A 57,671-nucleotide genomic window follows, 5' to 3' on the forward strand; every position below is an offset into this window, starting at 1 on the left:
GACCGGGCTGCGGCAGACCCCGAGATCGTCGCGCAGACTCGGGCGAAGCTCGGACTCGACCAACCACTCCTCGTCCAATACTTCACATACCTGGGCAATCTGCTCCAAGGAGACCTGGGCGTCTCCAACCAGACCCGCACACCCGTGCTCGCCTCGATCGGGCAGGTCTTCCCCGCCTCGATCGAACTCGGCATCGGAGCGATTCTCATCTCCGTGATCCTCGGCCTGCTGCTCGGTCTGCTCAGCGCTCTCAAACAGAACAGCCTCGTCGACCACGCGATCCGCACACTCAGCCTCATCGGCATCTCGGCACCCACGTTCTGGATCGCCACCGTCACCTATTTCGTGTTCTTCTTCAAACTGAGAGTCGTCCCCGGAGCCGGACGCCTCGATCCATGGATCACTCCTCCGCCGAAGGTGACCGGCCTCTACACCGTCGATTCCCTTCTGGCCGGTCAGCTGGCGACATTCACCAACGCGCTCGGCCACCTCGTTCTGCCCTCGTGCGTTCTCGCGCTCTTCACCATCGGGCTGCTCACGCGATTCAGTCGCTCCAGCGTCCTCGACATCATCAGACTCGACTACGTCACCGCTGCCAAGGCGAAGGGGCTGCCGGCACGAACCGTGGTCTTCAAATACATCTTCCGCGGTGCGCTGGTCCCGATCATCACCGTCGTCGGTCTGGCGTTCGGGTCCCTTCTCTCCGGTGCTGTGCTGACTGAGACCGTCTTCGCCTGGAACGGAATCGGCCAATATGCCTACCGCGGCGCGACCACACTGGACCTGCCCGTCATCATGGGCGTCGGACTCGTCATCGGCATCGTCTATATCCTCGTGAACTTCATCGTCGACCTGATCTACGGCTTCGTGGATCCGAGAGTGAGGGTGAGATGAGCATCGGCACCCCGAAGCATTCCGACAATGCCCCCACCAACACCGAGGCGGTATCGCGCGATCCTGTCGATCCGGGGCTGAAGAGGTGGCAGATCCGCTTCCCGAAGGCCCTGCGCACCCCACTGGGGTTCGTGGGCGCGGGCATCCTCGTGATCTGGCTGATCGTGGCGATCTTCGCACCGCTCCTTGCCCCGTTCGATCCTCTGGCCCAGAACTTCCCCCGGCTCTCGGCCCCAAGCAGTGAGAACCTGCTCGGCACCGACACCCTGGGCCGAGACGTGCTTTCCCGGATCCTCCTTGCCGCCCGAACCACTCTGCCCGCCGCGGTGTTCGTCGTCATCTGTTCGGCGCTGCTCGGCTCGGTCCTCGGCGCCATCGCCGGATACTTCGGTCGAGCCGTCGACGAGATCATCATGCGCATCGCCGATCTGGTGTTCGCCTTCCCCACAATCATCCTCGCCATGGTCATTGCGGCCGCACTCGGCCCGGGACTGAAGAATGCGATCATCGCGATCCTGCTCGTCTCGTGGCCGTCCTACGCTCGTGTCACCAGGTCGCTGGTGATGACCGCCCGCGGCAGCGAATACGTCATCGCCGGGCGCCTGCTCGGCTTCAGCGCGGGCAGGTCTCTGGCTCGCGAAATCGCCCCGAACGTCATCTCTCCTGTGGTCGTGCTCGCCACCCTCGATGTCGGTTCAGCGATTCTCACGATGGCGGGACTGTCATTCCTGTCTCTCGGTGCTGTTCCGCCGACGCCCGATTGGGGTGCCATGATCAGCGAAGGAGTCTCTCAGTTCGCGGCCTGGTGGATCGCGTTCTTCCCCGGGCTCTGCATCCTCACCATCGTCATGGCGTTCAATTTCATCGGCGACAGTCTGCGCGACAGTCTTGACCCGCATACCGCGCAGGAAGTTGGTGAGACGACGTCATGAGCATGATCAGCATCAGAGATCTCAATCTGTCAGTCACCACGAGCAAGCAGACTGCTCATATCCTCAAAGACGTCTCTTTCGAGCTCGAGGCAGGTCGCATCACCGGAGTCGCAGGAGCATCCGGCTCCGGCAAGACCCAGACCGGCCTGGCCATCTTGGGGCTCTCCCCCGCGGGCGCGGAGCTGAGCGGCAGCATCGGCTTCGACGGAGTCGAACTGGTGGGCATGCCCGCCAAGGAACACAACCGTCTGCGCGGAGTGCAGCTGTCCATGGTGTTTCAGGACCCGGCTTCAGCGTTCCACCCCATGCTCAGTGTCGGCGACCAGATCACTGACCACCTTCGCCACCACCAGAAGGTGTCGAAGAGAGAGGCCCTGACCAAAGCCATCAAGATCCTCGGTCGGACCAGAGTTCCCCACCCGGAGGAAGCGGTGAAGAAGTACCCGCATCAGTTCTCCGGCGGACAGCTGCAGCGCATCGCCTTCGCCTCAGCGATCATCTGCGACCCGAAGGTCCTCATCGCCGACGAACCGACCACCGCACTCGATGTCACCGTTCAGGCGGGCATCCTCCGCCTGCTGCGTGAACTCTGCGATGATCTCGACCTCGCTGTGCTGCTGGTCACCCACGACTTCGGCGTGCTCTCCTCAGTCGCGGACACCATCGTCGTCATGAAGAACGGGGTCGTCGTCGAGTCCGGGGAACGGGAAGCCGTGATCACTGCGCCGCAACACGAATACACACGGTCACTCATCGAATCGCTGCCAGGAGCGGAGGTCTGACCATGACATCGATTGACCAGGCTTCAACCGCCTCCGCCGACCAGACCCCCACCGCGGGCGCACCTCTGTTGTCGCTCGATTCCGTGGCGTGCGAATACAGACTCGACGGCGGCGGACGCTTCCGGGCGGTCGACGGCGTGTCTCTGCAATTGGGCCGGTCCGAAGTGCTCGGACTCGTCGGCGAATCCGGCTGCGGGAAGTCAACCTTGGCCAAACTCATCTGCGGTTTGGAGAGACCTGCCGGCGGCTCCATCACCTTCGATGGCAACCCGGTCAGGGCGCTGGGCTTGAAGAAACGGGCGCAGGAGCTGCTGGGAATCCAGATGGTCTTCCAGAACCCCTACGCATCGCTCAATCCGCGTCGACGCATCCGCGACCAGCTCGAAGACGCATTGGCCCTGAACCCAGACGGCTCCTGGACCGTCGACTCGCTGTTGGATGCCGTCGATCTGCCGTCGGACTCCGCGCATCGCTATTCGCATTCGTTCTCCGGCGGGCAGAGGCAGCGCATCGCGATTGCTCGCGCCCTGGCCGCGGGGCCGAAGGTGCTCGTCGGAGATGAGCCCATCGCCTCACTCGATGCGTTCCTCCAAGCACGGATCGCTCGCATGATGCGCGACCTCGCCATCGATTCCGGAGCTTCGATGATCTTCATCAGCCACGATCTCTCGGTTGTCCGCGATATCGCAGACAGGGTCGCGGTGATGGAAGCCGGTCGAATCGTCGAAGTCGCCCCGACCGACCAGATCTGGGATGACCCACAGCACCCGTATACGAAGAAGCTGCTGGCCGCGATTCCGAAGGTCGACGGCAAGGGAATCATCCCCGGCAGCAGCTGACCGGCTATACAGCGGCGCTTCGCCGCGCGGCATCGAAAGGACGCGTTGTCATGGTCACCTTGATACGTGGGGCGGAGATCTGCGCACCCGAACCGCTGGGCGTGTGCGACATCCTCGTTGAGGGTTCGCTCATCGCCCATATCGGCGAGGTGGACAGCAGCTCTGCTGCGAAGCTGCCGGATTCGGCGATCATCGATGCGACCGGGCTGACTGCTGTGCCGGGTTTCATCGATCCCCACGTCCACATCGTCGGAGGCGGAGGTGAGGGCGGGTATGCGACTCGCACACCCGAGATCGATGTCGCCGACATCATCAGCGCAGGAGTGACCACCGTCGTCGGCTGCCTCGGCACCGACTCCATCACCCGATCGCACCGGGGGCTCATCGCCAAGGCTCGGGGCCTCGCGGAAGAGGGCATCACGACGTTCGTCTATACCGGCAGCTACCAGCTGCCCGCGCGGACCGTCACCGGTTCCGTCGCCGACGACATCGTCCTCATCGACAAAGTGATCGGGGCCGGAGAGATCGCCATCTCCGAAAGACGATCGTTCCAACCGACGATCGAGGAACTCGCCGACATCGTCAGCCAGTGCCACGTCGGCGGGCTGCTCAGCGGCAAGGCCGGAGTCACTCACTTCCATGTCGGATCGCATTCGACTCGGCTGGCACCTCTTCATCGCCTCCTCGACGACTATCCGATTGCTCCGCCTGCCGTCTATGCCACCCACATCACCCGTGATGACGAGCTCATAGCCGAGGCTGTCGACCTGGCGGCCAAAGGGGCGTTCGTCGATATGACGGCAGGGCCTTCCACCGTGGATGCGGTGAGGAAGTTCGTCGATTTCGGCGGCAGTCTCGATCAGCTCACTCTGTCCTCGGACGCCAATGGAAGTCTGCCGAAGTTCGATGTGCATGGACGCCTGACGGAACTGAAGGTGGCAGACCAGTCGACGCTCTTCGATCAGGTGTGGGCGTGTGTCGACGACAGTGGCCTGTCCCTGTCTCAGGTCCTCTCATTCGTCACTGCCAACACTGCCGATGCCCTGAAGCTCACGGGCAAGGGACGCATCCGTGCCGGCTGTGATGCCGATCTTCTCTTCGTCGACGACGAGCAGAAGATCCAGTATGGATTCGCGTTAGGCCGCCCGACCATCAGCGACGGCGAACAGCTGATCAGAAGCACCTTCGATCAGACTCCGCTCTGAGCTGGTACTCCCTGCCTGCACGTGGTCGGTCTCGGCTCACCGGATTCAGTGTCGGATGATGCGTGCGGACCTCCGCTGTGCGTACTCGGCTGGGCTGAAGCCGGTGACGCGGACGAAGTCCGTGCTGAAGTGCGACTGGTCGAACCACCCGAAATGAGCGCCGAGGTCGGCCAGAGTCCCGTCCCAGCCGCGGTCGATCGCTCCGACGGCATCGATGACTCGTGCCCTGGCCAGGATCTTCTTCGCACCGACCCCGCAGAAGCCGCTGAACATCCGCTGCAGTGTGCGTTCGCTGATCTCTGCTCTCTCCGCGAGGATCTTCAGACTCACGACTTCGGGGTCGGCAAGAATGTCGAGGGCCCGCTTCAGTCGTTCGAACGCCGGGTTCATCTGCGGTCTCCAGGACAGCAGCCAGCTCTCCACCGCCGCAGCCAATTCGCTGAACTCCGGTGCTGCGTTCCTCTGCGACTGTGAGAACATGTCCGCCAGTCCGAGGTCGGCCTCCAATCTCGGAAACCACTGCTTCGCAGACACCGTCGAATCGCGGATGCTCAGCGGCCTCTGGTCGGAGAAGGCCAGTGTTGCGCCGGGCTGAAAATTCACGCCGAAGACTGCGCCACGACCGAAGATTCCCACATCGAAACGCCGTTCTGTCACTGGCCCGGTCACCCAGGCTCCGGGCCCAGCAACGTGGGCACGCCGGCTGTTGCCGAACTCGAAGGTGAGATTGATAGTCGGTTCGGAGACGGTCGCCGCCTGATAGCTCTCACCATCCGGCAGGTCCCATTCGACGGCCCAATATCGTTTGACGAAGGGACGCAGGCGCTCGGCGACGACACGCACGGACGAATACTGCGCGTGCTCGAGCATCTCCCCCGGCTTGAGCACACGTCCGAAGAAATGCTGCGGCATCTCTTCCCTCTGTGACGCATTTTTCCTAGTGGCGTCATCGTCCATGGCACAAGAATGTCAGACATGACTGACACACAGAAGACCGACATCGCCGACAGCACCAGCGCAGAGCCCGTCGCCACACTGGCGATGGTCACCCTCGACGCACTGAATGCCGCCGAGCTCGGAGAGTTCTACTCCTCCATCCTCGGCTGGCCGATCGCCTACTCGGACGAGAACTATGCAATGCTCACCGGACCGAGCCACGCTCTGGGCATCGGCACGGTCCCGGACCACCAGCGACCGAACTGGCCCGACGACGGACACAAGCAGTTCCACCTCGACCTCGCCGCCGATGACGTTCAGGCGGCGGCCGATCGCTGCGTCGAGCTCGGAGCCACCCGCGCCGATCCTCAGCCGGGCGACACCTGGGTCGTGCTCATCGACCCGGCCGGCCATCCGTTCTGCATCTCGGACGCGAAGAACTGGGGGTGAGCAGTCCTCAAGCTGTGTCCGGTCGGGCTCTCAGCTTCGGCCGCGCTTGTCCGCTCGCACGATGTAGTGAGACCCGTCCAAGCCGTCGACGAGGATCGTCGCCGAATGCTTCGCGTTCGCTCCCGTGACGATCCAGTTGGGCTTGAGCACACCGCGCAGACCGGCAACGGGAGTGATCTCGATGCCCATTCCGAGTTTGACCGTTCTCACGACCTTCGCGCGGGCCAAGGACCGTGCAGTCCGCTCGGCCTCGACACACGTCGGCATCCGTCCCGAGTGCTCGCTGAGCAGGCTCGACCACTCCTGTGGGGTCGCCGAGGCACCTCGCGGTGTGAAGCCGGCGATCACTCCCCGCCCGGACAACGCATTGACGAGCACATCCATGCGCTGCCCCGGACCGCCGGGAGCATGCCTGAAGAGTCCGCGTGTGCGCACGTCCAGGCACGCCCACCAGAACGGGTGGTGAACGTCTCTGACCTCGGCGACGGCACCTGGGAGTTTGCGCTGGAAGACGGCGAGCGCCTCGGCGGCGGTGACGTGCGGATTCATCCGCACCGGGTTGTCGACCTGCAGGTCTGAGCTGACCGGCTGCCCGGTTCCGATCTCAGCACTCATCTCATGCGTCCTTCGGGACTTGACCGGCCAGGGAATCGTTCTGACCGGTGAGCATGGAAGCGGGGATCGCGCCGATCTTGTCGGTCTCCTTCATCGCCTCGAGCACATGGGCAGGCACCGGGTGCGAGCGCTGGGTGGCCAGGGAGACGAGGATCAGGGCCACGGTCGAGAACACGATGCCCACGCCCATGGGATCGACTCCGGTGACATCGACGAGTCCGGTCAGCTCCCACACGACCGAGGACACGGTGCCGGCGATCATCGAGGCGATCGCGCCGGGCACATTCGCCTTCTTCCACCAGGCTGCGGCGATGTAGACGGGGACGAACGCGGCACCGAGCACGGTTGTGGAGAAGATGACGACCTCGGCGACGGCGGGCGGGTCGTTGACCGCGACGAAGTAGCCGATGATCGCCAGCACGAGCACCGTGAACCGAGAGACCCACACGGACTGCTTGTCGGACATGTCCCTCTTGAAGAAGCGTTGGAACAGATCCTGGCTGGCGATCGTACCGGACTGCAGCAGCAGAGCGTCGGCGGTGGACATGATCGCGGCCATGATTCCGGCCATGACGATGCCTACGGCGAAGTCCGGCAGCACCGTGTCGGCGACCTGGAAGACCGCGAGTTCGGGATTGTCCAGGGTCGGCAGCAGAATGAGCGCCATGATTCCGACGATGTACGGCGCGGGGATGAACAGCAGATTGAAGCCGGTGGCGTAGAGGCTGGCGCGCCTGGCCACCGAGGGACGCTTCATCGCCATATGGCTGACGTTGACATGCGGCCACCCCATATAGCCGATGGAGAACACGAGCACTGCGCCGACGATGACTCCCCATTGAACGGATTCGATGCCGTCCGGACCCCACATCGTCAGCAGGTTCGGATTGATCTGCCCGACCGCCTCATTGCCGGCCGTCCATCCGCCCACGGCCTGCAGACAGCCGATGAGGATCCACACCATGCCGATGAGCATGATGATCGCCTGCACGAAGTCCGTATAGGCTACGGCGAGATATCCGCCGAGGAAGGTGTAGAAGACGATGACGCCGACGGCGACGAGCAGCGCCCAGGCGTAGGGGATGCCGGTGACCATCTCGAGTCCGCGTCCGCCGGCGATGAACTGACTCATCACGTAGAAGAAGATACAGAACAGGGCGACCGGTGCGGCGATCGCGCGGATCCACTTCGACGGGTATCGGTGTTCGAGGTATTCGATCGAGGTCAGGGAGCCGAGGATCTGGGAGAGTTTGCGCATCCGCCGACCGAGGATGGACAGATTGAGCACACCGCCGCCGATGTCGCCCATCGCGTACCAGAGTGAGAAGTAGCCTTTCGTATAGGCCAGCGATCCCGCACCGAGGAACATATACCCGGACATCGACGACGACTGCAGGCGCAGGGCGGTGACCGCGGCGCCCAGGCTGCGCCCGCCCAACAGGTAGCCTTCGCTGCCCTTCGACCCGATCTTGAGCGTCCACAAGCCGATCCCGGCCATGGCGACGAAGTAGATGACGAGGAACCAGGTTTCGATGTTCATGCCGCTCCTCCGTTCCCCTTCACCGAGGCGGCCCCGCCGCCTCGTCCGTCAGCGTCGTTCGCCAGGGCTTGGTCCTCAGCCACGTCCTCGGCTTTCCATCCGCGGGAGAGGAAGACGAAGACGAGGGTGTAGATCACCCAGATCGCCGGGATGCCGAAGATGATGACGACCGTCGCCGTCGGGAGACCGAACACGTTGACCACCTCGTTGTGATGTGAGAGAAACAGCTTCTGTGAGTGAGATTACAACTTAACGCGAGAAGTCTGAGACTGCCGTGCCGGGTTCGCATGGTGGGAAGCGCTGGTCATAGTCGAGTCCGCTGCCACCTGGTGCGCGGCATCATTCGACGGTGAACTGACGTTCGTGGAGTCCCGTCGCGGCACTCGGAATAGCGGGCCTGCGCTCCGAGGTCTGCACGTTTCCGTCCAGGTCGATCGCGCGCACGCTGACGGTATGCGTGCCCGTGCTCAGTCCCGTGTGCTCGCATCGCCACTGCCGCCACGTATCGGCGGTGAGCTCCTCGCTCAGTTCAGCTTCAGCCCAGTCCCCGTTGTCGATGCGCACCTGCACTTTCTCGATGCCGGTGTGCTGCGCCCATGCCATACCTGCGGTGACGATCCGGTCGCTGCTCTTGGGCGTGACGGTGGCGCCGGGTCGGGGTACGTCGATGCGCGAGGCCGCCAGCACGGGCCCGTGCGTCGACCAGCCGCGGGTCGTCCAATACGCTTCCTTGTCCGCGAACGTCGTCACCTCGAGGTCGGTCACCCATTTCGTGGCCGAGACGTATCCGTAGAGTCCTGGGACGACCAAGCGTGCCGGGTATCCGTGGTCGCGTGGCAGAGCGTGGCCGTTCATGGCCACGGCCAGCAGGGCAGCCCGATCATCGGTGAGCACTTCCAGCGGGGTGGAAGCGGTGAATCCGTCATCCGAGCCCGACAGCACCATATCCGCACCGGCGGTCGGCTTTGCCCGCGACAGCAGTTCACGGATCGGATAGCCCAACCACTTCGCGTTGCCGACGAGGTCGCCGCCCACCTCGTTCGATACGCAGGCCAGGGTCACATAGTGCTCCTGAAGAGGGAGGTCGAGGAGTTCGGCCATGGTGATCGTGACTTCGTCCTCGACCAGACCGTGCACGCGCAGAGTCCACGTCTCCGCGTCGACCGAGGGTGGGAAGAGTGCGGTGTCGATGCGGTAGAAGTCGGAGGTCTCCGTGACCAGCGGGGTCAGCCCGGGCACGTCGAGTGCAGCGCCTGCGGGGATCTCCGGCGCCGAGGTGGCCGGCCGTGGGAGGACGAGTTTCGTCACCGTTCCTGCCGCACTGCGGGCCAGTGTCGCCGCGGACTGCCCGGCCGCGACGGCGGCGATGCCGACCGCGCTCAGTCCCGTGGCCAGTCCGAAGAAGGCCCTCCTGCCTGGCCCGGTGGGAGTGCTGCTCTGTCTGCGCGGGCCCTGGTCCGAAGAATCGTCAGCGGAGATGTCTGCAGACGGGGTGCCCGAACGAGCCGGGGCGTCGGCGAAGCGGAGGAGAACGGCGAAGACCACGGTACCTGCGGCGATACCGCCGAGACTCGGCACAGTCGCCAGGAGTTCGGCACCGGAGCTGAATCCGACGACGGCCGGCAGCAATCCGAAGCCGATGAGCAGGACGAGGGCGAGGCCGCGGCGGCGGACGCCGATCCAGCCGATGATCGCTCCGAGACCAGCGCCGCCTGCGACGATGGTGATGACGAGGGCGAGTTTGTCGTGCGTGCCGAAGACCGCGATTGCGGATTTGATGAGAACGGTGGGCAGCAGCGGGATGAGGGCTTGGCCGATGAGCAGTGCCGGAGCCGACGCCGCTGCCAGTGAGCGGGCGATGAGTTCGGCCGTGCCGAAGTAGATGAGGGTGGCGACGATCCCGGCGATCACGGAAGGCCACGTGCGTGGAGTGTTCACCATCATGCCCTCCCTGTCCCCCTCCCTGTCCTCGCCCTCACGCCAGGCTGCGACGCAGGCGCACGGCCGCCTCGGTGAGGGCGGAGATTCGGTTCTCGCGATCGGGCTCGGTCAGCGTCCGGGCCGAACGCAGGCCGTGTTCGAGGACCACGACGACCTGATCGGCGAGATTCTGGTCGCCGAGCTCCGGAACCGGTCGGGAGTCGGAGGCGATGGCGGAGAATTCGGTCAGGGCTTCGCGAATCGCTGCGCGTCTGGTCGGCGCCGGCGGTGCCGCCTCGTCGAGTTGGGCGGTGGTCAGGGAGATGATCCGGATGCGCAGACGGCGCACCTCCGTCTCGAGCTCCGCCGCTGCTGTGGTCATGGACTCATGATAGTCCTCGTCGATCGGAACAGCGGCGGAACTGAAGACGATGCTCAGGTGTCGGCCACCCAGACGGTCATGGTCTCCTGATAGGTGTCCAGGGCTTCCGGACCGTTGTCGCGGCCCCAGAATCCGGACTGTCGCAAACCGCCGAACGGGGTGGCTTCGGTGCCTTCGCTGTAGCCGTTGACGGCGAGGGTGCCCACGCGGATCCGACTCGCCCACCACCGCACTTGGGCGATGTCCTCGCACCACACGCTCGAGGCCAGCCCATAGGGTTCGCCGTTGATGAGTTCGACGGCGTCTTCGCGGCTGGTGCGTTGCAGCAGCTGGGTGACGGGGCCGAAGATCTCGCCGCGGCCGAGTTCGCTGTCGTCGGGCACGTTCTCGATGACGGTCGGCGGGTACCAGGTGCCGGTGTCGGGGACTTCTGCGCGTTGGTTGAGGATCCGTGCTCCCTGATCCACGGCTTCGTCGACCCAGGAGGTGATGCGACCGTGGGCGCGGGCGTTGATCACCGGCCCGATGTCAGTGTCGGCTTCGAACGGGTCGCCGACGGTGAGTGATTCGGTGGCGTTGATGAGGGCGGTGCGGAATTCGGCGAACCCATCGTCATCGTCTCCGACGAAGATCACGCGGGACGCGGCGGTGCAGTTCTGGCCGCTGGTGCCGAACGCGGCCCCGACGATGTCGGCGGCGATGGCGGGGAAGTCCGAAGCGTGTGCGGAGTCGACGATGTAGCCGGCGCGACCGCCGAGTTCGAGGGACACCTTCTTGAGGTTCGAACGCGCCGAGGATTCGAGGAAGGATCTGCCGACGGGTCCGGATCCTGTGAAGGTGAGCACATCGATGTCGTTGTGCAGTCCCATGGCTGCGCCGATTTCCTTGCCGGTGCCCGTGAGGACGTTGAGGATGCCGTCGGGGACTCCGGCTTCGGTGGCGAGCTTCGCGAGGTGGAGGGCGCTGAGCGTCGAGTCCTCAGAGGTCTTGACGACCATCGCATTGCCGGCGGCCAGGGCCGGGGCGATCTTCCAGCCGAGCATGGCCACGGGATAGTTCCACGGCAGGATGGCCCCGACCACTCCGCTGGGCACCTTCGTCACCCATCCCCAACCGTCCGGGTTGTGCAGATACCGCCCGTCGTCGCGGGAGATGAGGTCGGCGCTGAGTCTGAGGTTCGCAGCGACGTCGGGGACATCTTCGTCGACGCTGCCGAGGGCGACCTTTCCGGCTTCGATGCCATCGAGAAAGGCGATCTCCTCAGCGTCGCCTTCGACGAGGTCGGCGAGACGGCGCAGGACTCGGGCCCGCAGTTTCGCGTCTTCGGCCCAGTCGGCTTCGTTGAAGGCTGCGCGCGCGGTGGCCACGGTTTCGTCGAGCTGCTGCTGACTTGCCGCGGAGAGGCTGCCGATGACCGTTGCGTCGCTCGGTGAGATGAGTCCGATCTCGTCTCCGTCGCCGGTGACGGCTCGGCCGCCGATCCATTGTCCGAAGTTGCCGTCGATGATGGCTCGGAGTGCGGTTCGTCCGCGGTCGACGAGGGTGTTCTCGGCTGCTGTCGTGGTGCTCATGCTGTGTGTTTCCTCTCCAGTTCGGCGATTGCGTCGAGCAGCGTCGCCAGTGCTTCGGGGGCGGCAGTCGGCAGGGGTGGACGCACCGGTCCCTGTTCGCGGCCGGTTTGACCGAGTGCCTGTTTGATGAGTGAGATGAATGCGGAGTCGTCCTCGATGAGTCCGAGGGCTGGCCCCAGACTCCTCCACAGGTCGACGGCACCGGCCCAATCACCGCGGTCGGCCAGCTCCCACAGTCTCCGGCAGTGACCGGGCAGCAGCCACGCGGAGGCGGCGACCCATCCGCTGGCCCCCTGGACGAATCCTTCGAGAGCGATCCCGTCGGCACCGACGAAGATCTCGGTGTCTTCGCCGAGGCGGCTGCGCAGCTCCCGGACGCGGGTGGCCGCACCAGAGGTCTCTTTGACACTCCAGAGACGGCCGGTGTCCTGGAGGGAGGCGAGGTGGTCCGGGAGCAGGTCGGCGCCCGTGGAATGGGGATTGTTGTAGACCATGACCGGCAGCTCGGACGCGGTGAGGACCGGATGCAGGGCGGCGATGACAGCTTCGGGTTCGAGCCCGCCGTAGAAGGGCGGGGTGACCATGACGGCGTCGGCGCCCCAGTCGGCGGTCTTCGAGATCTGGGCCGACATCTCTGACGGTGTGTAGGCCATGCACCCGATGACCACGTGCGCGCGGCCGTCGACGGCGGAGACGATGGTCTTGATCTGCGCTTCCCGTTCTGCAGTGCGCAGCGCCAGCGCCTCTCCCGTGGCGCCGAGTCCCAGGAGACCGGTGACCCCTGAGGCGAGCACCTCGTCGATGCGACTGCTCAGGGCGTCGAGGTTCTGGTCTCCGTCCTCGGTATAGGGAGTCGTCGGAACGGCGAACACACCGCGCATCGGATTCGTCATCGAATCGTCCTCTCTGACAATGAGAATTGTGGTCCGCTCATCGACGATGAAGTCGGTCCTCCGACGCTGTTCGTCGGTATCTCAGACGATAGGCAGAAAAGTGATCACAAGCAATGGGGAGGGCGCAGTCGTCCGGATTTCCGTCGATCAAGTCGCAGCGCGGATGTCGATCTGTGCACCACGTGACATCCGCGCTTCGCCTTGATCCGCAGTCGGTGTCCCTCGCTGAGGTGGTCGGTGACCCTCGCCGAGGCGGTCGGTGACCCTCGCCGAGGCGGTCGATGACCCTCGCCGAGGCGGTCGATGTCCGGGGTACGGCCGCCTCGGCGAGGGGATTCTGCTCGTTTCGCCCCTGCGCGGACGACGAAGGCGCGGTCGGCGAAGGGCGTACACGACCGTGCGCGGATGCCGAAGACGACGAAGGGCGGATCCCCTCCGCGGGGATCCGCCCTTCGTTCAGTGCTCTGCCGCAGCGCACAGGCGTGGGGCGAGAGCAGCTCTCAGTCTCTGAAGTAGGAGATGAGGCGCAGGATCTCGATGTAGAGCCAGATGAGGGTGACCATGAGCGAGAATGCGCACATCCAGGAGTACTTCTCCGGAATCTTGTGCTTGACGCCCTCTTCGATCATCTGGAAGTCCATGATCAGAGTCATCGCGGCGAGCACGGTGGCGACGATGCCGATGATGACACCGAGCGGAATCCCCATGATGGAGAAATCGCTGCGGAGGCTGGTGCCGGTGAACATGGCGATGCCGAAGCTGAGCAGCGAGAAGATCGCGTAGCCGCCGATGGCGATCATCATGAACTTCATCATCTTCGAGCCGTAGCGCACGCCCTTGAACCTGAAGAGGGCGAGCATGACGCCGAAGACGCTGATCGTGGCGAGCACGGCCTGGAGGACGATGCCGGAGTACATGGACTCGAAGATCGCGGAGATGCCGCCGAGGAACACACCCTCGAACGCGGCATAGCTGATGATCAGGGCCTTGTTCGGTTCCTTCTTGAAGGCGTTGACCAGGCCGAGGACGAGGCCGATGAGCATCGCCGGGAGGGCGAGGATGGGCACGAGCCAACCGACGACGGCGCCGGCGAGGAGGATGGTGAAGAGCACACCGGTCTTCATCATCACATCGTCGTAGGTCATCGCACGGTCGGCGACCTGCGGTCCGGCGTTGCGGTTCTCCGCGGCCGGCTGGTTGAACAGGTTGTTGAGCTCCTGATCGGACATGACCGGCTGATTGCGTCCGGCCTGGGCGCCTTGGTTGATCGCCCGGTTCATCATGGGGTTACTCACGGTCGAGATCCTTTCGATCTGAGTAGGATGTGCACAGCCTAATCGCTGTGCAAGTGATCTTTCACGATCACAGTCTAACCGGACGGTCTGGACGGGAACTGAGGATTCCAGCCTGCGTCCCCCGACGTTGCATGATCGTGATCCTGTGGTGGACAACACGCTGCTCCGCACAAGAATTCCCGGCCGCCGAGAAGATCTCATGCCGAGTTCCGAGCACAGGTTTCTCGGCTTCCTGCACTGTCGGCTCAGCCCATGTGGTAGTCGGTGGCCGAGCCCGGTCCCCACGGGATACCCGTCGCCCACCAGATGAAGAACAGCAGACCCCAGAAGAGGAACATCGCAAATGACAGCGGGATCGTGAACGACAGGAGGGTGCCGATGCCGGCGTCCTTCCGGTACCGCTGGATGAACCCGAGCACGAGGACGAAGTACGGGCTCATCGGGGAGATGATATTCGTCGTTGAGTCGCCGATGCGGTAGAGCGCCTGTGTCGTCTCCGGTGAGATCGACAGCAGCATGAACATCGGCACGAGCACCGGTGCCATGAGCGTCCACAGGCCCGATCCCGAGGTGAGGAACATCGCGCCGAGCGCGGTGAGCAGCCAGCCTCCCAGGAGGATGACGAAGGTGCCCGTGTTGAGTGCGCCGAAGAATTCGGCTCCCTTGATCGCGAGGATCTCGCCGAGGTTGGACATCGTGAACAGCGCGAGGAACTGGCTGGCGGCGAAGAAGAGGACGATGACCGGCACGAACGGCAGAAGCCCTTTGGCCATCATCTCCGGAATGTCCGCGGTCGTCTTGATCGACCCGGTGGCGCAGCCGTAGACGATGCCGACGAGGAAGAAGCCGACGCCGATGATTCCGGCGATTCCTGCCATCAGTCCCGATTCGGGACCGAAGCCTCCCGCTTCGTCGCGAAGGAACGAATCGGCGGGCAGGGCGAGGAAGAACAGGATCGCCGCGCACCCGACGATGCCGAGCACTGCGAAGACCATTCCGCGCTTCTCTTTGGATTCGAGCTCCATCGTGACGTCGAAGTTCTCCGGATCGTTCTCGTCCTCGGGGTCGAGTTCGATCTGGTCGGCGCGCTTGGTCAGCAGCAGTTCGGTCACCAGAGTGACGGCTGCTGCGACGACGAACATGGAGACGAAGTTGAAGTAGAAGTTCGCGACCGGGCTGACGGTGTAGCTGTCATCGATGATGTGGGCGGCGGAGGTCGAGAGCCCGCCGAGGATCGTGTCGAGCGAATTGACCATGGGGGCTGCCGAGTATCCGCCCGAGGTCGCTGCGTAGGCGACGACGCAGCCGAGCATCGGGTTGCGGCCGACGGCTTTGAACGCGAGCCCACCGAGCGGGATCATGATCATGTACGAGGCGTCGGAGGCGATCGACGAGGCGGTGCCTGCCAGGGCGACGATGAAGGTGATCCACTTCGGGGAGGCTCCGGCGATGGTCCCGCGCAGCATTGCGGCGATGAGTCCGGACTGTTCGGCCACGGCGACGCCGAGGAGGACGATGATGACGAGTCCCAGCGGCGGGAAGGTGACGAAGTTGTTCGTGGCTCCCGCGACGATCTCACGCAGCGATTCGGTGGCGAAGAGGTTCGTCACCGTCACTTTCTCGTCCGTGGCCGGGTTGACGGCTTCAAGGCCGGTCGCCGAGAAGATCGCCGAGAGGATCATGACGATGACTGCCAAGGACAGGAACAGCCAGAATGGGTGCGGCAGCTTGTTGCCGACCTTTTCGATGACGACGAGGACGCGCATCAGCCAGTTCAGCTCGGGCCCGTCGCTTCTCTTCTCTGCAGCCGCGGGTGTGGTGCTCGACATCAGGTCTCCTCGGTCGGGGGTGGCGCTGGCCCGGGTGACGCCCATGTGAGTGCGATCACCTTAAGGAGCAAGTGTCATGGACAATCAGCGTTGTGTCACGGCAATCTCATATACCGGAAGCACCGAGGCGGCTCGCCGCATCCCAACCTCGCCGCGGCGGCGAACCGCTCCCTGCCGAGGCGGCGCATCCCTCCCCCGCCGAGGCGGCCGTGCACTTGCGCGGTCCGCTGAGGCCGTGAATGCGAAAGGGCGCCGATCGCAGTCTCCTGCGATCGGCGCCCTCGGCGACTGTCAGATCAGCGTTCGATGTCTCCGCGGATGAACGCTTCGACCGCCTCGTGGGCGGCGTCGTCGTCCTTCTGTTCCGGAGGTGACTTCATGAAGTACGAGGAGGCGGAGATCAGGGCTCCGCCGACTCCGCGGTCGAGGCCGATCTTCGCCGCACGCACGGCATCGATGATGACGCCGGCGGAGTTCGGCGAGTCCCACACCTCGAGTTTGTACTCCAGGGATACGGGGGCATCGCCGAAGTTGCGGCCCTCGAGGCGAACGAAGGCCCACTTGCGGTCGTCGAGCCATTCGACGTAGTCGCTGGGACCGATGTGGACGTCACGGTCGGACAGCTGGGCGGAGGTGTTCGAGGTCACGGCCTGAGTCTTCGAGATCTTCTTCGACTCGAGACGCTGACGCTCGAGCATGTTCTTGAAGTCCATGTTGCCGCCGACGTTGAGTTGGTAGGTCCTGTCGAGGACGACGCCGCGGTCTTCGAACAGCTTCGCCATCACACGGTGGGTGATGGTCGCTCCGATCTGGGACTTGATGTCGTCGCCGACGATCGGGACGCCGGCGGCACGGAACTTCTCGTCCCATTCCTTGGTGCCGGCGATGAACACGGGCAGGGCGTTGACGAAGGCGACCTTCGCATCGATGGCGGCCTGAGCATAGAACTCGACGGCCTGCTGCGAACCGACGGGCAGGTAGCACACGAGCACATCCGCCTCGGCGTCTTTGAGGGCCTTGACCACATCGACCGCGTCGCGATCGGATTCGACGATCGTGTCGCGGTAGTACTCGCCGAGTCCGTCGAGGGTGGGCCCGCGCAGGACCTCGATGCCGGTCGGCTCCACATCGGCGAGTTTGATTGTGTTGTTCTCGCTGGCGGTGATCGCCTCTGCGATGTCGACGCCGACCTTCTTGCCGTCGACGTCGAAGGCGGCAACGAAATCGATGTCACCGACGTGATAATCCCCGAACTCCACGTGCATGAGACCGGGCACCTTCGTCCCTGGGGACGCGTTCCGGTAGTACTCCACGCCTTGGATCAGGGACGAGGCGCAGTTGCCCAGTCCGGCAATCGCGACTCGAATCGATTTCGTTCCCACAATTCTCCTTTGTCTGTACGGGTTTCACCGAGCGGCGGGAGAAGTCCCACGCGGGCGGTTCGCCCTGTGGGGCTTCGCTTCGGCCCCAACTATCCATAATAATGTCCGCGTCAAAATGCCGGACACCGGCATCCGAACGTCGCTGCTGTCGTCTCAGCTGACGACCAGGGGTTCGAGGACCAGGTCGGGGTGATTCTTCTGCACACCCTGCAGCCGCCACCGGTCGGAGAACAGAGCCAGCAGCTCCCCGTCGGACCGGTGGAGCACCTCGACCGACCGTTCGCGGGCCAGGGTCGGCACGCATTCGGGGGTGGTGCGTCGGGCAAGGGAGAAGTTGAGTCGCTCGAGGGTGCAGGGGGCGTTGAATTCGTGGGTCATCCGGTCTTCGGCCACTTCGAACTGCATGGGTCCGACAGCGCCGAGCACCGGTGCCTGATCACCGCGCAGATCCGATCGCAGCACCTGGATGACACCTTCGTGGTCGAGCTGTTCGATGCCACGGCGGAACTGCTTGTACTTCGAGGAGTCTTTGGCGCGGATGACCATGAAGTGTTCGGGCGAGAACGTCGGAATGCCCGGGAACTCAACCTTCTTGTTCAGGTAGAGGGAGTCACCGACCCGCAGTGCGGAGGCGTTGACCAATCCGACGACATCGCCGGGGAACGCTTCGTCGACGACATCGCGGTCGCGGCCGAAGACCTGCTGAGCATACTTTGTGGCGAAGGGCTTGCCGGTGCTGGCATGAGTGAGCACGGCACCGCGTTCGAAGACTCCCGAGCAGACTCGGATATAGGCGAGTCGGTCCCGGTGGTTCGAGTCCATTCCGGCCTGCACCTTGAACACGAAGCCGGAGAACGGATCGTCGACGGGGCGGGGCTGATCGTCTCTGTCCAGTCGGGCCTCGGCGGCCGGGGCGAGGTCGACGAGGAGGTCGAGGAGTTTGTGGATGCCGAAGTTGAGCACGGCGGAGGCGAACATCACCGGCGTCGACTTCCCGGCGAGGAAGGTCTCCTGGTCATGGTTCTGGTCTTCCATCTCCAGCAGATCCGACTCATCGACAGCGGTCGTCCACGCATCGCCCTCGAGGTCGGCGGCCGCCTCGGCGGGGTAGGTGTCCTCACCGGCGATCGTGGCGCCGCCATCGGTGCGGGTGTACTTCGTGTACTCGCCGCTGGACCGATCGAGAACGCCGCGGAAGTCGCCGGACTGGCCGACCGGCCAGGTGATCGGGGTGGGCAGGAGTCCGGTGCGCTGCTGGACTTCGTCCATGAGTTCGAGCGCGTCGAGGCCGGGGCGGTCCCACTTGTTGACGACGGTGATGATCGGGATATTGCGGTGGGCACAGACCTCGAACAGCTTCATCGTCTGGGCCTCGAGGCCCTTGGCAGCGTCGATGAGCATGACGGCGCAGTCGACGGCGGAGAGCACGCGGTAGGTGTCTTCGGAGAAGTCGGCGTGGCCGGGAGTGTCGACGAGATTGAACACGGCGTCGCGGTATTCGAACTGCAGCGCAGCCGAGGAGATCGAAATCCCGCGGTCCTGTTCCATCTGCATCCAGTCGGAGACGGTGGCACGGCGGCCGGCTTTCCCGTGGGTAGCTCCTGCCTGTCCGATGGCGCGTGCGTGCAGGGCGAGCGCCTCGGTGGTCGTCGATTTGCCCGCGTCGGGGTGCGAGATGACAGCGAACGTGCGGCGGCGGGACGCCTCGTGTCGGATGTCCTTGTCGGAATACTGGCCAGAAGTCACCGCAATATCCTATCGTTCTTCGGCCTTGCCCGGCGTGTCCGTTCAGTCACAGTGGCCAGGGCCGCTGTTCCCGAACTAGCTGTGCGTCTGACTGACGGTCTGTGGCGGATCGCTCGTCCTCACGGCATTGCGTCCAGCGTCCTGTCGGAATCTGCCCATATGCTGGTGGCGATGTCTGAGGAATATGTCGATTACGCTGGCCGCTCGGAGCCGAAGGAACGTTGGCTCAAGGCCCTGCCGCTCATCATCGCTGGGGTTCTCGGCGTCCCGCTGCTCGCATTCGCGATCATGTTCTCGCTGCAGATCGCACAGATCACGAAGTATATCTTCGACATCGGCACCTCGGGCTGGGAAGCCTTCGCGATGGTGATGCTCAGCCTCTCCGGGGCCTTCTTCGTCATCGTCTGGATCGCCTTCCTCTTCATCGGCTCTCGTCGCCGCACGTGGAAATGGCGGATCTGGTGGGCGTCGGCTGCGTTCCTCGTCGCGGCCGCTCTGCCGCTGTGGGCGCTGGCCGACAAACTCATCCACCCCGGAGCCTGAGCGTCCTCCCGCACAATTCGCGGGATCCCTCACACTTCGCGGCGCCCCCTATATTCCGCAGCACTTCCCACACTTCGTGGCACTTCCCACCACTTCCCACACTTCGTGGCACTTCCCAGCACTTCCCACACGACGTGGCACCCTCTACATTCCGCACCACTTCCCACACTTCGTGGAGCATCCGCCACCTCTCGCGGCATTCCCTACCGCCGGTGACTTCTCCTACAGGCAGTGGCGCATCCGTCACCGGAAGCGCCGAAGCACCCCGGTGCAACGAGTCGTTATGCCGCGAACGGTGAGGGATGCCGCCGGCGGGCACACTCGCCAACACTGCCCACAGCCACACTCCCTGGAGCTGTTCGAGCGTGAACCCACGTCAGAGCTGAGCGAGCGCCTTGGCGATGCGCTTCTCCGACACCGGGTGCGCAGTGCCCAGCGAATTCGCGAACAGGGACACTCGCAGCTCTTCGAGCATGAGCACGACCTCGACCCAGTCATTCGGCAGCGAGACGATCAGCTGCGACCATTCGGCTTTCGCCAGCGCCGGGAAGCGATTGCCGATCTTCTTGGACACATCGTCGCTCACACCGGTGACCCGGTCCATGAGCTGCTTATCGCGGATCGGCGAATCCTGCATTCCACTGATGCGCACCACTTCGGCCTGCACCCAGCGGGGCAGTTCGCGCAGCATCTGCGGAGTCATCGCCGCAATCGCCGCCGCGCTCGTGCGCGATGCCCGCCACGCCTGCACATCGGCGAGGTTGGACAGGATCGCCAACGAGGAGGCCTTCGACACGAGCTTGTCGAGCTCGGTCGCCGTCTTCAGAGCCTTCATCAGGGACGGCAGCAGCGACGAACAGATCACCGGCAGCCCGGCGTCGACGTCCTTACGCAGTCGTCCGAACTCATCGGCGGTGGACACCCACGACGTTTCGGCCGGCCCCGACCGGTCGGCGACGAGTCCGCGGATCCCGACCCTGATGAGGCCGCCGAGCAGTTCGTCGGCGATCTTCTGATGACCGGCGAGGACGAGCTTCTCCTGCGTGGTCAGTCCATCCTGCAGGTACTTCAGTGCTTCGCCGGTGTGCTGCGCCAGCAGGGTGATGATCGCCTCTCGCGTGGCCAAGCGTGCTTCCGGTGCGGTGTCGAAGGCCACGAGGTCGACCGCCGTCGATCGATCTGCAAGCCCCGGAACGACACCGGCCGCGGCCTGATCGGGGTCGGCCAATTCGCCGAACGACCAGTCCGTCAGCCCGGTCTGCGGGGTGAACTCGTTCTGCTTCTGTCGGGCCTTGCGCACCTGCGGTTTGGCCTTCGTCGTCAGTGCGGCCAGGTCCTCACCGAGGCCGACTGTCTTCTTCCCGTCGACGACGCGGAAGGTCAGCCGCAGGTGAGCGGGAATCCGCGACCGATCGAAATCATCGGCGGTGACTGTGATCGGCACGAGGTCGTTCAGCCCTCCCCCGCCGGCACGTTCGCTCAGATACGCGGCGAGCACCTCCGGCAGGCTCCCCTGATATGGGGTGAGCGCGGGCAGGATCTCGCGAGCGACGTCGGGGGCGGGCACGAAGTAGCGGCGCTTGTTCTTCGGCAGTGAGCGGATATAGGCGGCGATGAGTTCCTCGCGCAGCCCGGGGACCTGCCAGCTGAATGCGTCCGCATCTACTGCGGGCACCGCCTCGGCGGGGATCTCCACGCTCACTCCGTCCTCGGTGCTGCCGGGGTCGAAGGAATAGCGCAGCTTCGCCGGGGTGCCGTCGGCCAGTTCCCATTCCATCGGGAAGTCCGAGGCCACCGAGGCGGTGAGCTCCTCACTGTCGTCGCTGAGCAGCACCGAAGTGGTGAGATCGAGCAGGTGCGCGTCCCGTCGTTTCTGCTTCTTCCACCACCCCCGGAAATCCGCCGCCGAGGTGATCCCCTCCGGAATCCTGTCATCGAAGAATTCGAAGAGGGCATCGTCTTGGTCGAGCACGCGACGATTTCGTGTCCGCGAGGCCAGATCCTCGGCGTCGGCGATGACTCGGGCGTTGTGGTCGAGGAAGCCGAAGCGTTCGTGCCAGTCGCCTTCGATGAGGCCCTTGCGGATGAACGCGTCGCGCGCGCCTTCTTCGTCGATGGTGCCGTATCCGACACGGCGGTCGCTGACGAGTGTGACCCCGTAGAGGGAGATCTTCTCGTACACCATCGAGGCTCCGGCCTTCGTCGACCAGTGCGGGTCCGAATGCTGCCGGGTGACCAGGTCGCCTGCGGCTTCGACGACCCAGTCGGGGTCGATCGCGGCCACGGTACGTGCCCACAGCCTGGAGGTTTCGACGAGTTCGGCGGCCATGACGAAGTCCGGATTGACCTTGAAGAGCCCGGATCCGGGGAAGATGGCGAAGCGTGTGCCGCGTGCCCCCTGATAGTCCTTGTGCCGCTCCGATCGTGAGCCGATCATCGTCAGCAGTCCGGTGAGCAGAGCTCGGTGGATCGCGGCGGCATGCGGGTCGAGCTTGGCTGCTGCCACCTGTTTCCCGGTGTCTCCTGCGGCTCCGGTGGCGCTGTTCTTCTTCGCCGAACGTTTGGCGGCGCTGAGCTCGGCGAACCCGATCTTCCCGCTCGCACCACGGCTGTCAGCTCCGCGCCCCCGAGCGCCTCCGCCTGGAGTGGTGGGATCGCTTGAGCCGCTGCAGGTGTCGCCGGCACCTCGAGCAGGCCGATCCCCAGCGACGAGGTTGCCGGACGAGGCACCGGACCCACCCGTTCCGTCGCTCGAACTGCCGACGACCGAATCACCATCGACAGACCCGCCGTCGTTCGGCTGCCAGACGGACTTCTCCACCCGAATGCCTGCCGAACCCAGCAGGGAGCGCAGCTGACCGACGAGGTCCTGCCATTCGCGGATGCGAACGAAGTTGAGGAATTCGGATCTGCACCGCCTGCGGAATTTCGAGGATCCCATGTCGGCCTGCAGGCTCTGCAGGTAGTTCCACAGGTTGAGGTAGGACAGGAAGTCGCTGCCGCGGTGGGTGAAGCGCGCGTGCTTCTCGTCGGCGGAGGCTCGGACTTCGGCCGGTCGCTCCCGGGGGTCCTGGATGGACAGTGCGGCGACGATGACGGTGACCTCTCCCCCACAGCCGGCCTCGGCACCGGCGATGACCATCCTGGCCAGACGGGGGTCGATGGGCAGCACGGTCAGCTTCCGGCCGATCTCGGTGACGTGGATCTTCCCGGCGGAATCGCTGGTCAGCGCCCCGAGCTCGGTGAGCATCGTGCGTCCGTCGCGGACGGCTCGGACGTCGGGCGGGGTGAGGAACGGGAAGCCGAGGATCTCCTGATCGCTGGCGGCGAACCCGAGCGAGGCCATCTGCAGGATGACGCTGGCGAGGTTCGTGCGCAGGATCTCGGGGTCGGTGAACTCAGGGCGCGAGTCGAAGTCCTCTTCCGAGTACAGCCGGATGCAGATGCCCTCGCTTGTGCGCCCCGACCGGCCCTTGCGCTGATTTGCGCTGGCTTGGGAGATGCGCTCGATCGGCAGCCGCTGCACCCGGGTGCGGTTGGAGTACCGGGAGATGCGGGCCGTGCCGACGTCGATGACGTACTTGATTCCGGGCACCGTCAGCGAGGTCTCGGCGACGTTCGTGGCCAGGACGATACGGGGTCGCGAATGCGGTTGGAAGACCTTCTGCTGCTCCCCGGCGGAGAGTCGGGCGAACAGCGGCACGACCTCCCAATTGCTCATCCGCGGGCGTCTGCGCAGGTGGTCGGTCAGAGCGTCGGCGGTGTCGCGGATCTCTCGTTCGCCGGAGAGGAAGACGAGGATGTCGCCGGGGGCTTCGGCGGCGAGTTCGTCGACGGCTGAGATGATGCCGTCGGTCTGCTCCTCGACTCCGGTTTCGTAGTTCCCGGAGTCGCCGGGACCGTCCAGTTCGTCGTCATCATCGACGTCCTCGCCCAGCGGCCGGTACCGGACCTCGACCGGGTAGGTCCGCCCTTCGACCGAGATGATCGGGGCGTCGTCGAAGTGTGCGGAGAAGGACTCGGGGTCGATCGTCGCCGAAGTGATGATGACTTTGAGATCGGGGCGGCGGTCGAGGACCTCCTTGAGGTAGCCGAGGAGGAAGTCGATGTTGAGGCTGCGTTCGTGCGCCTCGTCGATGATGATGACTTCGTAGTCGCGCAGCAGTTTGTCGCGGGAGAGTTCCGAGAGCAGGATTCCGTCGGTCATCACCTTCACACGTGTGGAGTCGGCGACCTGCGCGGTGAAGCGCACCTGATAGCCGATGGTGTTGCCGAGTTCCTCATCGAGTTCGTCGGCGATGCGTTCGGCCACGGTCCGGGCGGCGATCCGCCTGGGCTGGGTGTGGCCGATGAGTCCGTCGATCCCGAGTCCGAGGTCGAGGCAGATCTTCGGCAGCTGGGTGGTCTTCCCAGACCCCGTCTCGCCGGCGATGATGACGACCTGGTTGTCCCGAATCGCCTCCGCGATCTCGTCCTTCGCGGCGGTGACCGGCAGATCCGCGGGGTAGGTGACGTCGACCTGGTGCGCCGCGCGGGCGTCGGTCAGCCGGGCACGTCGCTGCCGGTGGTGCGCTGCGGTGGTCTTCCGTCGCTGCTGCGAACGCCCGCGTCCGTTCTTCCGGCGCCGAGGCGGCCGCTGGGAGCTCTCGTCCGCGGGCGGGGTGGGGTTCTCTTCTGCCATTGCCCTCCCAGCTTAGCGTCACCCCCGGGCTCACCAGCACCGAGGCGGATGCCGCCTCGGCGCCGGGTGCGTCCTTCCAGGGTGCAGAGCTCCCCGATGCTCGGTGGTGGGCTCAGTCGCCGCCGCCCCAGAGCGGGGCGAGAGCCGAGTAGAGCTGTTGGATGCCGAGGATGATGAACAGCAGCGCGGTGATCGCCAGGGCGATGTTCGTGTGCAGCTTATTGGCCCATTCCTTCGGGATCTTCTTGCCGTTGAGGAGTCCGAGCAGGGTCACGGCCAGGAAAGGCATGAACAGCGACCCGAGGACACCGTAGGCGAGGATGAGGCCGATCGGTTTGCCGAGGATGAACAGCAGCATCGGCGGGAACGTCAGCCACAGCACATAGAACTTGAAGTACTTGCCGCCGGTCAGGGTGTCGGGATGTCCTCCCGGCTTCTTGCGCATATGTCCCCAGAAGTCCGCGAACATCAGCGAGACGCCGTTCCAGACCCCGATGATCGAGGAGAAGGAGGCGGCCCAGAATCCGATGAGGAATCCGATGCCCACGACCTCGCCGTAGCGGTCTTTGAGGACGTCGGCGAGGTCGAGCAGTCCCTTGTCCTCTGCGGAGATCGAGACTCCCGCGGCACGGACGACTTCGGCGCCGACGATGAGCATGGCGATGACGAAGATGCCGGTCATCACGTAGGCCATGGTGTTGTCGATGCGCATCACCCGCATCCACTTCGGGGTGTGCCAGCCCTTCTCACGCAGCCAGTACCCGTAGGCGGCCAGAGTGATGGTGCCGCCGACTCCCCCGGCCAGAGCGAGGGTGTAGATCACGCCGCCCTCGGGGATGATCGGGATGAGCCCGGTGAGCATGTCGGGGACGTTCGGGACGGCGATGATCGCGAGTCCGACGACGGTGATGAACATGATGCCCACCAGGACTGCGGTGATCTTCTCGAACACGGCGTAGCGGCCGAACCACACCATGGCGAATCCGGCCAGGCCCATGAGCACCGACCAGACGGTGAGGTTGAGTCCGGGGAAGAGCGCAGCCAGCGGCAGGGCGGCAGAGCTCATGGCTGTGGCTCCGTAGACGAAGCCCCAGATGATGATGTAGGGACCGAAGTACCATGTCGTCCATCGGCCGAGTGACTGCCAGCCTTCGAAGATCGTCTTCCCGGTCGCGAGGCTGAATCGTCCGGCGCCCTCGACGAGGACGATCTTGAGGATGACGCCGACGATGACTGCCCACAGCAGTCCGTAGCCGAACTGGCTGCCGGCCACCAGGGTCGCGACCATATCGGCGGCACCGACGCCGGTGGCCGCGACCACGAGACCGGGGCCGACGACCTTCCATTTCGCGGGGCCGGAGGCCTCTTCGATGCCTGATACGGTCTCTGGGTCTCCCGTGTCGCCGGGGCCAGATCGGTTCGACTGTTCGCTCATGGCGTTTCCGCTTTCGTCTTCGGCCGCGCACAGACTCGCCACATGTTCGGGGATCATCGGATCCTCCCGCACATCGGCAGCGCAGCGGTCTCCGTGTGTCCACAGTCATAATAGGGGACAACGGCGCTGCAGCAGTCATCCCTCAGGGCAGTCTGACTCTGATCGGCCCGCCTCAGAACCGGTCGGCGATGCCTCGCAGACGTGCGAGATACGCTTCACGATCGGCTGTCGGCGGCAGGTTCGGGGCCGCCTCAGAGAGCCCGGCGGCCCCGTCGATGCCTTCCCGGACGATGTCGATCTGGCCCAGATGTCTGGTGAGGTCGACGAGGACGTGGACCATGCTCTGCCCCAGGGTGGTCTCGTCGTGGCCTTCGGGCCAGTGCGGCACCCGTCCCGGCGCATCGAGGCCGCGAGTCTCGATGGTCTCGTCGGCGAAGTCAGCGACTCGAGCGTAGAGATCGAGCAGATATTCGGTGGTCTCGGTTTCGGGCGCACACCAGTCGGCCTGTGGGTCGAGGTCGATATCGGCGTCGGTGACGACCTCCTCGGGGTGCGGCCAGGATCGACCGAAGGTGTCGCCGAAGTAGACGATCTCCACCTGTGCCATGTGTTTGAGTGCACCGAGGAGGTTGAACCCGGTCGGGGTGCGCGGCCACCTCAGCGACTTCTCGTCGAGTCCGGACAGTTTCCACCGCAGGTTGTCGCGCCCCCGGTGCAGGGACGCTCGCAGCAGGGACTTCATCGTCTCGTCGTCGCTCATGAGCACAGGCTTCCACACCCGCTGCGCACCGTCTACCGTTATCCTCGAAGGGTGAGTGACGACAATTCTTCGCAGGATTCCCGCAGCCGCATTGCTCGTCGGGTCTTTCCCGACGGCGAGGACCCGGATCCGCGCTTCACCCTGGCCAATGAGCGGACATTTCTGTCCTGGATCCGCACGGCACTGGCGTTCATCGGCGGCGGGATCGCCGTCGAGGCCTTCACCTCGGAGATCTTCACCACCGGTCTGCGGGCGACCCTGTCGATCGTGCTCATGGTCATCGGCTTCATCCTCGCGGCCGGTGCCGCCGTCCGCTGGCATCGCATCGAATCAGCGATGCGCCGCAAGACCTCGCTGCCGCTGCCTCTCATCATTCCCATCGTCAGTCTCGCCTCGGCGCTGGGTGCGGGACTGCTCGTGCTGGTGTTCGCCCGCCTGCTGTGATGTCGGAGTCAACCGGGCCCCCATCCTCAGAGCCCTCACCGCATCGTCGCCACCGGCTGCCCAGGCCTCCGCGCAGTCCTCACACGCAGCCGCATGCCGATCCGGCACTGCAGCCGGAACGCACCGTTCAGTCATGGCTGCGCACGAGCCTGACGATGACGGTCGTCAGCCTCATCTTCATGCGCTTCATCAACGTCTTCCAAGGCTGGTCGGTGGCGATCTTCGTCGTGTGCATGGCCATGACCATCGTCGCGATCGCGATGCAGGTCAGGCGCTACCGGCTCGGTTCGGTCTCGATCCGGGCCGAACGCGGCCGCCCGACCCCGTGGGCCGTGGTCTTCCTCAGCACCTCGGTGTGCCTCATCGCGGTGCTGAGCATCGCCTCGGTCATCAAAATCAGCCTGCTCTGAGCCTCCACAGCCGCACGGCCGGGCAGGTTCCCTGACCGGCACCCTTCACATCCGCTCTGCGTTTCTCATTACGAGATTATGAGACCGCCGTCCGAGCCGCTGACCTGCACGCCTAAACTGGTGTGCATGAAGGATGCACGCGAAGTCTCCACCGCCCCACTCGTCACCGTCGGACTCATCGGCGGTTTCCTCACCGCCCGCGAGACCGGGATCCGCCCCCTCGGCGGCGTCGTCCTCGCTGCGGCCGGCGCCTACGCTGCCCGCTCCTGGTATGCGAAGAAGGGGTGGCCGGCCGCAGCCGGGCTGAGTCTGGCCTATCTCGGCGGGTTCGGCGCCTCCCACCCGTTGGCGAAGAAGATCGGTGCCTGGCCCGCCGTGTTCGCCGTCAGTGCGGTCAGCGCCGCCGCGTCCTATGTCGTCTCCGATATCGCCGAGGCGGACTGACACCAACCGTCCCAGACGCAGGAAGCGAGGACCCCGACTAGACCATGCTGGCCGTATTCGAAGGTTTCGCAGTCATCGCCGGAGTCATTCTGGTCGGGTTCGTCCTCGGCCGCTCCGGCGTTCTCGGACCCCACGGCCAGCAGGTCATCGCGAAGCTCGTCTTCTACGCCGGCACTCCGACCCTGCTCTATGTCACTGTCGCCGAGACCGACCTCGGGCTGATCTTCAACACCGCCCTCTTCGCCACCGGCGGTTCGGCGCTCATCGTCGGTGCCGCCCTCTTCGTCCTCACCAAGTGGATCAGGCGTCGCAGCACCGGTGAAGCGATGTTCTCCGCTTGGGCGACCAGCTACGTCAACATCGGCAACCTCGGCATTCCGATCGCCGCCTACGTCCTCCGCGACATCGGGTATGTCGCCCCAGTCCTGCTCTTCCAGCTGCTCGTCCTCGCCCCCATCGGCATGGCCGTGCTCGACGGGGCCGGGAAGAAGCAGCACGATTCGCACTGGTATTCCGCGGTCCTCCAAGTGCTCAAGAACCCGATCGTCCTCGGTGCCGCAGCCGGAGTGGCCGCCTCGGCGACGAACTTCGAACTGCCGCGGTTCGTCTTCGAACCCATCGACATGATCGGTGCCACCGCAGTCCCCGGCGCCCTGCTGGCCTTCGGCATCTCTCTCAAGGACGGATGGGGAATCCCCGTCAAAGGCAGCCGCGCACAGCTGAGCTTCATCACCGGGGCCAAACTCATCGCCCAACCGCTCATCGCCTGGGCGATCGGCAGTCCCCTGCTCGGCTACGACGGAATCGATCTCTTCGCCATCGTCGTCACCTCCGCACTGCCGACCGCGCAGAACGTCTACATCTACTCGATGCAGTACCGCGAGTCCGAGGCGCTCATGCGCGACGCCGTCTTCATCACCACGGTCCTGTCGGTTCCTGCCCTCGTCATCATCGCCGCCCTGCTCGGCTGACTCGGCACGCCCCTCCCCGACCGACCGCTCACGGTCACGGTGGGGACCGCTGCAGAGCCGCCTCGGCGAGGGCCCCGTTGAAATCGGCTGCCGTGGCGTGTCCTCCCCGGCTTGGGCCGCGTGGTCACTGACAATGGGGATGTGTCCAGAGACGAGAAGAACGAGACCGAAGACCTCCTGAGCAGGCGGATGAGTTCAGGGTCTGCCAGTGCTGCCGATAAGCAGTCACAGGCTCCTCTGGAGGCGGCCAATGACCCCTCGACCGACACCGAGGCGTTCGATCCGATCACGGATCCCATCGCCGAGGATGCCCCCAAGCATTCCGCGGACGCGAAGCCCCAGACCGGCCCGGTGAGGGTGACTCCCGCCCAGTCGGCGAATCCGCACTCTCAGCCCGCGACCGCGAGCACGAGAGCCGCCGAACAGACCGCCGCGCAGAATACCGCCGGCGCGGATGCGGCTGCTGCGACATCGTCGTCAACCGATGCCGGTGCCACTCGGGAGGTGCCGCAGAATGCTCGCACCGCGGTGATGAGCGAAGCCGATTGGGCGGCGGTGTCGAAGGCGGCGACGTCGACCGATGCCCGCGATCCCGAGGTGCCCGAACGGCGCCGGTCGGTGCTCGATGTCATCGGCACGATCTGGATCATGCTCGCCACCCCATTCGTCCTGTTGGCCCTGTCAGTGCGCTTCATCGCCTCGGGGATCTTCCTCAAATTCGAGTACTTCCGGCCAGGGTTCCCGGCCGATCAGTTCGGATTCAGCGCCGCCGATCGTGAGCACTACGGAACCTATGTCATCGACTACCTGCACAACTTCGATTCCCGGCGCTACCTCGCCGATGTCGTCATGCCCAACGGGGAGCCGATCTTCATCTCCGAAGAGCTCGGCCATATGGCTGACGTCAAAGGCCTGATCTCCCTGCTCTACCTCGTGGCGCTTGTCGGCATCATCGGGTCCGTGCTCTTCGGCCTCTATATGTGCCGCAAGGGCGGCTCGGGCATCCACTCGGGCGTGCGTCTGGGGTCGATCTTCAGCATCATCTTCATGGCCGCTGTCACCGTCGTCGCTGTGCTCGGCTGGGACAGCTTCTTCCGCGGATTCCACAAGGTGTTCTTCGCCGATGGGACCTGGGAGTTCTACGCCGATGATTCGCTCATCCGCCTCTTCCCGCCCCAGTTCTGGGTCGATGCGGGCATCGCCGGCGGCGGAGTGTTCGTGCTGCTGGCCATCGTCCTCTTCTGTTTCAGCTTCGCCGGTCATAAGAAGCGCCGGGCGCTGCGCAAGGCACGTAAGGACGCCGAAGCAGAAGCCTGAGTCGCTGCGACTGAGGTGAGTCTCCGTTGCCAAGCCTCTGCGACTGAGCTGAGTCTCTGCTGCTGACTGAGCTTTTGCGATCGATTGCGGGTGAGAGTCCCGCTCCACGGTTCCGGCCGGGTGGTCTTTCCCCTTCCACCCGGCCGAATTTCTGCCCAGATTCGGTCAGGCTGGAGACGTCCGCGAGCTCGCACCAGCGCGCGCTCGGGTGGGTCGTCCACAGAAGGCGGACGTCGATCGAACACTCGGATGTCGACGTCCCCATCCACGCCGATGCCGACCAACAGATCGGCACTCCGGGCTTCCCGGACGACATTCGTGGGCGCTTTCCGACCATCAGGGACTTCTTCTGCGCTGCGGCAACATCACATGCGGGGACACCCGGCCAACGCCTGACCACATCAACCGATCGGTGGATACCTGGGCCGACGGACTGTTCCTACTGTGAAGATATGAAGACACCACTCACTGTGCTCGGCCCAGGGAGAACAAGCCCACCCGGACGCAACCTGGCCCCGGATCTGGCGCGAGGACTCATGCTCGCCCTGATCGCGATCGCCAATGTCATGATCTATCTGCATGGACGACCGTACGGTCCGCGCCAGCACATCGTCGAGGACGGCGCCGTGGATCGGACGGTCACCGCAGCGACGGTGATACTCGTCGATGCTCGGGCCTATCCGTTGTTCGCCGCTCTCTTCGGATACGGTCTGGTCAGAATCATCCGCAATCAGCGTGCGCGCGGATTCGGCGAAAGGGCGGCACTGGCTGCGGTGCGCCGTCGGTCAAGGTGGCTGATCGCGCTGGGCCTGGTACATGGAGTCCTGGCCTTCTCCGGGGACATCCTCGGCTGGTACGGGTTGTTGGGCCTGATTGTCGCCGGGATGCTGAACATGCGTGACCGCACTCTGCTGTGGCTGGCAGGCTCCTGGCTGATCGTCGCCTCGGGCGTTCAGGGGCTGGTGTACGCGGGGTCCGGAATCAGCAACCAGCGCAGTTTCATGTGGTCGTTCGCGATCGCGGACCCCGGAAGGGCGGCCGCCTGGAGAGCCCTCGAGTGGGTGACCTCCCCGATCGGACTGCTCGCTGTAGCCACCCCTCTGCTGATCGGTGTATGGGCGGCCAGGCACCGGATTCTCGAGAACCCGGACCGGCACCGCACGCTGCTGCGGCGTACGGCCGCACTCGGGCTGTCCGGTGGTGTCGTCGGCGGAATCGGAATGGCTCTGGTCACCATTCAAGCAGTGAAGACCTCCGATGCTGTGACTGTGGGCCTGTCATGGATGCACATCGCCACAGGAGTGCCTATGGGCTTGGCATATGTGGCGGTGATAGCACTGTGGTCCGCACGGCTGCGCAATCGCTGCGGGGCTGGTACGCCCAGGATCATCAGTGCTCTCCAGGCTGCCGGCGAGCGGTCCTTGAGCTGCTATCTCGCTCAGACCGTCGTCTTCGCCAGTTTGCTGCCGGCCTGGTCATTGGGTGCAGGGGCCGTCCTAGGCACGGGCGGAGCGACGCTGTTGGCGCTGGCGACATGGGCAACTACGGTCGCCGGGGCGGCGCTCCTGGACCGGCTCGGTCGCCGGGGCCCGGCGGAAGCACTGCTGCGGCGGTTGTCGTATGGGCGCCCTCTTCTGCCGCCGCTCCGTGGGACCATAGTGTCGTGGAAGCGGTACAGGAACCGATGAAGGCGTCGCGCACCCGACCGGGTGGGCTGTGGGCCGCTCTGCCTCTCGGCGTCCTGTTCGGCTGCGTCATCCTGACCGTGTTCACCGGAGACCTTGCGCCCCACGAGTTGCGCTCGACCATCATCGCGTGCGTCGCAGTCGGCGCGTGGCACGGCGGCTGGGTGCTCGCGCGCCCCCACTGGTTCGAGACACGGCTGCTGCCGATGGCACTGTACTTCACCGGCCTGCTCGTTCTCGCCGACTTCCTTGCCGAGCTGAGCACCACATTCTTCCTTCTGTATCTGGCGTGCTACCCGATGGCATTCGTCGCCCTGCCCGGTGCCTGGGCGTACGCCGGAGTCGGCGCGACTGCCGCGCTGTCCCTGTTCGGACTGCCGTGGGGGTCTTGGACTCTTGAGGGCGTTGTCATCGAACTCGGTGCGGTGGCACTCGTATCGGTGGCCGGAGGGGCGATCCGTGCACTCGAAGCCGAATCCAGCCGTCGGCGCTCAGCGCTGGCTGAGCTGTCCGCTGCGCGCGATCAGCTGCAGCTCGCCTTGGCTGAGAACCTCGCCCTCCAAGAACAGCTCATCGTCGAAGCACGAGACTCCGGCATGCTCAGCGAACGCTCCCGGCTCGCCGCAGAGATTCACGACACCCTGGCCGCGGGGCTGGCCGGCATCGTCAGTCAGCTCGAAGCACTCGACGCTCAGTTTGCTCCGGAGGATCCCCTGCGAGCACGGGTTCGCATGAGCAGCGACCTTGCTCGTGAGAGCCTCCAGGAGGCGCGGCGTTCGATCCGCGCCATGCGGCCCGGTCCCCTCATCACCGCCACGCTGCCAGACGCCTTGGAGACCGCTGTCGCCCATTTCGAGAACACTCATCCGATTGCAGTCGAGCTTCGCATCACCGGCGACATCCGACCGGTCCATGCGCTGGTCGAGGAGGTGGTGCTCAGGTCAGCAGGGGAAGCTCTGACCAACGCCGACCGACATGCCCGGGCCGCCGCAGTCCATGTCACGCTGTCCTTCTTCGACACCGAGGTTGCTCTGGACGTGGCTGACGATGGCATCGGGTTCGACCCGGACGCGATCACCGCCGGCCACGGTCTGTCCATCATGCGCGACCGCGTTCAGGAGCTGGGCGGTCGGATCAGCATCGAGTCCTCGCAGACTCCCGGCACGACCGTCACCGTCGTCGTCCCCAACGTGGCACCGCACGGCGTTCCGAGGTCAGTGCCGCAATGAACAGTCACGAGCCGATTACGATCTTGGTGGTCGACGATCACCCGGTCGTTCGCGACGGGCTGCGCGGTCAACTCGCCACACAGAGCGATCTCCACGTCGTGGCCGATGCCGGGAGTGCAGAAGAGGCTCTCGCCGTGCTCAGAAAGCATGCCGTCGATGTTCTGCTCACCGACCTCCGAATGCCGGGGGTCGGCGGCGTCGAGCTCATCAAAGCCGTGCGCACTGATTTCCGAAACACAGAGGTCGTCGTATTGTCCACCTATGATGCCGACGACGACATCGGCTCGGCTCTCGCCGCAGGTGCACGCAGCTACCTGCTCAAGGATTCGCACCGCGAAACACTTTTCGCGGCGGTTCGAGATGCACATCTCGGTTCGGCCACGTACTCACCCGCAGTTCAGAGTCGCTTGCGGAACCGTTCAAAAGCCCCTCTGCTCAGCGATCGTGAGATGGAGGTGCTGCGCCTTGTCGCGAGTGGAAAGACGAACTGTCAGATCGGGAGTGCTCTGTTCATCGGCGAGGCCACTGTGAAGACCCATATTCAGCACATATTCGGCAAGCTCGGCGCAGCCGATCGCGCCGCCGCGGTCGCTGTGGCGTACCGAGGCGGACTGCTGTGACAAACAGAATCGGCATCCATGCGCCGATCGACAAGACAGCAAGCTGATGGGATGTCTGCTGATGGGATGTCTTCGGAATGCTGGTCATACCGGGATTCGGTCTGAAGCGGCCGACCTCCGGCCTGGCGGCCGCCCCTCCGAGTGAAGTACCTCAGGGAGACGCAATCGTCGCAGCGGTTGTCCTGCTGACCGCAGCCACCTGGCCTCACCTGGTTCCCGTACTGGCGACCTCATCGTCCGACGCCACATCCTGCCCATGCCTTGACTTCGGACGGTCGACCCGCGGCGCAGATGCTTCTTATGGACCGGGCACGCGCAGACAGGCAGTGCTGTTGCGGCGCTTCACCCCGTACTCACTTCAGAAGAACCCTGTGTCCGGTGCGGCAGAACGAGTTGAATGCTAGTTTAGTGACCATTAGGAAGGATGTAGTCACTACGAAGGAGCGATCAATGCCCCGCCCTCGGATTCCCGAGCGCCGCAACCGCCTACTCGCCGCGGCACGACAACTCGCCCTCGAGCAAGGCTGGCCCGCCACCACCGTTGCCGAAGTGGCTGCCCGAGCCGATGTCGGCAAGGGCGCCGTCTATCTCGAGTTCGACAGCAAAGCTGCGATATTGGATGCACTGATCACCGATGGCATGCAGACTCTCAGTTCCGCCGTGCACCGGCGAGTCCGGGAAGCCGACGAGGTTGTCGACCTGCCTGCCATCTATAGGTTCGCCGTTGATGCGCTCTTGGACGACAAGCTGATGCGAGCGTTCTACCTGGGCGATCAGGACGTGCTCGGTGACCACGTCCGTTCCGTCCCCGACAACCGGTACCGGCAGCGTTTCGACTGGCTGACCGACTACATCACTCGCCTGAAACACGCCGGTGTCATCGATCCGCGGTCCGACCTGCAGGCTGTAGCACTGATGTTCAGTGTCTTCACCATCGGCCTCCTGCATACTCCCGGAACTCTCGAAGCGATCACGGACGACGAACTCCGCCGAACGGTCGGCCTGTTCGCCGAACTCGTCGGCGAGGGCCTCGCCAGCGATCGACCCGTCGATTCCGCGGCTGCCCGTCAGGCGCAGTTGGCGATGATGGGCAGTCTGCAGACTCAACTCGCGCATCTGCATCCTGAACAGTCAGGGGCCCAGTCATGACGTCTTCGAACCACACATGGACGGTGCTCGGAGCCCCACTCTGCCGAAGTGTTCGAAGCAGCAGCATACCGACCAGATCAGACCACTCCTGAGGAGGATCAGACGTGGCCGACCACCACATAGTCGACTTGCCCGAAGGCACGATCCACTACCGGATACTCGGTGCTTCCGGGCCGCCGGTGGTCTTACTGCACGGCGGCGGAATCGACAACGGAGGCTGGATGTGGCATTGGCTTGCCGGAGATCTTGCCGCCGACCACCGCGTTTACGTACCCGACCATCCCAAGCACGGGCGGAGCTGGCCCTGGCGAGCGCGAGCAGATCAGAGCGGTCAGGAGAACATGCTGGCCGCGATGATGGACCACTGGGGACTCGATGCGGCAACCCTGATCGGGCTGTCTCTCGGTTCGGCGACCTCCCTTGGCTATGCACTGAGGAATCCTGAGCGTGTGCACCGCCTGGTACTGACCTCGACAGGCGGACTCCAACATCGCTTGCCCAAGCACGAACTCGCCTGGCTGTCGTTGCGGACGCCGCTTTCGTGGCTGATCGGCCGAAGCATGACGGCGCAGTCGATGCGCCGCTGGGTGCGCACCAAAGTGGCGTTCGCCGAATATGTGTCATCGGCCGATGTCGAGGCACTCGCCGACCTCGCCGCCGAAGAGCTCCTCACCAAGCGTGCACACGGCGGTCACATGTTCTGCGATTGGAATCGGTTCGAGACAGCACCACGTCATCACCGGGTGAACTTCATGAGTCGGATCCCCGAACTCACCCAACCGATGCTGTTCGTCCATGGAGTCGACGATGCCGCTGTTCCCATGCGATACCCGCGCGAGGCTGCCGCGGCTGCCCCTCATGGCCGACTGGCTGCGATACAGAAGGCTGGACATTTCGCGCCGGTCGAACGTCCCCGTGAGTACTCGGCCATAGTCCGCGAATTCCTGACAGAAACGGACTCGGTTCAGGACCGCCCGGGTCGGTGAACCGCGATCCGCCGGTCCGTGTCCGACCGATGCATTGACTACTCACCAACTCAATGGAGGCGTACAACCGATGAAAGCGCATCGCGTGCGGGACCATGCTCTCGTTCTTCGAAACGTCCATGTCTTCACTGGCCGCGGAAACACGTTGGATGGTGTCGACGTACTGGTCCGGGAGGGGCTGATACGGGAGAGCAGCCGGACCCGCCTCGATCCGCGCGGTGCGAGGGTCATCGAAGCTGCGGGGAAGACTCTTGTCCCCGGATTGATCGACACACACGTACATCTGGATTTCCTCAGCGTCCGCAACGGCATCCACGGCTGGTTTCAGACGAGGTTCGCATTGCCGCGGGCTCTTGAAGAGCTGACGCGAAACGGGGTGACGACCGTCCGAAGCATGGCCGATCCTCTCGCTCCGGTCAATCGCCTGCGAAAACGCGTCCTGAGGGGAAGTTTCGCGAGTCCCGAAATCCTCTCAGCGGGACCGGCGCTCACTGCTCCAGGCGGGCACCCCACATCTACGCTCGCGAAAGACAATCCCTGGCTGCGCAAGCACATTGCGGTGACATTGGACGACCCCGAGGCGGCCCGCGCCGCTGTTCGAAGGCTCCACACTGCCGGAGCCGACCTCATCAAATTCGTGTACCAAGGTGGGCTCTATGGCCCGGACCGCATCAGACTGCGCAAGCTGGACCACACCATCGCACTCACGATCATCGAGGAAGCACATCGTATCGGACTGCCCGTCAGCGCTCACACGCATTGTCAGGAAGATGTCGACGCACTCCTGTCCAATGGCATCGACAGCATCGAACACGGCGTGATCGAACATGAGTTGCGGGGCACCGAGACCTTGCAGACGTGGAGGCTAGCCGGTGCGCGACTGGTGCCGACTCTCAGCATCGCCGCTCTGTTTCCCGGGCCCTCCGGTGGGTTGTACATAGACACCGCGCGCAAGAACCTCGCCTGTGCATACGAAGCCGGTATAAGCGTCGTCGCAGGGACTGACAGCATGATCGGGGCGATGCCCCCGAACACGCTCCATGACGAGCTCCGCCGTATGGTTCACGCCGGCATGTGCGAGTTCGACACTCTCCGTGCCGCCACTGCTGACGCCGCCGATCTTCTGGGACTCCGGGACCGAGCGGTCATCGAACCTGGCCGCCGAGCCGACATGGTGCTCCTTCGTTCCGACCCGCTGGAACGCATCGAGAACATCGCAGACATCGACTTGGTCGTCCAGGACGGCACCGTGATCTATCACGCCCCTGATCCCGCCCCCGCCCAGGCTCGGCTCCTACAACCCATCTGGACCTCCGGTCATCGACTACATCGACCTCACCGAGACCACCGTTCGGTGCCATGCGACTGTGCAGTACGACCGAAACCGCTTCTCCGAACATGGGGTGCGCAACCTGTCCTATTTCGACCGACGCACTGGGACTCTGCTGCGCATCGAAACCGTGGACGCTGATACGAACCTGGTCACAAGGAAATGGAGGTGCGAGATCCCGGCCGCGCAGACGGATCTGCACGCCGTCTCTGACGGGCAGAGCATCTCGTTGACCGGAACGCTCGAAGGCACTCCAGTCACGCGGAGCTATCCGCTGCGCGGGCGGACCTGGATGCAGCTCCTGCTGTTCGACGCCGCCACCTTCATCGTTTCGGGCGAACCGACCCTGAGCCTCGTCGCCATCGGGACAAGCGGTCGAGGCGCATTGCAGCTCACCGATTTCGAACTCTCCAGGAAGAATTCGGATTCGCGAGGAGGAACCACCGTCGAAGCCGAACTCGTCATGCCTATGTGGCGACGCTTCTGGGGCGTCTCCGCCCTCTTCGATGCCGACAACGGCGACCTGCTCAAGGAACAGATCCGAGGCAAGAAGGACCACATCCTCGAGCGGAGAGGGCAGACGTTCCCACGCTGATCATCAGGCGTCGGCGCACGGGCGGCCAACGCTCTTCAGCGGCACCGCATCGTGCACCTTCCGACCGGGGGTCGGGCCCGTACCGACTTCGCGATGTTCGCCGATCCTCATGAGCACGGCATAGCCGCCGCCCGAGCTCGGCGTGCCCTGCACGCGCCCGCATATGCACTCAGCCGTTCAGTCTCAGTCACACGGATGGGTCCGAACCGCCGGACAACGAAGCTCGCGTGCTTGCGTCAGCTGGAAGGAACGTCTCGAGGTGCAATGAGTCCACCGTGACATCAGCGGGCCCTACGATGCGACTGGCGACGCTGAAGAATCGCAGAGGGCCGCCGTCGGAGTCCAGCTCCAGCAGCACCACGGGCCCCTGAGGCTCGCCAGCAGGCTCTCCCCGGTTCGGATAGCCTTCGACCTCTGCAAGCAGCGCTTCAAGCTTGTGGTCTCCTCCTGTGCTGCGGATCCGCTGGCGGAGCTGATGGATCAGATGGGCACGCCACTGACCCAGATTCCTGATCCGAGCAGACAGCCCGAGAGGGTGAAGCGCGAGTCGGATGACGTTGATCGGAGGCTCCAGAAGTAGGGGATCGCACCCCGCCAGGAGCGCATCGATCGCATGATTCGCATCTATGATGTCCCACGAGTCGTCCAAGAGCAGCGCCGGATACGGAGCATGTGCATCGATCAGACTGCGCACTCCGCTCATTACTGCCGAGAGTTCCGGATCGTCGATCGAGTGTGCAGGGTGCAGCGGCGCGAATCCACCGGCCAAGAGCAGATGGTTCTGTTCACCCATCGGCACCTCGAGCACCTCGGCAAGACGGAGGATCATCTTCGACGTCGGGCGCGACCGTCCGTTTTCGACAAAACTGAGATGGCGTGTGCTCACGGCGGCCCGATTCGCAAGCGCCAACTGACTCAGTGACCGATGCTCGCGCCAACGGCGCAGCGCGGCACCGATGGTGACGGGGAGAGCGCTAGTTGCCATAGCACAAGCATACGAACATCTGCGTCCCGCCACCATGACCTCAGAGGTCATCGCGCTGGTCGCCGAACAGAGTCATGCTGGCTGCATGAACACCATCACCTCAACTCCGCATCCAACCATTCCCGAGAAGGTCACCCTGCTACGCACGACTCTGCTGCTCGATGCAGCAATCACTGGGGTCAACGGCCTCGCCTACCTGATCCTGCCCGCCCAGTTGGCCACAGTCTTCGGGACTCCCGCACTCTTCCTGATGGCCGCAGGAGGTTTCCTGTTCTGCTGCGCGATTGTGTTCCTCCTGATCGGACGTGCCTCGCGAATTCCCTCGTGGGGAGTCTGGTTCGCGATACTCGTCAACACTGCGTGGGCGGTCGCATCCATCGTCTTCGTGCTGACATCCGACTGGCTGACCCAGATCGGTCAGCTGTGGGGAGTCCTCCAGGCTCTCGTCGTCTTCGGCTTCGGCATCGCTCAGTTGCTCGGATGGCGCCGCAGTCAGTCGTAGACCTCGGTTCGGAGGGCAGAGCATTGGCACAGCCGAGCGTACGAGACCAGCCGAACAGGCGCAGAGGAAGGCATTGACCGTCATCACCGGATCGCCATGGGAGCATCATTCCCCTTCCAGGCGGGGCCATCTCAGATTGGCGCACTCACTTTCGAATGTTCAACGGCGACAGCCAACCCATCCAGACAGCGACCCAGAGCGTGCTCGATCATCTGTTTACGGTGTACGCATGGGCGAATCAGATGCTCAGGCTTTTCGCGGCGCCACCGTGATTGACGCAATGGGCGCCGCTCCCCGACCGAACCAGACGGCCCGCGGCTCGGCACCCGTCGCAGCCGCGCTGTGGATGTTGCCGACAGTCGCCAGCGCCTTGATCGCCATCCTCGGCGGCCTCGCCGGGACGCTGTACCGAGATGCGACGATTGCACTCCCGGTCACATCCTCGGCGCAGCCGTCCTCGCGATCTCCGCTTCCAGTGTCAGTCTGACCCTGCATAAAATTCGATCGCGGAGACCCATGATCAGAGGAATGTGGTGAATCGGTTTGGTCGGCGCAGGCCCCGGGCCGAAGTTGTATTTCCACTCGCCGTTCCGGGTCGCCGCCGACGCAGGTGTCCGACACCGTTCTGGCCGATCGCGCTTATGGGCCCAGAGCGAATCGTGTGCGCATTCGTTCAGGCGGCACTCGGACGGCAGGCGTGATCAGTGCGGTCCCGCCGATGAAGGTGACTCACCCTAGTCGCCGACGGCGTCGCGGCCGCGGCGCACGAGCAGGGGGTCCGCCTCGTAGACGACCGAGTGGTCTTTGTCCTCGTAGTCGAGTTGGTTGAGGAAGTGGCGCATCGCATTCAGGCGGGCGCGTTTCTTGTCATTGCTCTTGATCGTGATCCACGGAGCGTGGTCGGTGTCCGTACGGCGGAACGTCTCTTCCTTCGCCTTCGTGTAGTCGTCCCAGCGGTCGAGGGACTCGAGGTCCATCGGCGAGAGTTTCCACCGCCGCACCGGGTCGATCTGGCGGATCGCGAACCGGGTGCGCTGCTCTCTTTGGGTCACGGAGAACCAGAACTTCGTGACGTGGACTCCGGAGTCGATGAGCATCTTCTCGAATACGGGAGCCTGTTCCATGAAGGTCTCGTATTCGTCATCGGTGCAGAAACCCATGACGCGTTCGACGTTGCCCCGGTTGTACCAGGAGCGGTCGAACATGACGATCTCACCGCTGGTGGGCAGGTGGGAGATGTAGCGCTGGAAGTACCACTGTCCGGCTTCGCGGTCGGAGGGTTTGTTCAGGGCGACGACGCGAGCGGCGCGGGGGTTGAGATGTTCGGTGAAGCGCTTGATCGTCCCGCCTTTGCCGGCGGCATCACGACCCTCGAAGACGATGACGTGTTTGGCGCCGGTGTCCTGGCCCCAGTACTGGAACTTCAGCAGCTCGACCTGCAGCTTGTACTTCTCGAGTTCGTACTCTTCGCGGTCCATCTGTTCGTCGTACGGATACCCCTCCCGCCACGTTTCGACGGCTCGGCCCATGGGGTCGATGAGGTGCGGATCCGTGGTCTGGCTGTCCTCGACGGCGTACCCTTCGAGGCGGAGTTTGTCGATGTACTCCCGCAGATTCTCTTGGAACAGATTGTTCACGAGATCCTTCCCTTTCGCTGTCGACACCAGGTTGCGCCTCGTGCACGATAGTGTGCTCAGATGAATATCAGGTTATGCGATCGACGTCGCGTCGCGGGATGATTCCAACGCTCAATATCGGCGCGAGTGCGATGAGCCCGAAGGACAGCGGATAGCCGAACGCGGTCACCAGGGCACCGAATCCGGGACCGAGCAGGGCCGACATGACGAACTGTCCCGTGTTCTGGGCTCCCAGGGCCTTGCCCGACCAGCGCGGGCCGGCTGCTTCTGCCACGGAGGCGAAGGCCAGACCGTTGTCGGCCACAGATACGGCCGAGGCGAGGATGAACACGATCGCCGCGACCACCGGCATCTCTGTGAGCGACAGCAAGGCGATGGCGGCCACGCAGACGACCGCCGCAATCGCGACCACCCGCATCAGGCCCACCCTCGAGCTCGTCCGATCCGAGAGACCGCCGACGACCATGCGCCCGATCGCGCCGGCGATCTGCGCGGCGGCAACGATCGCTCCGGCAGCTCCCGCTCCGATGCCTTGGACGGCGATGAGCCAGACGAGACCATAGGTGGAGAACGCGAACTGCGGCACGACGAGGAGCGCAGAGACCGCGTGGATGCGCCACAGGAAAGAGTCGCTGCGGTAGGGATTGACCGCTGAGGCGGGGTTCGACTTCCGCTCCCCCGCCGAGGTGGTGCCCGGTCGGGTGGAGCCTCCCCCGTCCGCTTTCGGTTCGGCGAGGGAATCGTCGACAACCTCGGTGGCGGCGTCGGGGTCGGCCACCTCGGTGCGGGTGGGAGCCTGATCCGGCGGATTGCGGATGAGGGCGAAGCAGATGAGGGCGAGCGCTCCGGTCACGGCGGCGACGTACCAGAGGTATGCGGGGAATCCGCCGGCACCGGCGATCGGTGGGATCGTCACGGCCGCGACGCTTGTGCCCAGCGGTTGGGACATCTGGCGGATGCCCATGGCCAGTCCCCTGCGGTGGCGGGGGAACCAGCCCATGACGACGCGGCCGCTCGCGGAGTTCACGGAGGCGGCGGCCGCACCGGAGGCGGCGATGACGATAACCATCCAGATCGGTGAGTCGACGACGAGGATGGCGGCGGCCGAGAACACCGCGGTCAGCCCGATGCCCAGAGTCATGGCCAGCCGTTCACCGAAGCGGTCGGCGAAGGCGCCCCAGGCGATGAGGGTGAGGATGAGACCGAAGCTCGGTGCGGCGGCGACGGTGCCGGCCTGGGTGAGGGTGAACCCGAGGTCAGTGTGCATATAGGGGATGAGGAACGCGGGGCCGGCGATCGCGATCGTCGCCGCCATCTGCGTGAGGACACCGATGACGAGGATCATCCAGGCTTGGGGACTCGGCCGTTCCGTCATCATCGGTCCAGGCTAGCCCTAGGGCGCAGACGGCCAGCCGCGCGTCTCAGATCGCGGGTTCGAAGTTTTGGCTATACAGTGAGTTCTGAACATTCCCCCTATAGCCCAATCGGCAGAGGCAGTCGACTTAAAATCGATTCAGTGTGGGTTCGAGTCCCACTGGGGGGACCAATGAAGTTGGCCCTGACCTGCAATGATGCTTTCCGCGCGGATGAGTTGATTCCGATATGGAGTCGAGAACCCCACGGTTACCCATCTTTTTCGTTTCGGTTCTTGCCGAATCGATCGAGGATCTCCGACATATCGGGAGCCGCGGTCGCCTTCTTTATATAGTGCTTCGCAGTGACTGATGTGCCCGAGTGCCCAAGCACAGCGGCAGCCGCTTCGAGAGTCGCTTCGGCGTCGATGAGTGTAGCTACGGACTTCCGGAATACATGCGGAGAGATCTGACCGTCACTCTCAATATCCTTGAGCGCCGCTCTCAGCGTTCGCCGATAGTTGTTCGGCCATTTCCATGTACCTTTGCCGGATGGAAAAACCGCGTTAGTTTCAGTGGGAATCGCCTCGACACTCCGGCGAAGCAGCACTTCCACCGCAAACGCAGGCAGAGTGAGGATCCGGAACCCGCTCGAGGTCTTTGTGTGCGATTGTCTTAAAAGGCCATTCTTCTTGAGGTAAACAAGCGTACCCGAAACTGTCAAGGTTGGCTGGTCCCTCAGATCGACATCGCCCCATCGCAGTGCGAGGACTTCGGAGATCCGAAGCCCGGTCGCCAACATCACATCGACAACATCGAGCAGATCGCTTCCTCGCCGCGGTCCGCGATACCCTACCCCGTCTTGCCAGGCACGTAGTCCCTCACGAAGAGCCCCGACCTCATCGACACTCATTGCCGCGACGGGCTGTTTCGGCTTCGCCGGAAGGCGCACATCCCGCACCGGATTCGACCGAATCGCGTCGTGACGAACGGCCAGTTTGAACATGCCGTTGAGCACGGACCTCGCAGTCTTGGCGTTCCCCGGTGTCGCTGCAGCGAGATTCCGGAGGAAGCGATCGACCCGGGACACAGTGACTTCCATGAGCATGTACTCGCCGAGAGCCGGCAGTACATGCCTATTCAGGCTGTCCGTGTAACGCTCAACAGTCTGAGCCGTGCAGTTCTCAGTGAGGTCCGGGTCGGCAAGCCACAACTTCGACAGTGCGGTCACGGTGGTGCTTCCGGCGATCGAGTCGCCCGCAGAATCAACCTCGCTACGCAGAGCTCGGAGGAGGTTGCGTTCAGCTTTGGCCCCAGACGCACCATAGGCTTCACGCTGCCGAGTCTTACCGGTGAAATCACGAAACCGCGCCCGCGCCCGCCATCTGTTCTCGGCAATCTCTTTTCGTGTAATCCTGCCCCACGTTCCGAGCTCCAGACGCGGCCTAGGCATTTCCGCCGTCTTCACCGATATCTTCGAGGTGCACCGCATACTCGACTATTCCGTACTCTTCAGCCATCTTGGCGTTGGCAGCTCCATCCGCAGCCCCGAGGACTTCAGCAGCCTTGTCGAGCAAGCCCAAGTCGCGGGCCCGCTGGATGCGTCGGGAAGCAGTAGCTCGCGAGACGTTGAGCGCCTCAGCTGTCGTTGAGATCACCGGGCGTCCCTTGCCGTACCACTTCACAAGAGTTGCCACGGTAGCCGCCTCATAGATTGTGTCGTCGCCTAGCACTTGACCACCGGGCCTCGGGACCCGTCCGCTGAATTCCGGAGAATACTCCCGGAAGTTACCGACACCCGATCGGTGGGCATCATCGATAGCCGACAGGATGTCATTGATCGCGATTTTGGAGAGGCCGCCGGTGCCAATTGCCTGGGCCCCTTCCGGATCACCAAGCAGCATTCCCGTAATCACGAAGTCCCCGTGCTCAGACTGCGCGACACGCACCCACAGTGGAAACGGCACGCCGGAAACATCGATGCGGTGCCAAAAGTCTGCCTGTCCCTCGGTACGACCTACCGCTTTCCCCCAATCGCCATCAACCAAACCTTCATTCTCGGCAGGGGTCACAACAGGTACGGGGCGTCGGTCAGCAAAGTTCATGGAATCCAGCGTAGCAATTGCACTGATTATCGGCAATCACTGCAATCTTCTGATAAGATTGTTGCATTGATAGTTTCCTAACGGCGCAACAAGAGGAGATGGTGACCGTGACAGCATCGACGAGTAACGCCAGGTGGCTGACTGCGGAAGACCTCGCTGCTGAACTGCGGATCCCGAAACAGACGATTTACAAGTGGCGCGTCGAAGGGTTCGGGCCGACAGCGCACAAGATCGGTCGCCACCTTCGCTTCTCTCGCGAAGACGTCGATGACTGGTATTCGACGCTGCAGGAAGACGACGACTTCTAATAAAGGACTCCACCTCAGCAGAACCAGACTCATCCGAATGCAAGTTGCCGACACGCTCACTGACTTGACAGCCCCTGCGTCAGCGGCAGTATTCGGCAACACACGGCCCAGAGGCCACTGCGTCCACCTCGATGCGAACCGACTAAACGAGAATGAGAGGCACCATGGATTTCAGTGTTCCGCCAGTTTCGAACCACATCGTCAACCACCTTTACCCCACCAGCCCCGACCACGACCTCGTGCCTCTCTGCGGAACCACTCCGGGGCCAGAGCAAAATGGCACCTGGCACACCGGGCACGGTCGGGACGAGTTCAGTTTGCTCTTCGATTTACCTGTCCATATCTGTTCCGTGTGTCTGAATTTCATCGGCAGCCCGGATGATGTGGACGGCAGGGAACCCTACTAAGCTCTCATTTCCACATGGCGGATCCAAGCAGCCTCGAAGCCTAATTCATACGCCGAGGAGCTCCGCGCCTGGTGGACCATAGCCTGTCCACTGAGCGAAACAGAACCTTGGCGTCTTCCTACTGCTATCACTCTCGAACCGGCACGAGGCTAAAATCCATACGCTCGTCGCCCATTCGCTTCGGCGAAAAACTGCAATTGAGTATGATCCTAAGATGGGCAGGGGCAGAGTCGACTTCGAACGCGGCATCGCCCGCCTGTCTTCATATGCCCGCTATCACGGTCACGCGAACCCCAAAGCCGACGAAGTATGGCTTGGATGGAGTGTTGGCCTCTGGGTCTCCAGCCTGCGGGTTAAGTTCCGTTCAGGGAAACTCACCGATACACAGGTCGCGGTCGCCGAGGAGATAGGGGTGAGATTCACCCCTCCATACCGGGACCCGAAGCCGAAGCCTCCTTCTCGGGAGGAGCGAAAGGTCAGCGCTTACCTCGAACGACTCGCACGGCTCGAGCCCTTTTATCGCAAGCAAGGTCATATCAACGTGCCTCAGCTGACTGGCACGAAAAGTTGGCCCGGAACAGGACGATGGATCGCCCGCATTCGCTCACAGTATCGGCAAGGAACACTCCCACAGCACATCATCGAATCTGCCGAACAGATGAATATCGACTGGAAACCGGGCCGTGGAGCGCGGCAGTAAAGGATCCTCGACGCCAACTACGACGATGACTCCCCACCGCTTTTCCGACCCAGCGTATCTTGCCCTATGCATGTTGGCTACATCATGGTCCACAAGACACTTGCTGGGACGGCTTGCCTTCCGAATCGCATATTTCATTTCGGCTACCTCATTGCTCTCCGCGGTCAGCTGACTGCTTGGCGCGATAAGTCTATGCATGCAGAACACGCTTCCCGACCAAGTCGAGCATCGAGGAGCAAACCTGCACCTAAATACGCCGCGTACTTACCTATCGATGGAGTCATGCCCGTCGGTGCGTAGGCTGGCTGCTCGTTTAAGTGCCCCAACCGAATACGGCAAGTCACACCACGAGCAGCGCTTGCACCCTGTCGTATCCATATGTATACACTGGTATTCATCCGGTGACGAGGCCGGCTACGTATTAGTGATAAGGAATAGGTGGATGACTCAACACAATGTAGTGAGAGACAAAGCCATGAAACGTCGAGTGGTGCTCTCATCATTCTTCGGGACCGCAGTCGAATGGTACGACTTCTATCTCTATGGAACGGCTTCAGCCCTAGTTTTCAACACCCTGTTCTTCCCCGACTTTGATCCACTGGTCGGCACGATCGCATCATTCGGCACTTTCGCAGCCGGCTTCCTCGCGCGACCGCTTGGCGGAATCGTATTCGGACACTTCGGCGACCGCATCGGCCGCAAGTCAATGCTCGTTTGGAGTTTGACTGGGATGGGAGCGGCCACCTTCTTGATCGGTCTCCTACCGGGCTACGCGCAAATCGGTATCGCTGCCCCATTGCTGCTCATACTTTTGCGACTGCTGCAAGGATTCGCAGTCGGCGGAGAGTGGGGAGGCGCAGTCCTCATGTCGGTCGAGCACGAAGAGGATAACAAACGTGGACTCGCTGGCAGCTGGACGCAGGCAGGATCTCCGGCAGGGTTGGTACTATCCACCGTCGTGTTCGGGGCCGTTAGCTTGATGCCCCAAGACGCATTCATGTCTTGGGGGTGGCGAGTTCCATTTCTCTTCAGCGCAGTTCTTGTCGTCCTTGGTCTAGTCATCCGAATGAAGATCGTCGAGAGTCCAGAGTTCGCTGCTGTCGCTAAGACCGAGACCAAAGCACCAATGCCGGCATTGCAAGCTATACGCAAGCACCCTCTCAACATTTTGCTTGCCGCGGTCATGTGCTTGGCACCTTTCGTCAACTTCTATATGTTCGCAACATTCATTCTTACGTACGCCACCACCGAGCTTGGGTTCGACCGAACTTTCGTCCTAGTTGTAGTCGCAGTCTCCGGATTCGTAGAAATCTTCACAATTCCAGCCTGCGCAGCATTGTCCGACCGCATCGGTCGAAGGAAAGTGTTCCTCGCCGGAGCAGTGCTCTTCGCCATCTACGCATACCCGTTCTTCCTGATCAACGAGGCGCTGCCGAACACTACGACGTTCGCGATTACCGTCTTCATCGGACTAGCGATCATCCACCCGTTCATGTACGGCCCTATGGCCACGCTCTTTGCCGAGCTATTCCCTCCGCAAGTCCGCTACAGCGGTGCTTCTCTGGGCTATCAAATCGGCGCAATTCTCGGTGGAGGCTTTGCCCCACTGATTCTTACATCGCTACTTGCCACCGGTCTGGGTGCAATTGCCACGATTCCGCCGTACCTCGTCCTGGTCTCTGTCCTCACGTTCGTGGCTGTCTGGTTCGCAACTCAACCGGGACGGCGATTTGACGCGATTTCCCACCCTGAGGAAGTCAAGTCATGACGCAAGCAAACATCAGTAAGTTCCGGCAACTTGTCCAGGAACATCAACGTCTCGATGCCATACTCGGATCGGACGACGAGCTAGCCCATCTATTGCCGGTTGTAGAAGTAACTCTCGGTGTGCTGGCTCAAGACGAGGCGGGTCATTACTACGGAATAGTCATTCGAGCAGACCGTGAAGCAATACGCCTCACCCACTCCGGATCAATCCCAGAAGCTGCAATGCCGAATACCGCCATGTATGCCAATTCAGCCGCTTGGGACGAATGCCTCAGCCGTCAGCCTGCCCCAAACTTTCACCACTTCTTCGCGATGCGAATGCGCGTCCCAGAGACAACGGTAATCGGGGACGAGCAAACCTTTGCCCAACATGCGCACATTTTGCGACGTCTAATTGAAATTGGTCGCGAGATAGTGTCGGGATCAAGTCCGGCGGCGTCAAAATATGACCTCGACCGCTCCCCCATTACGGGCAACTATCTCTCCGTCTCGCTAGAGAATCGTCTGATCGACTTGCACGTCGAACATAGTGGTCCTGTGGACGGACCAGTCCTGTTGTTCCTGCACACCGCTGGCGCAGATGCAAGGCAGGCACACTCCATCATGAATGATCCTACAGTGGTGAACCGATACCGAACAGTGGCCTTCGACATGCCCGGGCATGGATTTTCCGACCGTCTCGATGACGAATTCGGGTCATGGTCGTTGACTACAGAAAGATACATTGCCGCCATCGAAGCGGTCATTACTCAGCTGGATCTCGACCAACCGATTCTCATTGGTGCCTCGATGGCGGGTCAAGCCTGCTTGGCAATGGCGCTACACCGACCGGACCTAATAGGAGGTGTAGTCGCTTGCGAGGCCGCCGATCATGTCCCAGGACGGACGACACCCTGGCCGACGGACCCTCAAGTGAACGGAAGCATCTTCGCGGCTGAATGGATTGATGGGTTAATCGGTCCACAATCACCGCAACAACTTCGATGGGACATCCGTTGGCAATATTCGCAGGGCGGCTTCGGGACGTTCACGGGCGACATCGATTTCTATTCCGGAAGTTGGGACATCCGAGGGCAACTCTCTCGCATAGACACGAATGCGTGCCCCGTAGTCATGATGACTGGGGAGTATGACTATTCGTGCACTCCGGAAATGTCAGAGGCTACGGCCGCAAGCATTAAGGGAGCAGAATTTTGGGTCATGCCCGAGCTTGGCCACTTCCCTGTTTATGAGAATCCCGTAGCGTTCTCACCTCACCTGTCCAAGGCGCTTGCCCTCATCGAAAGGAAACGCAATGCCTGAGACCCGCATGCTCATCAACGGTGAACGTGTCAAAGTCAATCCCGAACATACTATTCAAGTAATTAGTCCTATCGATGGGGCTGAATTGGGCAGTGTGTCTGATGCATCCCCGTCCGAAGTGGCCGCGGCCATTGATGCAGCTCATGCAGCTTTTGAAACCTGGCGAACAGTCAGCGGGGCAGAACGCAGCCGAATGCTCAATCGTCTTGCCGACCTCATCGATCAACATGCTGGTGATATCGGACGTCTAGAGTCACGCGACAACGGGAAACTCTTCCGCGAAACGACCACCCAAGCCCGTTTTTCCGCACGCAATTACCGATACTTTGCGGGGATAGCTGACAAAATCGAAGGGAAAACAATCCCGCTGGACTCATGGGATACATTCGACTACACGCAGCGAGAGCCGCTTGGGGTCGTGGCGCTAATCACTGCTTGGAATTCTCCAATGCAGTTGTTGGCTAACAAGCTCGCACCCGCTCTAGCTGCGGGTTGCACCGCAGTGGTGAAACCGAGCGAACTCGCACCACTGTCGACACTCAAGTTTGGCGATCTAGTCATACAAGCAGGTTTCCCACCCGGGGTAGTCAACATCATCACCGGCGGCGTCGACACCGGAGTCGCCTTGACCACCGACGACCGATTGGGCGGAATCAGTTTCACAGGCTCTGTAAGAACCGGTCAAGCCATCGCGCGGGCGGCAGCACAAACATTGGTACCAGTCACTCTTGAACTTGGAGGTAAGAGTGCCAATATCATCTTCGATGATGCTGATCTGGACCGCGCCATCGCGGGAGCCGTAGCTGGAGTTTTCGCCGCTGGTGGGCAGACGTGCATCGCTGGTTCCCGACTCCTGGTCCAGGAGGGAGTCGCCGACGAAGTAGAGTCGCGTTTGGCGGACATTTCCGAAAGCATCCGTCTGGGAGATCCATTCGACGAAGCTACACAAATGGGTCCAGTTGCGTCGGCAAGCCAACGCGAAAAGATTCTCTCTGTTGTGGAAGACGCGAAGCAGTACGCTCGGCTTCTCTCTGGTGGCACTAGTCCAACTGATCCGCAACTTCAGGATGGAAGCTACGTCAGCCCGACGGTCTTTACCGATGTCTCCCCTGCTTCCCCGTTGGCTCAACAAGAAGTTTTTGGACCAGTCCTTGCGATCACTCGATTCGAAGACGAAGCAGAAGCTATCGAAATAGCAAACTCAACTGAATTCGGTCTCGCGTCGGGGCTTTGGACACGCGATCTCAGTCGAGCTCACCGAGTGGCACGAGACCTCATCGCCGGAACAGTGTGGATCAATACCTACCGCTATTCTGCAGCCCAAGCCCCATTTGGCGGAGTCAAAAAATCTGGCATCGGGCGAGAACGCGGCCTAGAGGCCATCGACGCATATTTGCGTACGAAGAACGTACTTGTCGACCTATCTGAAGAAGCGAAGGATCCGTTTTCCCTCCGCTCTTGATCGCATGGCCAAACCTAGAAGAAGGAGCTCTAATGTCCGACAACAATCAGTATGGTCTTATCGGACTCGGTCAGATGGGACTGCCAATATGTCAGCGCATGTCGCAAATCGCCAAGGTGCGGGCATTTGATATAGATCCGGCACGACGGGCAATGGCAGACGGGATCGAACACGTTGACACGACTGACGCGATCGGATCTCTCACTGAATGTTCGCGGATCGTCCTTTCGTTGCCAAACCCCGCGATATCTCAGTCCGTGGTAGAGGAACTCGCGCCCCAGTTGGCCCCGGAGACTGTACTCATCGAGACAAGCACTGTCTTACCCTCACACGCTCGTCACCTTGAGCGCGTCGCCAATAGGTATGGAGTTCACGTAGTCGACGCGGCAATTCTTTCTGGTGTAGATCAAATGTCCTCCGGCACTGCGACGTTGCTTGTCGGAGGTGCCCCCAATGACATCGAAAAGATAGGCGACCTACTCTCTGTACTGGGCCCGTCAGGATCTGAACGGTTCGGAGCGTTGGGCGCAGGCATGGCGGCCAAAGTTGTAAACAATGCGATATCTCACGCCGTCATGGTCGTACTCACCGAAGCGTTTGCTCTCTCCCAGTCCCAAGATCTCGACCTCGGCCAAATCGCACAAATGCTCATGCAATCGGACGGTGGGCTCAAACGTCCAATGGACTACCGGATGGCTGAACGGGTAGCGAATGCTGACTTCGAGGGAGGAATGCCCCTGGAAGCGGCAAGAAAAGATTCGACGCTTGCACTGGCCCTCGCTGAGGAATCGGGAGTCCCACTCTTTGCGACTCAGGCTGCACACACGGCTTACGAGCTCGGAGTAGCCGAGGGACTCGGCCGGCAAGACTACTCAGCTATCGCCCTCCTATGGGAGAAGTGGACGGGAGATTCGCTGCAGTTCGGAGGCGAATCGTGAATACTCGGGCCGAAGACGGCGTCTACGCATTGCGCTATGCCACACGGGATGCCTCAGTTCGCGGTGAGCATTTCTACGGCCATCCAGAAGGGTGTATGGATGCTTGGCCGATTCACTACTACATGTGGGCCATCCTCCGAGGAAAAACGGTTATCGTCGTCGATGCCGGTTTCACTCGAGAAGAAGCGGCGCGAAGAGGACAACGCAATTACGGCAAATCCCCCATCGACCTACTCGGTTCGCTAGGAGTTGAGCCGCACGAGGTTAGTCATTTGATCCTCACCCACTTGCACTACGACCACACCGGTTTCGTCGGAGACTTCCCGGCAGCAAAGGTGCATGTCCAACAAGCCGAACTAGATTTCTGGAGATCACCGATGGCAAAACGGGGTGCGTATAGCCACCTCGTCAATTCAGCCGATTTGCAGCAAATCACACGCCTGGAAAAGGACGGTCGCCTCTCCGTTGTTGACGGGGACTTTGATCTTGCTCAGAGTGTCACAGTTCATCTTGTTGGGGGCCACACTGCGGGCACTCAAGTAGTGCGTGTGGCGACTACCGAAGGTCCGATCGTCCTCGCCAGCGACGCTAGTCACTTCTACGAAAACTATGAAAATGACAAACCATACGGTGTTGTCCATGAACTATCGCTCATGTACACAGCTTTCGACAAGCTGCACACCTTAGCTGAGCCTGACGGCACGATCGTGCCTGGTCACGATCCTTCCGTGCCCAATCGACATATCCCGATGCCGGAACTAGACGAGGCAATCACCCAGTTGCATCCAACTGCGAATGAGGAGAACAAATGAATGATCCAATTAGAACCGATGTCATCGTTGTCGGTGGTGGCAATGCCGGGTTCTCTGCCGCCCATGCTGCAGCAGAACGAGGAAGAAATGTAGTAGTCGTTGAGCGTGGTGATGAAGCCAACTGCGGAGGGAACAGTTACTACACTGCTGGAGCTACGCGAATGACACATGATGGGCTCGACAGCCTGCTCGATCTCGTCGAACCGGATGAGAGACTTGCACGTACCGAGGTTCCGCCTTATAGCGCCGATGAATATGCAGCAGACCTAAAGAAGGTCACAGAAGGCAAGGGCGACGAGCAAATGGCGGAGATCCTAGTCACTGAAGCAGCCGACACCGTTCGATGGCTTCACAGCCTGGGGCTGAAATATCGCCTCATGTACGAGCGACAAGCTTACCAGCGTTCCGACGGTACATATCTGTTCTGGGGAGGTCTCCACGTCGGCAATGTCGATGGTGGCGAGGGCCTTATTCGTGACCATACTAAGGTGTCGCAACGACTAGGCGAGAATGTGATTTATGGCGTAGAGATCACCGAACTGATACTGGAAAGCGGAAAAGTCGTTGGAGTACGCGGGACGTCGGGAGAGCAGGACTTTGAAGCCTACGCCGACTCGGTTGTTATTGCTGCAGGAGGGTTCGAGGCTAGCCCAGAGCTGAGACAGAAATATCTCGGGCGCGGGTGGGAACACGCAGTCGTACGCGGGACACCTTTTAACACGGGCAAAGTGATAAAAGCAGCTCTAGACGCTGGCGCAGCACGTGGTGGAGATTGGTCGACATGTCACAGTGTGCAGTGGGACGCGTGGAACGAGAAAAACGCATCAAATCGAGAGCTCACCAATCGCCTCACGCGTCAGGGCTATCCATTCGGAATTCTCGTCAACCGTGACGGAGTGAGATTCCTTGACGAAGGTGCCGACTTCCGTAACTACACCTACGCCAAATATGGTCGTGAGATTCTTCGTCAGCCGGGATCAATCGCCTACCAAATCTTCGATACGAATCTGCGACCGCTTCTCCGTGCCGAAGAGTACGAGATGCCCGGAATCTCCGAGGTCCGCGCTAACTCAATTGCCGAGTTAGCAAGAAAACTTGATGTGCCCGAGGGGCAACTTACCGAGACCATCGACTCCTATAATCTGGCTATCAATACACAGATAGAATTCGATCCCACTGTCAAAGACGGAAAGACCGCCACAACGACCCCGCCCAAAAGCAACTGGGCAGCACCAATTGCCACAGCTCCGTATTACGCGTATCCAGTCACATGCGGCATCACCTTCACTTTCGGTGGCCTGAAGGGAGACCTGCACGGCCGAGTACTGGATGAAACGGGACAGCCAATAGCGGGGCTCTTCGCGTGTGGAGAAGCTCTCGGAGGACTGTTCAGCGTCAACTATCCAGGTGGGTCCGGACTCGCAGCAGGAATGGTCTTCGGCCGACGGGCTGGCACGATAGCCTGAAGACTCGTATATACAACGTGACTGCGGAAGGGCCGGTGAGGGAACGGGTGAAGCGTTCAGCATACGAACGAATCCGAGAGTCGATTCTCGTTGGCGAACTAGCACCTGGGCAGATTCTATCGGAGAACGCCCTCGCCGAACGGTTTGGTGCCTCGCGGACGCCCGTCCGCGAGGCACTGCATCGACTTGAAATTGAGACCCTCGTTGAAAGGGCAGGACGGAGTGTACGAGTTCGCGAAACTAGTCCGGAAGAGATTCTGGACATCTACTACGTGCGCATTTCTTTAGAAGGCGCAGCCGCAAAAGGCGCTGCAGAACGAGCCAGCGAACTCGACGTTGCTCGTTTGAAGGTGGCGGCACAAGATCTTGCCAACGCTGGGACGCCTGAGGAACGGGCACATACTAATCGTCGGTTTCACGAACTGCTCTGGGCCGCCAGCCACAGCCCCACCCTCATCGATTTGCTCGAACGACTCAACGTCCATTTAATCCGTTATCCTCGCACTACTTTTGAGCGAGAAGACCGGTGGCGTGCGGCTATTCTGGAACATGAGGAGATCCTCGAAGCGATAGTTCAACACGATTCTGTAAAGGCACAGCGGTTGGCAGAAGCACATATGACCGCTGCCCGCGAGGTAAGGCTATCGATGATGACAGAGTCGCCAGAAGAATGACATCAGGCTACCTTCTCGACGGTTCCTGCGAGGTGTGGGAATGACCAGTCGCGAACCATTCGACCAGCTCCCAAGACTGATGAGACTCTCATCTGAGAACATCTATCGCCTCATGCATCTCAGCGGGAACGTCGATGCCTGGCACGAGGAATCACTTACCGATGTCCTGCGAGCCCACCTTGCCGGTGCTCAGTACAAAGTCGTGGGTGAATGTCCGGTTCACCGGTCGAGGAAGCGTTGCCGCGATTGGGACAGAACCTCAGTTAGAGAAATCGACGGCTCGATTGCCCTTTCGACAAAGCAAGAAGAGTCAAAACACGGTGCCGACATGCTGATGACGCTGACGAACGGCGATCCCGACCGTGCTCGTCCCGATGACGAAGAAGTACGCTTCCTCCTCCAAGCAAAGAGGGTTCGTCTGGCAAGGAATTGGTCTGAACGAGACTCCAACCTCGATCCGACCAGCGATCAGTTCGAGAAGCTCGTCCAGAGCGCATACGAGTACGGCGCATACCCCTACTACCTTCTTTACGTGCAAGAAGAGGATCCTCACCAAGCGACTCCAAACCAGTGCAAGATCCATACGTCGCCTCAGGATTGTGCGGCAATGCTTGTCACTGCGGAAGACCTCGAGGACCACTTCTCAAGCAAAGACAAGGACGACCCACGCGCCCTCTTGGAACGAGGTACGCCCCTTCGCTGCCTACTGGATGTTTGCGGAGGTCGCAGTGACAAGGCCTCGATATTCAACCGAGCGAAGAAGTTTGCCGAGTCCCAAGGCTCCGAGACCCCTAAGCGCAAACACCCCAATCCCACGAGGAGCAGCGGCATCTCGTCGATTGTGATCAACCCAAGTTCATTCACTCGGACAGACGATGTCGACAGCGACCCAAGCGGAGATGCTCTTGTTGTGCTTCTCGGAACAGCAAGCGATGTCCCTGAGGGCGTCAAGGACGGTGTCGGGGAGCAACGTCGAGGCGGAGGATGGCATCCGGACTACTCCGCCATCGATTTGCGAGAAGCTGCGCGTCAGTGGTGGGTGGTTTCAGCAGAACGTGCACGAACGGTTCGATATCTCGTCGCGGTCGGGGACAGAAAAGTCAGAGGTTGCTACAAAATTACCGGTGCCCAGCAGGTGCGAGGTGGCCGGTACGAGTTTGACGTCGAGGAGCTGGACCGAGGATCCAAAGTCGCACGCCGCTTGACGTTGAAGACCAACAGCGCTGTTAGAGCGCGAAAACGCGGCGCTAGGAATCCGATCTCTTATATCACCGTCTGACGTGGTGATCAGTCAAAAGCTGAATCAGACTTCCTCGCCGACGTCGTCAAATGCGCGGCAGGAAGCACCATCAATGAGGCCGACCATTATCCCGGTATGAAGCACTGCTCACAACAACCTGAGCCATAGGCATATCACCGCGTTGCAGATGGTGGCACGACAGGCGCACCGAGTCCATCGGACAAATCTTCAAGGGGACTGATGCACGGTTTGGTGACATCTGATCTGGCTTGTTCTCAGGCAAGTTTGGAAGGATAGACACCATGCCACAGCCCTACCCGAAAGAGTTCCGCGATGACGTCGTCCGTGTCGCATTGAACCGCGACGAGAAGACCACGATTTCCCAAATCGCCAAGGACTTCGGCGTCCACGAAGGCACCATCGCGAAATGGTTGCGCCAAGCAGATATCGATGCCGGCAACAAGCCGGGCAAGTCCACGGACGAGTCCGCAGAGCTGCGAGAGCTCAGACGTCGGACTCGTCTGCTGGAACAAGAGAACGAAGTCCTGCGCCGTGCCGCCGCCTATTTGTCGCAGGCGAACCTGCCGTCAAAAGGCTCTACCCGCTCGTAAGAGAGCTCGCCGCCGACGGGATCCCCGTCGCGGTGTCGTGCCGGGTCTTGAAGCTCTCCCGTCAGCCGTACTACCGGTGGCTGGCCGCCCCTGTTCCCGAAGCCGATGTCATCGAGGCGTATCGGGCCAACGCCCTGTTCGACGCCCACCGGGATGATCCCGAGTTCGGGTACCGGTACCTGGCCGACGAAGCTGAAGCGGTTGGCCAGACGATGGCGGTGCGCACTGCGTGGCGGTTGTGCTCGCACAACTCGTGGTTCTCGGTCTTTGGCAAGGGCAAGGCGAAGAACGGCAAACGGCCGGGACCACCCGTCCACGACGACCTGTGCGCGGTCGTCGACGCCGACGGGCGCACCCGTCACGAGTTCAAAGCTGAGGGTGTGAACCAGCTATGGTTGACCGACATTTCGGAGCACAATACCGATGAGGGCAAGCTGTACCTCTGTGCGATCAAGGACGCCTGCTCAGGGCGGATCGTGGGCTATTCGATCAGCTCGCGGATGAAGGCTCGGTTGGCAGTTGATGCCCTCGAGATGGGTGTGGCGCGCAGGGGTGGTGACGTGGCCGGATGCGTGGTCCACAGCGACCGTGGTAGTCAATTCCGGTCGAAGAAATTCACCCGAGCCTTGGAACGTCACGGCCTAATCGGATCGATGGGCAGAGTCGGTGCTGCTGGCGACAACGCGGCCATGGAATCGTTCTTTGCACTCCTGCAGAAGAACGTTCTCGACCGCCGTCGGTGGGCTTCCAGGGGCCAGTTGAGAATCGCGATCGTGACCTGGGTCGAGCGAACGTATCACCGGCGTCGATGGCAAGCTCGGTTGGGTCGTTTGACACCTGTTGAGTACGAAGCAATTATTGAGTCACCTGCAGTCGCAGCGTGACACCCGAATTGTCACCGATCCTTACATCAGTCCCGATCCCCCGAGGCTCCCCCGCACCTTTCGGCGAAATTGGGAGCTCGACCGCAAGCACCGGGGGAAGGTACGTGTTTCCCACCTGCGGGAACTGTATCGCCCCTTTAATCGCTGCGGACTGCGTCGGCTGGGCGAATGGTTGCAGTTTTCAATGACGGGTAAATTGAGGCGATGATTCCAGTCAAAGTGCCAGCTATAGGGCCCGCGACGAGGAACCAGAACGGCACAAGAGGATTCCACCCAAGAGCCACGGTTATCCCGATCGCGAAGATGACACCGAATCCCACGCCGCATAGGCCACCTATCGAGCCCAGCAACCCGCCCTCTACAAGGAACTTCACCACGACTTGTTCACGAGAGAAGCCTATCGCGCGCCTCAGGCCGATTTCCGATGTTCTGGCCATAACTGATGACAGTGTTGCGTTGGCAACGATCAAGAGAGTGAGGATCCAAAGAACGATTCCCACGCCCATGAGAAGCCCGTCGACGTCTGTAGCAACTCCCTTACGCAGGTCCCCAAGGGATTCAGCGCCGGACGCAGCGATCTTCGATGCCTGACCTGGAGCTGCAAGGTCTGGAACAAGTGCCGCAACCGAGCTCGAGAATCCCAAATCCGTTCTCACGAGGAGTTCGCTGTGATCGTCGTAGTCCCGAAACTCCTCAGCGACTTGTGGCG

52 protein-coding genes and 1 tRNA gene (2 of these 53 only partly in view) are annotated in these 57,671 nt (G+C 62.4%); 32 read left to right on the forward strand and 21 right to left on the reverse strand.

The genetic code is table 11. The features are described 5' to 3' along the window. The 5 genes in view from EB835_RS01975 to iadA are tightly spaced (at most 50 nt apart) and all read left to right on the forward strand, a layout consistent with a single transcriptional unit that may run on beyond the window. Window positions 1–894, forward strand: partial view of an ABC transporter permease gene (locus EB835_RS01975; RefSeq protein ID WP_240688494.1) — the 3' portion only. Its footprint begins 219 nt before the window's first position; 894 of the gene's 1,113 nt are visible here — the last part of the coding sequence; the start codon falls outside the window, past its left edge; it ends in the stop codon at window positions 892–894. Then, window positions 891–1,826 (forward strand): ABC transporter permease, encoded by a 936-nt coding sequence (locus EB835_RS01980; protein WP_135807791.1) that lies wholly within the window; start codon window positions 891–893, stop codon window positions 1,824–1,826. Before EB835_RS01975 ends, EB835_RS01980 begins: the two co-directional genes overlap by 4 nt. Continuing rightward, a complete protein-coding gene (locus EB835_RS01985) occupies window positions 1,823–2,608 on the forward strand; it encodes an ABC transporter ATP-binding protein (protein WP_135807792.1) in 786 nt (261 codons plus the stop codon). Before EB835_RS01980 ends, EB835_RS01985 begins: the two co-directional genes overlap by 4 nt. Window positions 2,609–2,610: 2 nt before the next feature. Further along, window positions 2,611–3,447, forward strand: a complete 837-nt coding sequence (locus EB835_RS01990) for an ABC transporter ATP-binding protein (RefSeq protein WP_135807793.1) — start codon at window positions 2,611–2,613, stop codon at window positions 3,445–3,447. 50 nt (window positions 3,448–3,497) lie between these two features. After that, window positions 3,498–4,652, forward strand: a complete 1,155-nt coding sequence (iadA, locus tag EB835_RS01995) for a beta-aspartyl-peptidase (protein ID WP_135807794.1) — start codon at window positions 3,498–3,500, stop codon at window positions 4,650–4,652. A 45-nt stretch (window positions 4,653–4,697) separates the two neighbouring features. Here the strand turns inward: iadA and EB835_RS02000 are convergent, their stop codons facing one another. Beyond that, complete coding sequence (locus tag EB835_RS02000) at window positions 4,698–5,564, reverse strand: DUF6597 domain-containing transcriptional factor (RefSeq protein WP_240688495.1); 867 nt, start codon at window positions 5,562–5,564, stop codon at window positions 4,698–4,700. A 63-nt stretch (window positions 5,565–5,627) separates the two neighbouring features. Between EB835_RS02000 and EB835_RS02005 the strand changes: the two genes are divergently transcribed. Continuing rightward, complete coding sequence (locus EB835_RS02005) at window positions 5,628–6,038, forward strand: VOC family protein (protein ID WP_240688496.1); 411 nt, start codon at window positions 5,628–5,630, stop codon at window positions 6,036–6,038. Between the two features lie 30 nt (window positions 6,039–6,068). Here EB835_RS02005 and EB835_RS02010 read toward each other — a convergent pair whose 3' ends face one another. The 11 genes from EB835_RS02010 to EB835_RS02055 all read right to left on the reverse strand — a co-directional run bounded on the left by EB835_RS02010 (window position 6,069) and on the right by EB835_RS02055 (window position 19,211). Further along, window positions 6,069–6,653, reverse strand: coding sequence for a hypothetical protein (locus tag EB835_RS02010; RefSeq protein ID WP_135807797.1), 585 nt, complete (start codon window positions 6,651–6,653; stop codon window positions 6,069–6,071). A 1-nt stretch (window position 6,654) separates the two neighbouring features. Next, the gene (locus EB835_RS02015) at window positions 6,655–8,193 is read right to left on the reverse strand and encodes a sodium/proline symporter (RefSeq protein ID WP_135807798.1); all 1,539 of its coding nucleotides are present in this window, start codon (window positions 8,191–8,193) and stop codon (window positions 6,655–6,657) included. Further along, complete coding sequence (locus EB835_RS20210; protein WP_168216579.1) at window positions 8,190–8,387, reverse strand: hypothetical protein; 198 nt, start codon at window positions 8,385–8,387, stop codon at window positions 8,190–8,192. Before EB835_RS20210 ends, EB835_RS02015 begins: the two co-directional genes overlap by 4 nt. Window positions 8,388–8,532: 145 nt before the next feature. Further along, window positions 8,533–10,137: a molybdopterin-dependent oxidoreductase gene (locus EB835_RS02020; protein ID WP_240688497.1), complete on the reverse strand. Its 1,605-nt coding sequence runs from the start codon at window positions 10,135–10,137 to the stop codon at window positions 8,533–8,535. A 31-nt stretch (window positions 10,138–10,168) separates the two neighbouring features. Further along, window positions 10,169–10,495 carry a hypothetical protein gene (locus EB835_RS02025; RefSeq protein ID WP_135807799.1) on the reverse strand — a complete coding sequence of 109 codons (327 nt, stop codon included), beginning with the start codon at window positions 10,493–10,495 and terminating at the stop codon, window positions 10,169–10,171. A gap of 53 nt (window positions 10,496–10,548) precedes the next feature. Next, entirely contained in the window at window positions 10,549–12,066 is a 1,518-nt protein-coding gene (locus EB835_RS02030) for an aldehyde dehydrogenase family protein (protein ID WP_135807800.1), read from the reverse strand. After that, window positions 12,063–12,959, reverse strand: a complete 897-nt coding sequence (locus EB835_RS02035; protein ID WP_135807801.1) for a dihydrodipicolinate synthase family protein — start codon at window positions 12,957–12,959, stop codon at window positions 12,063–12,065. The genes EB835_RS02030 and EB835_RS02035 overlap by 4 nt, the downstream gene beginning before the upstream one ends. 500 nt (window positions 12,960–13,459) lie before the next feature. After that, the gene (locus EB835_RS02040) at window positions 13,460–14,242 is read right to left on the reverse strand and encodes a Bax inhibitor-1/YccA family protein (protein WP_135807877.1); all 783 of its coding nucleotides are present in this window, start codon (window positions 14,240–14,242) and stop codon (window positions 13,460–13,462) included. 257 nt (window positions 14,243–14,499) lie between these two features. Then, the gene (locus tag EB835_RS02045) at window positions 14,500–16,083 is read right to left on the reverse strand and encodes an AbgT family transporter (protein ID WP_135807802.1); all 1,584 of its coding nucleotides are present in this window, start codon (window positions 16,081–16,083) and stop codon (window positions 14,500–14,502) included. A 296-nt stretch (window positions 16,084–16,379) separates the two neighbouring features. Next, complete coding sequence (locus EB835_RS02050; RefSeq protein WP_135807803.1) at window positions 16,380–17,465, reverse strand: inositol-3-phosphate synthase; 1,086 nt, start codon at window positions 17,463–17,465, stop codon at window positions 16,380–16,382. 153 nt (window positions 17,466–17,618) lie between these two features. Further along, window positions 17,619–19,211 (reverse strand): peptide chain release factor 3, encoded by a 1,593-nt coding sequence (locus EB835_RS02055; RefSeq protein ID WP_135807804.1) that lies wholly within the window; start codon window positions 19,209–19,211, stop codon window positions 17,619–17,621. Window positions 19,212–19,382: 171 nt separating this feature from the next. Here EB835_RS02055 and EB835_RS02060 point away from each other — a divergent pair, with 171 nt between their 5' ends. Then, a complete protein-coding gene (locus EB835_RS02060) occupies window positions 19,383–19,754 on the forward strand; it encodes a hypothetical protein (protein ID WP_135807805.1) in 372 nt (123 codons plus the stop codon). Window positions 19,755–20,130: 376 nt separating this feature from the next. On the opposite strand, the gene hrpA is transcribed toward EB835_RS02060, so the two are convergent. The 3 genes from hrpA to EB835_RS02075 form a co-directional block, all read right to left on the reverse strand. Beyond that, window positions 20,131–24,435 (reverse strand): ATP-dependent RNA helicase HrpA, encoded by a 4,305-nt coding sequence (gene hrpA, locus EB835_RS02065; RefSeq protein WP_135807806.1) that lies wholly within the window; start codon window positions 24,433–24,435, stop codon window positions 20,131–20,133. A 112-nt stretch (window positions 24,436–24,547) separates the two neighbouring features. Continuing rightward, window positions 24,548–25,927, reverse strand: coding sequence for an Nramp family divalent metal transporter (locus EB835_RS02070; protein WP_240688498.1), 1,380 nt, complete (start codon window positions 25,925–25,927; stop codon window positions 24,548–24,550). A 115-nt stretch (window positions 25,928–26,042) separates the two neighbouring features. Beyond that, on the reverse strand, window positions 26,043–26,630 hold the full coding sequence (locus tag EB835_RS02075) for a DinB family protein (RefSeq protein WP_135807807.1): 588 nt from the start codon (window positions 26,628–26,630) through the stop codon (window positions 26,043–26,045). A 51-nt stretch (window positions 26,631–26,681) separates the two neighbouring features. Here EB835_RS02075 and EB835_RS02080 point away from each other — a divergent pair, with 51 nt between their 5' ends. From EB835_RS02080 to EB835_RS02135, 12 genes are all read left to right on the forward strand, one after another. Beyond that, window positions 26,682–27,074 (forward strand): YidH family protein, encoded by a 393-nt coding sequence (locus EB835_RS02080; protein ID WP_135807808.1) that lies wholly within the window; start codon window positions 26,682–26,684, stop codon window positions 27,072–27,074. Continuing rightward, on the forward strand, window positions 27,074–27,484 hold the full coding sequence (locus EB835_RS02085; RefSeq protein WP_135807809.1) for a DUF202 domain-containing protein: 411 nt from the start codon (window positions 27,074–27,076) through the stop codon (window positions 27,482–27,484). The genes EB835_RS02080 and EB835_RS02085 overlap by 1 nt, the downstream gene beginning before the upstream one ends. 126 nt (window positions 27,485–27,610) lie before the next feature. After that, the gene (locus EB835_RS02090) at window positions 27,611–27,928 is read left to right on the forward strand and encodes a hypothetical protein (protein ID WP_240688499.1); all 318 of its coding nucleotides are present in this window, start codon (window positions 27,611–27,613) and stop codon (window positions 27,926–27,928) included. 44 nt (window positions 27,929–27,972) lie between these two features. Beyond that, on the forward strand, window positions 27,973–28,899 hold the full coding sequence (locus tag EB835_RS02095; RefSeq protein WP_135807811.1) for an AEC family transporter: 927 nt from the start codon (window positions 27,973–27,975) through the stop codon (window positions 28,897–28,899). A gap of 141 nt (window positions 28,900–29,040) precedes the next feature. After that, complete coding sequence (locus EB835_RS02100) at window positions 29,041–30,216, forward strand: TIGR01906 family membrane protein (RefSeq protein WP_135807812.1); 1,176 nt, start codon at window positions 29,041–29,043, stop codon at window positions 30,214–30,216. 452 nt (window positions 30,217–30,668) lie between these two features. Next, window positions 30,669–31,904: a DUF418 domain-containing protein gene (locus EB835_RS02105; RefSeq protein WP_135807813.1), complete on the forward strand. Its 1,236-nt coding sequence runs from the start codon at window positions 30,669–30,671 to the stop codon at window positions 31,902–31,904. After that, a complete protein-coding gene (locus tag EB835_RS02110) occupies window positions 31,901–33,130 on the forward strand; it encodes a sensor histidine kinase (RefSeq protein WP_168216597.1) in 1,230 nt (409 codons plus the stop codon). Before EB835_RS02105 ends, EB835_RS02110 begins: the two co-directional genes overlap by 4 nt. Further along, window positions 33,127–33,750, forward strand: a complete 624-nt coding sequence (locus EB835_RS02115) for a response regulator (protein ID WP_135807815.1) — start codon at window positions 33,127–33,129, stop codon at window positions 33,748–33,750. Before EB835_RS02110 ends, EB835_RS02115 begins: the two co-directional genes overlap by 4 nt. 450 nt (window positions 33,751–34,200) lie before the next feature. Beyond that, window positions 34,201–34,899, forward strand: coding sequence for a TetR/AcrR family transcriptional regulator (locus EB835_RS02120; protein WP_135807816.1), 699 nt, complete (start codon window positions 34,201–34,203; stop codon window positions 34,897–34,899). Window positions 34,900–35,003: 104 nt separating this feature from the next. Continuing rightward, window positions 35,004–35,885 (forward strand): alpha/beta fold hydrolase, encoded by an 882-nt coding sequence (locus EB835_RS02125; RefSeq protein WP_135807817.1) that lies wholly within the window; start codon window positions 35,004–35,006, stop codon window positions 35,883–35,885. A 70-nt stretch (window positions 35,886–35,955) separates the two neighbouring features. Then, window positions 35,956–37,356, forward strand: coding sequence for an amidohydrolase family protein (locus EB835_RS02130; protein WP_135807818.1), 1,401 nt, complete (start codon window positions 35,956–35,958; stop codon window positions 37,354–37,356). Further along, window positions 37,346–37,810, forward strand: coding sequence for a hypothetical protein (locus EB835_RS02135; protein WP_135807819.1), 465 nt, complete (start codon window positions 37,346–37,348; stop codon window positions 37,808–37,810). The genes EB835_RS02130 and EB835_RS02135 overlap by 11 nt, the downstream gene beginning before the upstream one ends. A gap of 187 nt (window positions 37,811–37,997) precedes the next feature. Here the strand turns inward: EB835_RS02135 and EB835_RS02140 are convergent, their stop codons facing one another. Next, complete coding sequence (locus EB835_RS02140; protein ID WP_168216598.1) at window positions 37,998–38,795, reverse strand: helix-turn-helix domain-containing protein; 798 nt, start codon at window positions 38,793–38,795, stop codon at window positions 37,998–38,000. Between the two features lie 85 nt (window positions 38,796–38,880). Here EB835_RS02140 and EB835_RS02145 point away from each other — a divergent pair, with 85 nt between their 5' ends. Further along, window positions 38,881–39,297 carry a hypothetical protein gene (locus EB835_RS02145; RefSeq protein WP_135807820.1) on the forward strand — a complete coding sequence of 139 codons (417 nt, stop codon included), beginning with the start codon at window positions 38,881–38,883 and terminating at the stop codon, window positions 39,295–39,297. Window positions 39,298–39,526: 229 nt separating this feature from the next. Further along, on the forward strand, window positions 39,527–39,784 hold the full coding sequence (locus EB835_RS02150; RefSeq protein ID WP_135807821.1) for a hypothetical protein: 258 nt from the start codon (window positions 39,527–39,529) through the stop codon (window positions 39,782–39,784). 247 nt (window positions 39,785–40,031) lie between these two features. Here EB835_RS02150 and ppk2 read toward each other — a convergent pair whose 3' ends face one another. Beyond that, complete coding sequence (gene ppk2 / locus EB835_RS02155; protein WP_135807822.1) at window positions 40,032–40,934, reverse strand: polyphosphate kinase 2; 903 nt, start codon at window positions 40,932–40,934, stop codon at window positions 40,032–40,034. A 67-nt stretch (window positions 40,935–41,001) separates the two neighbouring features. Beyond that, window positions 41,002–42,312, reverse strand: a complete 1,311-nt coding sequence (locus EB835_RS02160) for an MFS transporter (RefSeq protein ID WP_346763130.1) — start codon at window positions 42,310–42,312, stop codon at window positions 41,002–41,004. A 91-nt stretch (window positions 42,313–42,403) separates the two neighbouring features. Here EB835_RS02160 and EB835_RS02165 point away from each other — a divergent pair. Continuing rightward, window positions 42,404–42,480 (forward strand) — tRNA-Leu (locus tag EB835_RS02165). A gap of 77 nt (window positions 42,481–42,557) precedes the next feature. On the opposite strand, the gene EB835_RS02170 is transcribed toward EB835_RS02165, so the two are convergent. Continuing rightward, window positions 42,558–43,754 (reverse strand): tyrosine-type recombinase/integrase, encoded by a 1,197-nt coding sequence (locus EB835_RS02170; RefSeq protein WP_168216599.1) that lies wholly within the window; start codon window positions 43,752–43,754, stop codon window positions 42,558–42,560. Further along, on the reverse strand, window positions 43,732–44,391 hold the full coding sequence (locus EB835_RS02175) for a helix-turn-helix domain-containing protein (protein WP_135807824.1): 660 nt from the start codon (window positions 44,389–44,391) through the stop codon (window positions 43,732–43,734). The genes EB835_RS02170 and EB835_RS02175 overlap by 23 nt, the downstream gene beginning before the upstream one ends. Window positions 44,392–44,492: 101 nt before the next feature. Between EB835_RS02175 and EB835_RS02180 the strand changes: the two genes are divergently transcribed. From EB835_RS02180 to EB835_RS02230, 10 genes are all read left to right on the forward strand, one after another. After that, window positions 44,493–44,699 (forward strand): helix-turn-helix domain-containing protein, encoded by a 207-nt coding sequence (locus tag EB835_RS02180; protein WP_240688500.1) that lies wholly within the window; start codon window positions 44,493–44,495, stop codon window positions 44,697–44,699. 1,549 nt (window positions 44,700–46,248) lie between these two features. Beyond that, window positions 46,249–47,574 carry an MFS transporter gene (locus tag EB835_RS02190; RefSeq protein ID WP_205749837.1) on the forward strand — a complete coding sequence of 442 codons (1,326 nt, stop codon included), beginning with the start codon at window positions 46,249–46,251 and terminating at the stop codon, window positions 47,572–47,574. Further along, the gene (locus EB835_RS02195; protein WP_135807828.1) at window positions 47,571–48,875 is read left to right on the forward strand and encodes an alpha/beta fold hydrolase; all 1,305 of its coding nucleotides are present in this window, start codon (window positions 47,571–47,573) and stop codon (window positions 48,873–48,875) included. The genes EB835_RS02190 and EB835_RS02195 overlap by 4 nt, the downstream gene beginning before the upstream one ends. Next, window positions 48,868–50,337 carry an aldehyde dehydrogenase family protein gene (locus EB835_RS02200; protein WP_135807829.1) on the forward strand — a complete coding sequence of 490 codons (1,470 nt, stop codon included), beginning with the start codon at window positions 48,868–48,870 and terminating at the stop codon, window positions 50,335–50,337. The genes EB835_RS02195 and EB835_RS02200 overlap by 8 nt, the downstream gene beginning before the upstream one ends. 32 nt (window positions 50,338–50,369) lie before the next feature. Beyond that, on the forward strand, window positions 50,370–51,275 hold the full coding sequence (locus EB835_RS02205) for an NAD(P)-dependent oxidoreductase (protein WP_135807830.1): 906 nt from the start codon (window positions 50,370–50,372) through the stop codon (window positions 51,273–51,275). Further along, window positions 51,272–52,087 (forward strand): N-acyl homoserine lactonase family protein, encoded by an 816-nt coding sequence (locus tag EB835_RS02210; protein ID WP_168216600.1) that lies wholly within the window; start codon window positions 51,272–51,274, stop codon window positions 52,085–52,087. The genes EB835_RS02205 and EB835_RS02210 overlap by 4 nt, the downstream gene beginning before the upstream one ends. Then, the gene (gene tcuA / locus EB835_RS02215) at window positions 52,084–53,553 is read left to right on the forward strand and encodes an FAD-dependent tricarballylate dehydrogenase TcuA (RefSeq protein WP_135807832.1); all 1,470 of its coding nucleotides are present in this window, start codon (window positions 52,084–52,086) and stop codon (window positions 53,551–53,553) included. Before EB835_RS02210 ends, tcuA begins: the two co-directional genes overlap by 4 nt. A gap of 47 nt (window positions 53,554–53,600) precedes the next feature. Then, complete coding sequence (locus tag EB835_RS02220) at window positions 53,601–54,227, forward strand: GntR family transcriptional regulator (protein ID WP_168216601.1); 627 nt, start codon at window positions 53,601–53,603, stop codon at window positions 54,225–54,227. A 40-nt stretch (window positions 54,228–54,267) separates the two neighbouring features. Beyond that, window positions 54,268–55,506 carry a hypothetical protein gene (locus EB835_RS02225; protein ID WP_135807834.1) on the forward strand — a complete coding sequence of 413 codons (1,239 nt, stop codon included), beginning with the start codon at window positions 54,268–54,270 and terminating at the stop codon, window positions 55,504–55,506. 263 nt (window positions 55,507–55,769) lie between these two features. After that, window positions 55,770–56,962 (forward strand): IS3 family transposase gene (locus EB835_RS02230; RefSeq protein WP_240688501.1). Its coding sequence is split into 2 segments (ribosomal slippage): window positions 55,770–56,054 and window positions 56,057–56,962, totalling 1,191 coding nucleotides; the frame shifts between segments, so codons are not numbered across the junction. A 137-nt stretch (window positions 56,963–57,099) separates the two neighbouring features. Here EB835_RS02230 and EB835_RS02235 read toward each other — a convergent pair. After that, window positions 57,100–57,671, reverse strand: partial view of an ABC transporter permease gene (locus EB835_RS02235; protein WP_069599443.1) — the final stretch only. Its footprint extends 625 nt past the window's final position; 572 of the gene's 1,197 nt are visible here — the last part of the coding sequence; the start codon falls outside the window, past its right edge — the gene reads right to left on this strand; its stop codon occupies window positions 57,100–57,102.

The sequence above is a fragment of the Brevibacterium sp. S22 genome (assembly GCF_004745485.1).
Lineage (GTDB): Bacteria > Actinomycetota > Actinomycetes > Actinomycetales > Brevibacteriaceae > Brevibacterium.

Coding starts and splice junctions, on each gene's coding strand:
- EB835_RS01980 (WP_135807791.1), top strand. CDS start 891: ATGAGCATCGGCACCCCGAAGCATTCCGACAATGCCCCCACCAACACC.
- EB835_RS01985 (WP_135807792.1), top strand. CDS start 1,823: ATGAGCATGATCAGCATCAGAGATCTCAATCTGTCAGTCACCACGAGC.
- EB835_RS01990 (WP_135807793.1), top strand. CDS start 2,611: ATGACATCGATTGACCAGGCTTCAACCGCCTCCGCCGACCAGACCCCC.
- iadA (WP_135807794.1), top strand. CDS start 3,498: ATGGTCACCTTGATACGTGGGGCGGAGATCTGCGCACCCGAACCGCTG.
- EB835_RS02000 (WP_240688495.1), bottom strand. CDS start 5,564: ATGCCGCAGCATTTCTTCGGACGTGTGCTCAAGCCGGGGGAGATGCTC.
- EB835_RS02005 (WP_240688496.1), top strand. CDS start 5,628: ATGACTGACACACAGAAGACCGACATCGCCGACAGCACCAGCGCAGAG.
- EB835_RS02010 (WP_135807797.1), bottom strand. CDS start 6,653: ATGAGTGCTGAGATCGGAACCGGGCAGCCGGTCAGCTCAGACCTGCAG.
- EB835_RS02015 (WP_135807798.1), bottom strand. CDS start 8,193: ATGAACATCGAAACCTGGTTCCTCGTCATCTACTTCGTCGCCATGGCC.
- EB835_RS02020 (WP_240688497.1), bottom strand. CDS start 10,137: ATGATGGTGAACACTCCACGCACGTGGCCTTCCGTGATCGCCGGGATC.
- EB835_RS02025 (WP_135807799.1), bottom strand. CDS start 10,495: ATGACCACAGCAGCGGCGGAGCTCGAGACGGAGGTGCGCCGTCTGCGC.
- EB835_RS02030 (WP_135807800.1), bottom strand. CDS start 12,066: ATGAGCACCACGACAGCAGCCGAGAACACCCTCGTCGACCGCGGACGA.
- EB835_RS02035 (WP_135807801.1), bottom strand. CDS start 12,959: ATGACGAATCCGATGCGCGGTGTGTTCGCCGTTCCGACGACTCCCTAT.
- EB835_RS02040 (WP_135807877.1), bottom strand. CDS start 14,242: ATGATGAACCGGGCGATCAACCAAGGCGCCCAGGCCGGACGCAATCAG.
- EB835_RS02045 (WP_135807802.1), bottom strand. CDS start 16,083: ATGTCGAGCACCACACCCGCGGCTGCAGAGAAGAGAAGCGACGGGCCC.
- EB835_RS02060 (WP_135807805.1), top strand. CDS start 19,383: ATGTCTGAGGAATATGTCGATTACGCTGGCCGCTCGGAGCCGAAGGAA.
- hrpA (WP_135807806.1), bottom strand. CDS start 24,435: ATGGCAGAAGAGAACCCCACCCCGCCCGCGGACGAGAGCTCCCAGCGG.
- EB835_RS02070 (WP_240688498.1), bottom strand. CDS start 25,927: ATGATCCCCGAACATGTGGCGAGTCTGTGCGCGGCCGAAGACGAAAGC.
- EB835_RS02075 (WP_135807807.1), bottom strand. CDS start 26,630: ATGAGCGACGACGAGACGATGAAGTCCCTGCTGCGAGCGTCCCTGCAC.
- EB835_RS02085 (WP_135807809.1), top strand. CDS start 27,074: ATGTCGGAGTCAACCGGGCCCCCATCCTCAGAGCCCTCACCGCATCGT.
- EB835_RS02090 (WP_240688499.1), top strand. CDS start 27,611: ATGAAGGATGCACGCGAAGTCTCCACCGCCCCACTCGTCACCGTCGGA.
- EB835_RS02095 (WP_135807811.1), top strand. CDS start 27,973: ATGCTGGCCGTATTCGAAGGTTTCGCAGTCATCGCCGGAGTCATTCTG.
- EB835_RS02105 (WP_135807813.1), top strand. CDS start 30,669: ATGAAGACACCACTCACTGTGCTCGGCCCAGGGAGAACAAGCCCACCC.
- EB835_RS02110 (WP_168216597.1), top strand. CDS start 31,901: ATGAAGGCGTCGCGCACCCGACCGGGTGGGCTGTGGGCCGCTCTGCCT.
- EB835_RS02115 (WP_135807815.1), top strand. CDS start 33,127: ATGAACAGTCACGAGCCGATTACGATCTTGGTGGTCGACGATCACCCG.
- EB835_RS02120 (WP_135807816.1), top strand. CDS start 34,201: ATGCCCCGCCCTCGGATTCCCGAGCGCCGCAACCGCCTACTCGCCGCG.
- EB835_RS02130 (WP_135807818.1), top strand. CDS start 35,956: ATGAAAGCGCATCGCGTGCGGGACCATGCTCTCGTTCTTCGAAACGTC.
- EB835_RS02140 (WP_168216598.1), bottom strand. CDS start 38,795: ATGGCAACTAGCGCTCTCCCCGTCACCATCGGTGCCGCGCTGCGCCGT.
- EB835_RS02145 (WP_135807820.1), top strand. CDS start 38,881: ATGAACACCATCACCTCAACTCCGCATCCAACCATTCCCGAGAAGGTC.
- EB835_RS02150 (WP_135807821.1), top strand. CDS start 39,527: ATGGGCGAATCAGATGCTCAGGCTTTTCGCGGCGCCACCGTGATTGAC.
- EB835_RS02160 (WP_346763130.1), bottom strand. CDS start 42,312: ATGATGACGGAACGGCCGAGTCCCCAAGCCTGGATGATCCTCGTCATC.
- EB835_RS02175 (WP_135807824.1), bottom strand. CDS start 44,391: ATGAACTTTGCTGACCGACGCCCCGTACCTGTTGTGACCCCTGCCGAG.
- EB835_RS02190 (WP_205749837.1), top strand. CDS start 46,249: ATGACTCAACACAATGTAGTGAGAGACAAAGCCATGAAACGTCGAGTG.
- EB835_RS02195 (WP_135807828.1), top strand. CDS start 47,571: ATGACGCAAGCAAACATCAGTAAGTTCCGGCAACTTGTCCAGGAACAT.
- EB835_RS02200 (WP_135807829.1), top strand. CDS start 48,868: ATGCCTGAGACCCGCATGCTCATCAACGGTGAACGTGTCAAAGTCAAT.
- EB835_RS02205 (WP_135807830.1), top strand. CDS start 50,370: ATGTCCGACAACAATCAGTATGGTCTTATCGGACTCGGTCAGATGGGA.
- tcuA (WP_135807832.1), top strand. CDS start 52,084: ATGAATGATCCAATTAGAACCGATGTCATCGTTGTCGGTGGTGGCAAT.
- EB835_RS02225 (WP_135807834.1), top strand. CDS start 54,268: ATGACCAGTCGCGAACCATTCGACCAGCTCCCAAGACTGATGAGACTC.